59 protein-coding genes and 1 pseudogene (1 of these 60 only partly in view) are annotated in these 54,690 nt (G+C 72.1%); 34 read left to right on the top strand and 26 right to left on the bottom strand.

The annotated features are described in order from the left end of the window. The 7 genes from AB0J40_RS10375 to AB0J40_RS10345 form a co-directional block, all read left to right on the top strand. Positions 1-294: the end of a class I tRNA ligase family protein gene (locus AB0J40_RS10375; RefSeq protein ID WP_364450358.1), read on the top strand. 1,239 nt of this gene lie to the left of the window's left edge; the window shows 294 of its 1,533 coding nt (coding positions 1,240-1,533); the start codon falls outside the window, past its left edge; it ends in the stop codon at positions 292-294. A gap of 182 nt (positions 295-476) precedes the next feature. After that, positions 477-1,748, top strand: coding sequence for an FAD-dependent oxidoreductase (locus tag AB0J40_RS10370; protein WP_364450355.1), 1,272 nt, complete (start codon positions 477-479; stop codon positions 1,746-1,748). Further along, on the top strand, positions 1,745-3,043 hold the full coding sequence (locus tag AB0J40_RS10365) for an ATP-grasp domain-containing protein (protein WP_364450352.1): 1,299 nt from the start codon (positions 1,745-1,747) through the stop codon (positions 3,041-3,043). The genes AB0J40_RS10370 and AB0J40_RS10365 overlap by 4 nt, the downstream gene beginning before the upstream one ends. Beyond that, on the top strand, positions 3,040-3,381 hold the full coding sequence (locus AB0J40_RS10360; RefSeq protein WP_364450350.1) for a hypothetical protein: 342 nt from the start codon (positions 3,040-3,042) through the stop codon (positions 3,379-3,381). Before AB0J40_RS10365 ends, AB0J40_RS10360 begins: the two co-directional genes overlap by 4 nt. Then, a complete protein-coding gene (locus AB0J40_RS10355) occupies positions 3,378-4,724 on the top strand; it encodes an FAD-binding oxidoreductase (protein ID WP_364450347.1) in 1,347 nt (448 codons plus the stop codon). The genes AB0J40_RS10360 and AB0J40_RS10355 overlap by 4 nt, the downstream gene beginning before the upstream one ends. After that, the gene (locus tag AB0J40_RS10350) at positions 4,724-5,245 is read left to right on the top strand and encodes a flavin reductase family protein (RefSeq protein ID WP_364450345.1); all 522 of its coding nucleotides are present in this window, start codon (positions 4,724-4,726) and stop codon (positions 5,243-5,245) included. The genes AB0J40_RS10355 and AB0J40_RS10350 overlap by 1 nt, the downstream gene beginning before the upstream one ends. 58 nt (positions 5,246-5,303) lie before the next feature. Further along, positions 5,304-6,353 carry a radical SAM protein gene (locus tag AB0J40_RS10345; RefSeq protein ID WP_364450342.1) on the top strand — a complete coding sequence of 350 codons (1,050 nt, stop codon included), beginning with the start codon at positions 5,304-5,306 and terminating at the stop codon, positions 6,351-6,353. On the opposite strand, the gene AB0J40_RS10340 is transcribed toward AB0J40_RS10345, so the two are convergent. Next, positions 6,354-6,761, bottom strand: a complete 408-nt coding sequence (locus AB0J40_RS10340; protein ID WP_364450339.1) for a hypothetical protein — start codon at positions 6,759-6,761, stop codon at positions 6,354-6,356. A 110-nt stretch (positions 6,762-6,871) separates the two neighbouring features. Between AB0J40_RS10340 and AB0J40_RS10335 the strand changes: the two genes are divergently transcribed. Continuing rightward, positions 6,872-8,098 (top strand): IS481 family transposase, encoded by a 1,227-nt coding sequence (locus tag AB0J40_RS10335; protein ID WP_364450336.1) that lies wholly within the window; start codon positions 6,872-6,874, stop codon positions 8,096-8,098. Positions 8,099-8,157: 59 nt separating this feature from the next. Here the strand turns inward: AB0J40_RS10335 and AB0J40_RS10330 are convergent, their stop codons facing one another. Next, positions 8,158-8,601 (bottom strand): MerR family transcriptional regulator, encoded by a 444-nt coding sequence (locus AB0J40_RS10330; RefSeq protein ID WP_364450333.1) that lies wholly within the window; start codon positions 8,599-8,601, stop codon positions 8,158-8,160. A gap of 24 nt (positions 8,602-8,625) precedes the next feature. Here AB0J40_RS10330 and AB0J40_RS10325 point away from each other — a divergent pair, with 24 nt between their 5' ends. Then, positions 8,626-10,032, top strand: a complete 1,407-nt coding sequence (locus tag AB0J40_RS10325) for a DHA2 family efflux MFS transporter permease subunit (RefSeq protein ID WP_364450331.1) — start codon at positions 8,626-8,628, stop codon at positions 10,030-10,032. Here AB0J40_RS10325 and AB0J40_RS10320 read toward each other — a convergent pair. After that, complete coding sequence (locus AB0J40_RS10320; protein WP_364450329.1) at positions 10,007-10,291, bottom strand: ubiquitin-like small modifier protein 1; 285 nt, start codon at positions 10,289-10,291, stop codon at positions 10,007-10,009. The two genes, AB0J40_RS10325 and AB0J40_RS10320, sit on opposite strands and share 26 nt — an antisense overlap. Before the next feature lie 2 nt (positions 10,292-10,293). Continuing rightward, positions 10,294-11,376 (bottom strand): exo-alpha-sialidase, encoded by a 1,083-nt coding sequence (locus tag AB0J40_RS10315; RefSeq protein ID WP_364450326.1) that lies wholly within the window; start codon positions 11,374-11,376, stop codon positions 10,294-10,296. Positions 11,377-11,541: 165 nt separating this feature from the next. Here AB0J40_RS10315 and AB0J40_RS10310 point away from each other — a divergent pair, with 165 nt between their 5' ends. The 5 genes from AB0J40_RS10310 (at position 11,542) to AB0J40_RS10290 (ending at position 15,450) form a co-directional block, all read left to right on the top strand. Continuing rightward, positions 11,542-11,913, top strand: coding sequence for a YciI family protein (locus AB0J40_RS10310; protein WP_364450323.1), 372 nt, complete (start codon positions 11,542-11,544; stop codon positions 11,911-11,913). Between the two features lie 53 nt (positions 11,914-11,966). After that, positions 11,967-12,791 carry an NAD(P)H-binding protein gene (locus AB0J40_RS10305; RefSeq protein WP_364450321.1) on the top strand — a complete coding sequence of 275 codons (825 nt, stop codon included), beginning with the start codon at positions 11,967-11,969 and terminating at the stop codon, positions 12,789-12,791. Between the two features lie 91 nt (positions 12,792-12,882). Then, positions 12,883-13,767, top strand: a complete 885-nt coding sequence (locus tag AB0J40_RS10300) for a M48 family metalloprotease (protein WP_364450318.1) — start codon at positions 12,883-12,885, stop codon at positions 13,765-13,767. A gap of 82 nt (positions 13,768-13,849) precedes the next feature. Further along, entirely contained in the window at positions 13,850-14,200 is a 351-nt protein-coding gene (locus AB0J40_RS10295; protein ID WP_364450316.1) for a YciI family protein, read from the top strand. A gap of 5 nt (positions 14,201-14,205) precedes the next feature. Next, the gene (locus AB0J40_RS10290; RefSeq protein WP_364450314.1) at positions 14,206-15,450 is read left to right on the top strand and encodes a DUF6596 domain-containing protein; all 1,245 of its coding nucleotides are present in this window, start codon (positions 14,206-14,208) and stop codon (positions 15,448-15,450) included. Positions 15,451-15,513: 63 nt separating this feature from the next. On the opposite strand, the gene AB0J40_RS10285 is transcribed toward AB0J40_RS10290, so the two are convergent. Then, positions 15,514-16,131 carry an enoyl-CoA hydratase/isomerase family protein gene (locus tag AB0J40_RS10285; RefSeq protein ID WP_364450311.1) on the bottom strand — a complete coding sequence of 206 codons (618 nt, stop codon included), beginning with the start codon at positions 16,129-16,131 and terminating at the stop codon, positions 15,514-15,516. Further along, complete coding sequence (locus AB0J40_RS10280; protein ID WP_364450308.1) at positions 16,128-16,721, bottom strand: TetR/AcrR family transcriptional regulator; 594 nt, start codon at positions 16,719-16,721, stop codon at positions 16,128-16,130. Before AB0J40_RS10280 ends, AB0J40_RS10285 begins: the two co-directional genes overlap by 4 nt. A gap of 52 nt (positions 16,722-16,773) precedes the next feature. On the opposite strand from AB0J40_RS10280, the gene AB0J40_RS10275 reads away from it, so the two are divergent. Further along, a complete protein-coding gene (locus AB0J40_RS10275; RefSeq protein ID WP_364450305.1) occupies positions 16,774-17,127 on the top strand; it encodes an ArsC/Spx/MgsR family protein in 354 nt (117 codons plus the stop codon). On the opposite strand, the gene AB0J40_RS10270 is transcribed toward AB0J40_RS10275, so the two are convergent. Both AB0J40_RS10270 and AB0J40_RS10265 read right to left on the bottom strand, forming a co-directional pair. Beyond that, a complete protein-coding gene (locus AB0J40_RS10270; RefSeq protein WP_364450303.1) occupies positions 17,124-18,335 on the bottom strand; it encodes a threonine synthase in 1,212 nt (403 codons plus the stop codon). The genes AB0J40_RS10275 and AB0J40_RS10270 overlap by 4 nt on opposite strands. 11 nt (positions 18,336-18,346) lie before the next feature. Beyond that, positions 18,347-18,838, bottom strand: coding sequence for an emopamil-binding family protein (locus AB0J40_RS10265; RefSeq protein WP_364450300.1), 492 nt, complete (start codon positions 18,836-18,838; stop codon positions 18,347-18,349). 30 nt (positions 18,839-18,868) lie between these two features. On the opposite strand from AB0J40_RS10265, the gene AB0J40_RS10260 reads away from it, so the two are divergent. Both AB0J40_RS10260 and AB0J40_RS10255 read left to right on the top strand, forming a co-directional pair. After that, complete coding sequence (locus AB0J40_RS10260; protein ID WP_364450297.1) at positions 18,869-19,663, top strand: DUF1295 domain-containing protein; 795 nt, start codon at positions 18,869-18,871, stop codon at positions 19,661-19,663. Then, the gene (locus AB0J40_RS10255) at positions 19,630-20,472 is read left to right on the top strand and encodes a carbon-nitrogen hydrolase family protein (protein WP_364450294.1); all 843 of its coding nucleotides are present in this window, start codon (positions 19,630-19,632) and stop codon (positions 20,470-20,472) included. The genes AB0J40_RS10260 and AB0J40_RS10255 overlap by 34 nt, the downstream gene beginning before the upstream one ends. Before the next feature lie 12 nt (positions 20,473-20,484). Here AB0J40_RS10255 and AB0J40_RS10250 read toward each other — a convergent pair whose 3' ends face one another. The 5 genes from AB0J40_RS10250 to AB0J40_RS10230 form a co-directional block, all read right to left on the bottom strand. After that, entirely contained in the window at positions 20,485-21,189 is a 705-nt protein-coding gene (locus AB0J40_RS10250; RefSeq protein WP_364450291.1) for a hypothetical protein, read from the bottom strand. Then, a complete protein-coding gene (locus AB0J40_RS10245; protein ID WP_364450289.1) occupies positions 21,150-21,353 on the bottom strand; it encodes a hypothetical protein in 204 nt (67 codons plus the stop codon). Before AB0J40_RS10245 ends, AB0J40_RS10250 begins: the two co-directional genes overlap by 40 nt. Before the next feature lie 179 nt (positions 21,354-21,532). Then, on the bottom strand, positions 21,533-22,279 hold the full coding sequence (locus AB0J40_RS10240; protein ID WP_364450286.1) for an SDR family oxidoreductase: 747 nt from the start codon (positions 22,277-22,279) through the stop codon (positions 21,533-21,535). A 96-nt stretch (positions 22,280-22,375) separates the two neighbouring features. Then, complete coding sequence (locus tag AB0J40_RS10235) at positions 22,376-23,263, bottom strand: LysR family transcriptional regulator (RefSeq protein ID WP_364450283.1); 888 nt, start codon at positions 23,261-23,263, stop codon at positions 22,376-22,378. After that, positions 23,263-24,516 carry a cytochrome P450 gene (locus AB0J40_RS10230; protein ID WP_364450281.1) on the bottom strand — a complete coding sequence of 418 codons (1,254 nt, stop codon included), beginning with the start codon at positions 24,514-24,516 and terminating at the stop codon, positions 23,263-23,265. The genes AB0J40_RS10235 and AB0J40_RS10230 overlap by 1 nt, the downstream gene beginning before the upstream one ends. Positions 24,517-24,563: 47 nt before the next feature. On the opposite strand from AB0J40_RS10230, the gene AB0J40_RS10225 reads away from it, so the two are divergent. Both AB0J40_RS10225 and AB0J40_RS10220 read left to right on the top strand, forming a co-directional pair. After that, positions 24,564-25,292 carry an alpha/beta fold hydrolase gene (locus tag AB0J40_RS10225; RefSeq protein ID WP_364450278.1) on the top strand — a complete coding sequence of 243 codons (729 nt, stop codon included), beginning with the start codon at positions 24,564-24,566 and terminating at the stop codon, positions 25,290-25,292. Between the two features lie 231 nt (positions 25,293-25,523). After that, positions 25,524-28,745, top strand: coding sequence for a tetratricopeptide repeat protein (locus AB0J40_RS10220; RefSeq protein WP_364450275.1), 3,222 nt, complete (start codon positions 25,524-25,526; stop codon positions 28,743-28,745). Here AB0J40_RS10220 and AB0J40_RS10215 read toward each other — a convergent pair. After that, complete coding sequence (locus AB0J40_RS10215) at positions 28,682-28,906, bottom strand: hypothetical protein (protein WP_364450274.1); 225 nt, start codon at positions 28,904-28,906, stop codon at positions 28,682-28,684. The two genes, AB0J40_RS10220 and AB0J40_RS10215, sit on opposite strands and share 64 nt — an antisense overlap. After that, positions 28,903-29,700: a methyltransferase gene (locus AB0J40_RS10210; RefSeq protein ID WP_364450271.1), complete on the bottom strand. Its 798-nt coding sequence runs from the start codon at positions 29,698-29,700 to the stop codon at positions 28,903-28,905. Before AB0J40_RS10210 ends, AB0J40_RS10215 begins: the two co-directional genes overlap by 4 nt. A 28-nt stretch (positions 29,701-29,728) precedes the next feature. On the opposite strand from AB0J40_RS10210, the gene AB0J40_RS10205 reads away from it, so the two are divergent. From AB0J40_RS10205 to AB0J40_RS10195, 3 genes are all read left to right on the top strand, one after another. Further along, the gene (locus tag AB0J40_RS10205; protein WP_364450269.1) at positions 29,729-31,201 is read left to right on the top strand and encodes a PLP-dependent aminotransferase family protein; all 1,473 of its coding nucleotides are present in this window, start codon (positions 29,729-29,731) and stop codon (positions 31,199-31,201) included. Positions 31,202-31,294: 93 nt separating this feature from the next. Beyond that, on the top strand, positions 31,295-33,064 hold the full coding sequence (locus AB0J40_RS10200; protein ID WP_364450266.1) for an MFS transporter: 1,770 nt from the start codon (positions 31,295-31,297) through the stop codon (positions 33,062-33,064). A 212-nt stretch (positions 33,065-33,276) separates the two neighbouring features. Continuing rightward, positions 33,277-33,654 (top strand): hypothetical protein, encoded by a 378-nt coding sequence (locus tag AB0J40_RS10195; protein ID WP_364450263.1) that lies wholly within the window; start codon positions 33,277-33,279, stop codon positions 33,652-33,654. Here AB0J40_RS10195 and AB0J40_RS10190 read toward each other — a convergent pair. Further along, complete coding sequence (locus AB0J40_RS10190; RefSeq protein WP_364450260.1) at positions 33,644-34,741, bottom strand: acyltransferase; 1,098 nt, start codon at positions 34,739-34,741, stop codon at positions 33,644-33,646. The genes AB0J40_RS10195 and AB0J40_RS10190 overlap by 11 nt on opposite strands. A gap of 308 nt (positions 34,742-35,049) precedes the next feature. On the opposite strand from AB0J40_RS10190, the pseudogene AB0J40_RS10185 reads away from it, so the two are divergent. Continuing rightward, positions 35,050-35,208, top strand: a pseudogene (locus AB0J40_RS10185) (SUKH-3 domain-containing protein); the annotation flags it as partial. Positions 35,209-35,420: 212 nt separating this feature from the next. On the opposite strand, the gene AB0J40_RS10180 reads toward AB0J40_RS10185, so the two are convergent. Further along, on the bottom strand, positions 35,421-36,080 hold the full coding sequence (locus tag AB0J40_RS10180) for a peptidylprolyl isomerase (RefSeq protein ID WP_364450258.1): 660 nt from the start codon (positions 36,078-36,080) through the stop codon (positions 35,421-35,423). 25 nt (positions 36,081-36,105) lie between these two features. Then, the gene (locus AB0J40_RS10175; protein WP_091389979.1) at positions 36,106-36,363 is read right to left on the bottom strand and encodes a DUF2631 domain-containing protein; all 258 of its coding nucleotides are present in this window, start codon (positions 36,361-36,363) and stop codon (positions 36,106-36,108) included. Positions 36,364-36,701: 338 nt separating this feature from the next. Between AB0J40_RS10175 and dxr the strand changes: the two genes are divergently transcribed. The 4 genes from dxr to AB0J40_RS10155 all read left to right on the top strand — a co-directional run bounded on the left by dxr (position 36,702) and on the right by AB0J40_RS10155 (position 40,715). Then, positions 36,702-37,904: a 1-deoxy-D-xylulose-5-phosphate reductoisomerase gene (dxr, locus tag AB0J40_RS10170; RefSeq protein ID WP_364450255.1), complete on the top strand. Its 1,203-nt coding sequence runs from the start codon at positions 36,702-36,704 to the stop codon at positions 37,902-37,904. Between the two features lie 3 nt (positions 37,905-37,907). Next, complete coding sequence (locus AB0J40_RS10165; RefSeq protein WP_364450252.1) at positions 37,908-39,122, top strand: site-2 protease family protein; 1,215 nt, start codon at positions 37,908-37,910, stop codon at positions 39,120-39,122. A gap of 136 nt (positions 39,123-39,258) precedes the next feature. Next, entirely contained in the window at positions 39,259-40,392 is a 1,134-nt protein-coding gene (gene ispG, locus AB0J40_RS10160; RefSeq protein ID WP_364451345.1) for a flavodoxin-dependent (E)-4-hydroxy-3-methylbut-2-enyl-diphosphate synthase, read from the top strand. A gap of 95 nt (positions 40,393-40,487) precedes the next feature. After that, positions 40,488-40,715, top strand: a complete 228-nt coding sequence (locus tag AB0J40_RS10155) for a hypothetical protein (RefSeq protein ID WP_364450249.1) — start codon at positions 40,488-40,490, stop codon at positions 40,713-40,715. Here AB0J40_RS10155 and AB0J40_RS10150 read toward each other — a convergent pair. Further along, complete coding sequence (locus AB0J40_RS10150; RefSeq protein WP_072480890.1) at positions 40,704-40,958, bottom strand: hypothetical protein; 255 nt, start codon at positions 40,956-40,958, stop codon at positions 40,704-40,706. The genes AB0J40_RS10155 and AB0J40_RS10150 overlap by 12 nt on opposite strands. An 81-nt stretch (positions 40,959-41,039) precedes the next feature. On the opposite strand from AB0J40_RS10150, the gene AB0J40_RS10145 reads away from it, so the two are divergent. The 5 genes from AB0J40_RS10145 to map all read left to right on the top strand — a co-directional run bounded on the left by AB0J40_RS10145 (position 41,040) and on the right by map (position 46,077). Then, the gene (locus tag AB0J40_RS10145; RefSeq protein WP_364450246.1) at positions 41,040-41,843 is read left to right on the top strand and encodes an AraC family transcriptional regulator; all 804 of its coding nucleotides are present in this window, start codon (positions 41,040-41,042) and stop codon (positions 41,841-41,843) included. Further along, positions 41,840-42,232, top strand: coding sequence for a VOC family protein (locus tag AB0J40_RS10140; protein WP_364450243.1), 393 nt, complete (start codon positions 41,840-41,842; stop codon positions 42,230-42,232). Before AB0J40_RS10145 ends, AB0J40_RS10140 begins: the two co-directional genes overlap by 4 nt. A gap of 251 nt (positions 42,233-42,483) precedes the next feature. After that, positions 42,484-43,338 carry a GNAT family N-acetyltransferase gene (locus AB0J40_RS10135; RefSeq protein WP_364450240.1) on the top strand — a complete coding sequence of 285 codons (855 nt, stop codon included), beginning with the start codon at positions 42,484-42,486 and terminating at the stop codon, positions 43,336-43,338. A gap of 61 nt (positions 43,339-43,399) precedes the next feature. Continuing rightward, positions 43,400-45,196, top strand: a complete 1,797-nt coding sequence (locus AB0J40_RS10130; protein ID WP_364450238.1) for a penicillin-binding transpeptidase domain-containing protein — start codon at positions 43,400-43,402, stop codon at positions 45,194-45,196. Positions 45,197-45,219: 23 nt separating this feature from the next. Further along, complete coding sequence (gene map / locus AB0J40_RS10125; protein WP_364450235.1) at positions 45,220-46,077, top strand: type I methionyl aminopeptidase; 858 nt, start codon at positions 45,220-45,222, stop codon at positions 46,075-46,077. A 2-nt stretch (positions 46,078-46,079) separates the two neighbouring features. On the opposite strand, the gene AB0J40_RS10120 is transcribed toward map, so the two are convergent. From AB0J40_RS10120 to AB0J40_RS10100, 5 genes are all read right to left on the bottom strand, one after another. Beyond that, positions 46,080-46,883 carry an ABC transporter permease gene (locus AB0J40_RS10120; protein WP_364450233.1) on the bottom strand — a complete coding sequence of 268 codons (804 nt, stop codon included), beginning with the start codon at positions 46,881-46,883 and terminating at the stop codon, positions 46,080-46,082. Further along, positions 46,883-47,839 (bottom strand): ATP-binding cassette domain-containing protein, encoded by a 957-nt coding sequence (locus AB0J40_RS10115; RefSeq protein WP_364450230.1) that lies wholly within the window; start codon positions 47,837-47,839, stop codon positions 46,883-46,885. Before AB0J40_RS10115 ends, AB0J40_RS10120 begins: the two co-directional genes overlap by 1 nt. Before the next feature lie 27 nt (positions 47,840-47,866). Further along, positions 47,867-48,709, bottom strand: a complete 843-nt coding sequence (locus AB0J40_RS10110; protein WP_364450227.1) for a DUF4097 family beta strand repeat-containing protein — start codon at positions 48,707-48,709, stop codon at positions 47,867-47,869. 71 nt (positions 48,710-48,780) lie between these two features. Further along, on the bottom strand, positions 48,781-49,278 hold the full coding sequence (locus AB0J40_RS10105) for a hypothetical protein (protein ID WP_364450224.1): 498 nt from the start codon (positions 49,276-49,278) through the stop codon (positions 48,781-48,783). Between the two features lie 92 nt (positions 49,279-49,370). Further along, on the bottom strand, positions 49,371-50,054 hold the full coding sequence (locus tag AB0J40_RS10100; RefSeq protein ID WP_364451343.1) for a FadR/GntR family transcriptional regulator: 684 nt from the start codon (positions 50,052-50,054) through the stop codon (positions 49,371-49,373). 49 nt (positions 50,055-50,103) lie between these two features. Here AB0J40_RS10100 and AB0J40_RS10095 point away from each other — a divergent pair, with 49 nt between their 5' ends. Next, positions 50,104-51,324: an MFS transporter gene (locus AB0J40_RS10095; protein ID WP_364450222.1), complete on the top strand. Its 1,221-nt coding sequence runs from the start codon at positions 50,104-50,106 to the stop codon at positions 51,322-51,324. A 7-nt stretch (positions 51,325-51,331) separates the two neighbouring features. On the opposite strand, the gene AB0J40_RS10090 is transcribed toward AB0J40_RS10095, so the two are convergent. Then, positions 51,332-52,726 (bottom strand): mycothione reductase, encoded by a 1,395-nt coding sequence (locus tag AB0J40_RS10090; RefSeq protein ID WP_364450219.1) that lies wholly within the window; start codon positions 52,724-52,726, stop codon positions 51,332-51,334. 97 nt (positions 52,727-52,823) lie between these two features. Further along, positions 52,824-53,693: a M15 family metallopeptidase gene (locus AB0J40_RS10085; protein WP_364450216.1), complete on the bottom strand. Its 870-nt coding sequence runs from the start codon at positions 53,691-53,693 to the stop codon at positions 52,824-52,826. Positions 53,694-53,859: 166 nt separating this feature from the next. Between AB0J40_RS10085 and AB0J40_RS10080 the strand changes: the two genes are divergently transcribed. Further along, complete coding sequence (locus AB0J40_RS10080; protein WP_364450213.1) at positions 53,860-54,672, top strand: serine protease; 813 nt, start codon at positions 53,860-53,862, stop codon at positions 54,670-54,672. Positions 54,673-54,690: the final 18 nt, after the last annotated feature.

The following is a 54,690-nucleotide window of genomic DNA, read 5'->3' as shown; positions in this document are numbered from 1 at the left end:
CGGGCGGCCGCGCGGATGGCTTCGCGCTTCGCCGAGTCGTACGAACTGGACGGGTTCAGCCTGAACCGCGCGGCGGAGACGATCACCGAGCAGCTGGCCCGCCTCGACGCCCGCGCGGTGACCGACGCCAACGCGGGCGACTTCTGCTTCGAGGTCGACCGCCTGCTGCGCGGTGCGGCGCCGATCCTGGTGGATCTGGCGGAGCGGGTGCTGGGGGAGGACGCGGGTGCGGACGCGGAGTCGTTCACGCCGGCGCGCTTGCCGCGGCTGAGGGAAGCGGAGGCCGGACGATGACCGCCGGGACCGTGCCTCGCGCGGACCTCGCGGCCAGTGCCGGCCGGGGCGATTTCGGCCGGGCCCGAGTGAGCGTCGCCGCGCCGACTGCGGGTGGCGATGTGCGGCTGGGTGCGGGTAGCGCCGCGGCCGGTGTGGGCGAGGCGCGTGTGAGCCTCGCCGCGCCGACTGCGGGTGGCGATGTGCGGCTGGGTGCGGGTAGCGCCGCGGCCGGCGCGGCCGAAGCCCATGCGAGCGTCGCCGCGCCGACCGCCGGTCTCACCGCCGGTGCCGGCCAAGCGTCGCCCACCGGCGATGTCCTGCTGGGCGCGGACCACCTCGCGCCCAGCCTGGGCACCGCACCCGCCGCCTCCTGGACCCCGCCCGCCCGTCGCGGCTCCCTCCGCGTCGTGGTCGTCGGGGCCGGGATCACCGGGCTCCTCACCGCCATCCGGAGCGTTCTCGCCGGGCACCGCGTCGTCCTCCTCGAACGCGGGCCCGTTCCGCACCCCGGTGCCACCTCCTTCGACCAGCACCGGGCGCTGCGGGCCCTGGTCGTCGGGGATCGCGCCGCCACGCGGAAGGCCGCCGAGCTGCACCGGCGGTGGCGGGAACTCGATGCCCTGCTCTGCGACCACCTGCCCGGGGCCGGGCTCTACCGGCGCGTCGGCGTCCTCCAGGCGCTGCCGCCCGGGCAGATCCCGGCCGCCGTCGCCACCGCGAGCGCCGGCGGGGTGCCGGTCCGGATCGTGCACCCCTCCGCCTACCCGCTCATCGGGTTCCCGCGGGGCAGCGGCGCCGTGTACGAACCGCACGCCGGGACGCTGCTCGCCGACCGCGTCCTGCACGCGGCCGCGCGCTGGCTGCGCCACCACCCGGACGCCGAACTGCGGCCCGGCCGGGAGGCCGTCTTCGTGGACGGCGACCGGGCGCGGGTGGACCTGGCCGACGGCACCTCCGTGTCCGGTGACGTCGTGCTCGTCGCCACCGGGCCGTGGACCGGGGCACTGGTCGACGCGCCGGTGGCGCTGCACCGCCAGACCATGGTCTACCTCCGCCCGCCCGCCGCGCTCGCCCACGCTTGGGCGGCGACGCCCACCGCGGGCGGCCTCGGCGCCGACGGACGGGCGTGGCTGCTGCCCTCGGTCGCGGGCACCCTGCTCAAGGTCAGCACCGACGCCGTCCGGCGCGAGGTGACCACCCTGGCCGGCCCCGACGACGACGCGGGCTGGGCGGCCCGCGTCCTCGCCGCCGGCGTCGTGTCCGATGTGGACGGTTACGACGTCGTGCGCGTCAAGCACTGTCACTACGCCACCGCCGAAGGGGGCGACACCGGCTTCGTCCGCGTCGGCCCCGCCGCGTGGGCCCGCCCGGCCAGCGGCCCGGACGGCTTCCGCACCGCCCCGCTCGCCGCGGACGCCGTCGTCGCCGAGTTCGCCGCTCTCGCTTCTCCGACCCGAAGGGACCTTCGATGACCACGAACCCGGGTGCGCTGCTCGTCATCGGCAGTGGCCTCAAGCTCTACCGCGAATACCTCGTCAAATCCGTCGCCGAGCGCGCCCGCGAAGCCGGCCTGCGGCTCGTCCTGATCAACAACCTCAAGCCGACCTGGCAGCACGAGTACTTCGACGACATCACCGTGGTCAACGTCTTCGACCACGCGCTGCTCGCCGAAACCGCCCGTGAGCTAACCAGGAACTACACCGTGGCCGGCGTGCTCTGCTGGGACGAGCCGCTGGTCATGCCCGCGGCCGAGCTGGCCGACGAGTTCGGCGTGCCGGGCCTGAGCATCCCCGGCGTGCACGGCTGCCGCGACAAGCACAGCTGCCGCGTCCGGCTCACCGCCGCCGGCCTGCCGCAGCCCGGCTTCCACCTCGCCGTCGACCTCGACGACGCCCGCGCGGCGGTCACCCGGATCGGCTTCCCGGTGGTCGTCAAGCCCCGCGCGCTCGGCGCCAGCATGGGCGTCTCCCTCGCCCGGGACGCGGGGGAGTTCGACGCCGCCTACCGCGTCGCCCACGAGGCCAGCCTCGTCGGCGACGAGCCCTACCGCGGCGGCGCGATCATCGAAGGGTTCGCCGACGGCCCGGAGATCAGCATCGACGGCGCCGTCCACAAGGGCGAGTACCTGCCGATGTTCGTCGCCCGCAAGAGCACCGGGATGCCGCCGTTCTTCGAGGAGACCGGCCACCTCGTCGACGCGGGCGACCCGCTGCTGCACGACGAGGAGCTGCTGCGCGTCCTGGCCGAAGCCCACCGCGTGCTCGGCATCGAGAACGGCATCACCCACACCGAGGTCCGGCTGACCGAGCGCGGCCCGGTGATCATCGAGGTCAACGGCCGCCTCGGCGGCGACCTGATCCCGTTCCTCGGCAAGACGGCCACCGGCATCGACCCGGGCAGCGTGCTGTTCGACGTCGCCACCGGCCAGCGCCCGGACGTCACGCCGACGCGTTCCGGGGTCGCCGGCATCCGCTTCGGCTATCCGGACCACGACTGCGTCGTGCACTCGGTCGAGGTGCCGTGGGACGCGGAGGGGCTGGTCACGGCGTCGCCGATGGTCGAGCCGGGCACCACGCTGCGGCTGCCGCCCGGCGGCTACATCGCGCGCCACTCGTTCGTCGTGTGCCGGGCGAAGGACGCCGAGACGTGCCGGCAGCGGCTGGCGCACGCGGCCTCGCTCGTCGAGGTCGACGCCGTCGAGATCGAGCCGCCGCCCACCGGCTCCACGCTGTCGATGCCGGCCGGGCTCCTGGACGTGGACGAATGAGCATCCACTACGACGGCCGCCGGTTCCGGACCCTCGGCGGCGGAGACGGCACGTACGCGGAGTACCGCCAGCAGGGCGACCTGGTCTGGGCCGAGTTCGAAGGTGGGCACGTCCGGCGCGGCACGGTCACCGGCACCTGCGACTCCGCCGGCGTCCTGCGGCTGGCCTACACGATGGTGCTGCGCGGCGGCGAGGTGATCGCCGGGCACAGCACCAACACCCCGCAGTGGCACGGCGGCACGCTCGTGCTGCGCGAGGTCTGGGAGCGCTACGGCGAGCACGCCGCCACCGGCGTCTCCTACCTCGAAGAGGTCTCGCTCGAGATGAGCGCGTCATGACCAGGTGGGACGCCCTGCGCGGCCTGGGCGAGCTCCGGTTCCCCGGCGACCCCGGCTTCGCGGCCGTGGCGCCGGTGAACCGGCGGTTCGCCGCCACCCACCCGGCGGCGGTCCTCGCCGTCTCCCGTGCCGACGACGTCGCCCGGGCGATCGAGTGGGCCCGGACGGAGTCGGTACCGCTCACGGTCCGCGGCGGCGGCCACAGCTACGCGGGCCACTCCACGGGCCCCGGCCTGGTGCTGGACCTGCGGAGGCTGTCCGGCATCCGCGTCGACCGCGGCACCGGGCTGGTCGCCGTCGGCGGCGCGACGCCGATGAAGGCGCTGTACGCGGGGTTGCGGCCGTGGGACCTGACGTTCCCGCTCGGCAACTCCGACACCGTCGGCATCGGCGGCCTGACCCTCGGCGGCGGCGTCACGACGATCTCCCGCGCGCACGGCCTCACCTGCGACGCGCTGGTCTCGACCGACGTCGTGCTCGCGTCCGGGGAGGTCGTCACGGCGTCCGCCACCGAGAACCCGGACCTGTTCTGGGCGTGCCGCGGTGGCGGGGGCGGGAACTTCGGCGTCAACACGAGCTTCACGTTCCGGGCGCGGCCGGCCCCGGCGGGCTCGACGTGCGTCGTGCTGTGGGCGTGGCCGCACGCGGTCGAGGTCCTCGCCGCGATGCAGGAGATCATGTCGGCCGCGCCGCCGGAGTTCTCCGCGCGGATCGGCATCGCCCGCTCGCCGGGCGACGACGGCGTCGTCTCCGTGGTCGGCCACCACCTCGGCCCGGCGGCGGAACTGCGCGAGCTGCTGGCGCCCGCGTTCGCCGTCGCGGCTCCGGACCGCGCCGACATCGAGGACCGCGATTTCTGGGCCGCGGCGAGGTTCCTGCACCACTCCAGCGAAGGCGGCGCGTTCGCCGTCTGCACGCGGTGCACACCGCACGCGCTCGCCGACGCGGGGCTGGAGGCGCTCGTGCGGGCCGTCGAGAAGTGGCCGGGCAGCGGCAACCCCGACGGCGCCGGGGCCGCGTTGTTCGCGTGGGGCGGGGAAATCTCCCGCGTCGCGACCGCGGACACCGCGTTCCCGCACCGGGACACGAAGTTCCTGCTGAGCCTCGACGCGTCGTGGACCGAACAGGACGCACCCGGCGTCGTCGCGGCGAACCTGGACTGGCTGCACGCGCTGCACGCCGAGACGGGCGAATTCGCGCCGGACTCCTCCTACGTCAACTTCACCGACCCGGACCTCGAGGACTGGCGCGGCGCCTACTACGGGCCGAACGCCGCGCGGCTCGCCGAGGTCAAGCGCCGGTACGACCCGGACCGGTTCTTCTCTTCACCACAGGGGTTGTGATGACTGATCTCCGCGGTGCGATGCGCACCTTCGCGACCGGCGTGTGCGTCGCCACGACGTACCGCGACACCCCCGGCGGCCGGCGGCACGACGCCGTCACCGTCAACTCCCTCGGGTCGATTTCCCTGGACCCGCCGCTGGTTTCGCTGGCGTTCCGGCGCGAGTCCGCGTTTCTCGGCGACCTCCTGGCGACCGGCCGCTGGGTGGTGTCGATCCTGCCGGCGGACGCGCGCGACGTGGCCCGCCGGTTCGCCGGCCCGCGCGCTTCCCGGGTCGTCACCGGCCTGGCGGCGAAACCGGGGGAGCGCACGGGCGCGCTCGTGCTCGACGGCGCGAGCTGGCTGGAGTGCGCGCTGGCCGAGAAGTTCGACCTGGGCGACCACACACTGGTCGTCGGCGAAGTGCTGGCGACGGGGCACGACCGGCACGCGCCGGCGCTGGTGTTCGTGCACGGCGGCTACCACTCGGTCACCGACCCGAGGCACGTTTCGGGGCCCGGGCAGTGGGGGGAGGCGCTCTGAGGAGGTCGTGTCCGAATCCGGCTAGCCCGGGCGCGCGCGGCTCGGGCATGCTCGGCCGGTGAACGAAGACGTGCTGCGCTGGAGCGGCCAGCGCACGGACCGGGTCGACGAGGGGACGCTGCCGGGGCTGGCCCGCCTGACGGGGTTCGTGCGCAGCGTGCGGACGCCGGAGTTCCGCGGCGTGACGTTCCACGAGGTGCTGGCGAAGAGCGCGTTGAACCACGTCCCGGCGGACGCGCGGATGCTGCCGGACGAGTACACGATCAACCCGTACCGCGGGTGTACGCACGCTTGCCAGTACTGCTTCGCGCGTCCGACGCACACGCGTCTCGGGTTGAACGTCGCCGGCGACTTCGACAACGAGGTGATCGTCAAGACGAACATCGTGGAGGTGCTGCGGAACGAGCTGGCGCGCAAGCGAAAGCTGCCGCCGCGGGTGGCGTTCGGCACGAACACGGACGTCTACCAGCGCGCGGAGGGCCGCTACGAGCTGATGCCGGGCATCATCGGCGCCCTGTCCGGGCACCGGGTGCCGTTCTCGATCCTGACGAAGGGGCCGTTGATCCGCCGGGACCTGCCACTGCTGGTGCGCGCGTCCCAGGCGACGACGGTGCACCTGGGCGTGTCGCTGTCGATGCTGGACGAGGAGCTGCAGCAGTCGGTGGAGTTCGGCACGGCGACGACGTCGGCCCGCCTGGCGACGGTCCGCGCGATCCGCGACGCGGGGCTGGAGTGCACGGTGTTCCTGTCGCCGATCCTGCCGTACTTGTCGGATTCGGTCTCCCAGCTGGAGGCGCTGGTGTCGGCCGTGGCTGCCGCTGGGGCGACGGATGTGCTGTACCACCCGCTGTTTTTGTCTTCGGGGGTCAAGGAAGTGTTCTTCGCTTGGCTGCGGGAGGCGCACCCGTCGTTGGTGGACTCGTACGTGAGGTTGTACTCGTCGGGCTCGGAGACGGGGTACCGGCACGAGATCGGGGCGCGGATCCGGCCGTTGATCGCGAAGTACGGGTTTCCCGAGCCGAGCAAGGAGATCGAGGACAAGTTCGCGTTGAACGGCAGGCGCGGCCGGCCACCTGCCCCGGAACCCACCCAGGCGACGCTGTTCTGATCAGCCCCGGCGGATGCGGAACATCGAGAGGTCCGCATTCACGGAGATACTGCTAGTCACGTTCTTCTCGCCCGGACCCACGAAGTTCAGTGAGGCGACGTTTTCATTCGACAGGTAGGCGCCTTCGATGGGGGAGTGACCGTCCGATGCCTTGATCCGGCTGGAAAGCTGATTCGCGAGGTACCTGGCGAAGCTGTGGTCCCCGGCGCCGACGCCGCCGATCTCCGCGCCCAGCTTGGCCCGCACCTCGGGGAACCGGTGATCCAGCATGATCGTCAGCTGGTAAGCGGTCACCCAGGGCTGCCCGAAGTGGTGGTCCGGGGCCGGCACGCTCCGGAGCACTTCCTCGACCTTGTCCAGGACCGCCAGCTCAGCCCACTTACTCGTGCTCATCCGCTCTCCCGCCACGAAGCAACCTGTTCGCAGCTAGTCGCCCCTCGCAGGAGTGCTGTTACCGCTCGTGAGTGAGAAACCGCGTTCTAGCCCTGTGCTCTAGTTCAGGACATCGTGAACAGTTGATGTTTCAGGACATCGTGAACACTGACCGGCCTGTGGGCCTGGTGACCAGGGCTCCTGGTGATCATGCGGCGATGGGCAGAGCAGGGTTTTCGATGGATCCTGAGTTCGTCGCCGCGGTCGCTCGGGCCGCCGCGGGCGAAGACATCAACATCGCGCGGTTCTGCCGCGAGCACGGCATGTCCCGAGGGGTGTTCCACAAGTACCTGACCCGCTTCCGCGCCGAAGGCGCGGGCGGGTTCACCCGCCGCAGCACCGCCCCACGCCACCACCCGACCGCGCTGGGCGCGTCGGTGACCGAGGCGGTGCTGCGGGCCCGCAAGGAACTGGCCGACGAGGGCCTGGACAACGGCCCGATCTCCATCCGCTGGCGCCTGGAAAACAGCGGCGTCATCCCCACGCCGTCTCCGTCCTCGATCTACCGGATCCTGCTCGCCCGCGGCCAGATCGTCCCGCAACCGCAGAAGAAACCCCGGACCAGGCGCCGGTTCGAATACACAGACCCCAACGGCTGCTGGCAGATCGACGGCATGGAGCACTACCTGGCCGACGGCACCAAGGTCTGCATCATCCAGATCCTGGATGACCACTCCCGCCTCGACGTCGGCACCTACGCCGCGACCGGGGAGACCACCGCCGGCACCTGGGCCGCGCTGCAACAGGCATTCGCCGGGCACGGCCTGCCCGTCCGGCTCCTCTCGGACAACGGGCTGGCCTTCACCGGCAAACACCGCGGCTGGATGGTCGAGCTGGAACGCCGGCTCGCCGAACTCGGCGTCACCAGCATCGCCGCCACCCCAGGTCACCCGCAGACCTGCGGGAAGAACGAACGCGTCCACCAGACCCTGCAGAAATGGCTCGCTGCCCGGCCACCCGCGGACACTCTCGCCGAGCTGCAGGACCTGCTCGAGGAGTATCGGCAGATCTACAATAACCGCCCGCACCAAAGCCTCGACGGGCAGACACCGCAGCAGCGCTACAACGCCCGCCCGAAGGCCGTCCCCGTCACCGGCCCGCGCCGGCCCAGCGGCGTCACCACCCGCCCCGTCTCCGCCACCGGCGTGATCGCGTTCGGCGGCTGCTCCATCGTCCTGGGACGCCGATGGGCCCACCACAGCGCCACCGTCTACTGGCAGGGCGACCGTGTCACCGTGATGATCGGCGACACCGTCGCCCGCCAGCTCACGCTAGACAAGTCGGTACGCTACCAACGCCTCACCAACCAGTGACTGTTCACGATGTCGTGGAACAGATCTGTTCACGAAGTCCTGAAACAGGACACCGCGTTCTAGCCCTGTTTCTCACTCACGACCCCCGGCGCCCAGAGGTCGTCGGCGTCTCCCGCCTCCAGCCGCCCCCGGTACACGCCGATCTTGCGGTCGATCAGCTTCAGGTTCTCCTGCAGCTCCGCCAACCGGGCCAGCACGTCCGCCCGGTGCGTCTCCAGCAGGTCCAGCCGCTCCTGCTCGTTCCCGCGCCCAGCGGAAACCAGTTCCGCGTACCGCCGGATCAGCTTGATCGGCATCCCGGTCGCCCGGAGCTTGGTGCAGATCTTGATCCAGTCCAGATCCAGCTTCCGGTACCGGCGACGCCCACCCGAAGTGCGGTCGACCCGCGTGACCACCAGGCCCGCGCGTTCGTAGTAGCGCAGCGTGTGCGCGCTCACCCCCGTGCGGCGGGCCGCCTCGGCGATGGTCAGTCCGGCCTCGGGGATCGGTTTGACTTCGAGCACGCTCTAAATCCTAGCGTCGATCCCATGAACGTTCCGACCTCGCGCCGTCCCGCGCTCGTGCTGGCCGTCTGCTGCGCCAGCATCGTCGTCGCGGTGATGGACATCTCCATCGTCACCGTCGCGCTGCCGTCGATCCGCCGCGACCTCGGCGCCTCCGTCTCGGGCCTGCAGTGGACCGTCGACGCCTACACGCTCGTGCTCGCCGGGTTCCTCGTGCTCGCCGGGTCGACCGCCGACCGGTTCGGGCGCAAGCGCGTCTTCCTCGCCGGGCTCACCGTCTTCGGCATCGGGTCCCTGCTCTGCAGCGTCGCCCCGGGCATCGGCTGGCTCATCGCCGCCCGCGCGGTCCAGGCCGTCGGCGGCACCATGCTCAACCCGGTCGCGCTCGCCATCGTCGTGACCGTGTATCCCGCGCCGGCCGACCGCGCCCGCGCGATCGGCGTGTTCGGGTCGATGTCCGGCCTGGCGCTCGCGCTCGGCCCGATCCTCGGCGGCGCGCTCGTCGACGGACTGGGCTGGCGGGCCGTCTTCTGGGTCAACGTCCCGATCATTGCCGTCGCCATCGCGGCCACCCTCAGGTACGTCCCGGAATCCCGGGCGGCCCGCGCACGCCGGTTCGACCCCCTCGGCCAGGTGCTCGTGGTCGTCGCGCTCGGCAGCGTCGTCGCGGCCATCATCGAGGCCCGCGCGCTGGGCTGGACGTCGCCGGTGATCGTCGGCCTGCTCGCCCTCGCCGCGCTCGCCGTGGCCGCGCTCCTGCGCCACGAGCCGCGCCGCGCCGACCCGCTGCTCGAACTGCGCCTCTTCCGCAGCGTGGCGTTCAGCGGCGCGATCGTCACGGCGCTGTTCGCGCTCTGCGGGTTCGGCGCCTTCCTCTTCGTCACCACGCAGTACCTGCAGGACACCCGCGGCCTGACGGCGTGGGCGGCCGGGCTCTGCCTGCTGCCCGTCGGGGTCCTGGTGCTGGTCCTGTCCCCGCGGACCGGACGCCTGGTCGGCACGCGCGGCCCGCGGCTGCCGCTGGTCGTCGCCGGGATCGCGCTGGCCCTCGGCGGCGTGACGGCGGCGTGGCTCGGACCGGCCACCCCGCTGCCGGTCGTCCTGGCCGTCTCCCTGCTGTTCGGTGTCTTCCTCGGCACGGTCAACCCGCCGATCACCAACACCGCCGTCGCCGGGATGCCGGGCTCGATGGCCGGGGTGGCCGGGTCACTGGCCTCGGCCGGCCGCCAGACCGGCACGACCCTCGGCGTCGCCCTCGCCGGGACGGTCGGCGCGGGACCCGGCGTGTGGTGGCTGGTCGCCGCCCTCGGCGGCGCGGTCTTCGCCCTCGCCCTCGTCAGCACGGGCGAGCGGGCGGCCGCCACCGGCCGGCGTGCCGCCGCGCTGTTCGCCGAGGTGGAAGGAGTCAGCCTCCCGCGACCGACGGGATGATCTGCACCTCGCCGCGGTCGCGCAACGCCGTCGACGGCCCGTCGAGCCGGCGGCACTCCTCGCCGTCGACGTAGAAGTTGACGTACCGGCGCAGGCCCGCCTGCTCGTCGCGCAACCGCCGTTCCAGCGCCGGGTACCGCTTGGCCAGCTCGTCCAGCAGCGCCCCGAGCGTGGCCGATTCGCCGACCTCGACCTCCAGCCGGGACTCGCCGCCGGTCTTCTCCCGCAGCGGCCCGGGCACCAGCACCGTGATCCGCACGGTCACACCGTCGCGGCGCGGACGCTGAGGACGTCCGGCAGGTGCGAGACGACCAGCTGCCAGCTGTCGCCGTCGTCCCGGCTGGCGTAGACGTCGCCGGTCCGGGACCCGAAGTAGATCCCGGCCGGGTCGGCGTCGTCGGCGCACATCGCGTCGCGCATCACCCCAGCCCAGTACCCGTCCGGCAACCCGGCACCCACGGCCTCCCACGACTTCCCGGCGTCCTCGCTGCGGTACACCCGGCACCGGCCCTCCGGCGGGAACCGCATGACGTCGGCGGTCAGCGGGAACGTGTAGATCACCTCGGGCCGGTGCGGGTGCACGACCATCGGGAAGCCGAAGTCGCTGGGCAGGCCGTCGGCGATGGACTGCCAGCTCGCCCCGCCGTCGTCGCTGCGGTAGACGCCGTGGTGCACCTGCGCGAACAGCCGCTCCGGCGCGCTCGGGTGCATCGCGACCTTGTGCACGCAGTGGCCGTACTCGGGGTACGGGTCGGGCACGTGCACCGCCTTGATGCCGGTGTTGCTCGCCCGCCAGGTCGCGCCGCCGTCTTCGGTGCGGTAGACGCCGCCGGTCGACATCGCCACGGTGACACGCCCGGGCTCGACCGGGTCCGGGAGCACGGTGTGGATGGCCTTGCCGCCACCACCGGGCGTCCAGTGCTCGCGGTGCGGGTGGTCCCACAGGCCGCGGACCAGCTCGTAGGTGCGGCCGCCGTCGTCCGAGCGGAACAGCGCGGACGGCTCGGTGCCGGCGTAGACGACGTCGGGCTCGCTCGGCGGCCCGGGCACCAGCTGCCAGGCCCGGACCAGCGACTCGGCGGTGTCCGGCGGGAACGCGATGGGGGCGTGGTCGGGTTCGTCCCAGGTCGCGCCCAGGTCGTCGCTGGTGGCCACGCTCGGCCCGAAGTGCTCGCTGGTTACCCCCGCGAGCAGCCGCGGTGCCGGCCGGCGCGTGTCGATGCCGACCGCGTAGACCTCGGTCATCGGGTGGTGCGGCCCGGCCACCTCCCAGTCCGCCCCGGCGTCCGCACGGGTCGCCAGCCACAGTCCCTTGCGCGTCCCGATCGCGAGCACGACAGTCATCCCGGCACCTTCCCCTCGAAGTGACCGGTGTCACAGTACTCTGCCGGAAAAATCTCCGGGGAAAAATGTCGAGCGCCGCGCGCGGCCGATCGACGCGGGGGTGAAGGCCGGTCAGCGAGCCCGGAGGACCCGGGCCCCGGCCGACGAGAACCAGGGAGCAGCACCATGCGTTTCCTCATGATGCACCGGATCGACGAGAACGACCCGGCGGCGTGGAACCCGACGCCGGAGTTCATGCAGAAGATGGGCGGGTTCATCCAGGAGGCGGCGGAGAAGGGCGTCCTGATCACCGCGGAGGGCGTGCACCAGACCGACAAGGGCGCGCTGGTCCGCAAGCCGCGCGGCGCGGCGATCCGCGTCACGGACGGGCCCTTCGCCGAAGCCAAGGAGGTCATCGGCGGCTTCGCGCTGATCAACGCCGCCGACCGCGCGGAGGCGGTCGAGTTCGCCAAGCGGTACGTGGACCTGTTCGACCTCGAGATCGAGGTGGAGATCCGCCAGGTGGTCGAGTTCGACGACCTGCCGGTGCAGGACTGACGGCCGCCGGTGGCGCTAGGCTGGCCGGGAACCGACTCTGGGGGTTGGAAAACATGTTCCTGGTCACCGGCGCCACCGGCAACGTCGGCGCGGAAGTGGTTGCGGCACTGGCGAAAGCGGGCGAACCGGTCCGGGCGCTGGTGCGCCGGCCGGACGCCGTGCTCCCGGCGGGCGCCGAGGCCGTCACGGGCGATCTCAACGATCCGGCGAGCCTCGAAGACGCGCTGAAGGGCGTCGACGGGGTCTTCCTGCTGCCCGGCTACCACGACATGCCCGGCATGCTGGCGCGGGCGCGCGAGGCGGGGGTCCGCCGGATCGTCCTGCTGTCCGGCGGTTCCGCCGCGCTCGAAAACCTCGACAACGCGGTGTCGGCGTACATGACGCTCGCCGAACGCGCGGTGCGGGACTCGGGCCTGGACTGGACGTTCCTGCGGCCGCGCGCGTTCATGGCGAACGCGCTGCGCTGGCTGCCGCAGCTGCGCGCGGGCGACACCGTCCGCGCGCAGTTCCCGCAGGTGGCGGCCGCGTGCGTCGACCCGGCCGACATCGCCGCGGTGGCGGCGCTCGCGCTCGCGGGCGGCCACGAAGGGCGGGTGTACGAGCTGACCGGGCCGGCCGCGCTGCGGCCCGCCGACCAGGTCGCGGTGCTGGCCGAAGTGCTCGGCCGCGACCTGGAGTTCGTCGGCCTGTCGGACGAGGAGACGCGCGCCGAGCTGGAAGCGAGCATGCCGCGCGAGTACGTCGAAGCGTTCTGGGACTTCTACGTCGGCGGAACGCTCGACGAGGCGACGGTGTACCCGACCGTGGCCGAAGTGACGGGACGCCCCGCCCGGACGTTCGCCGACTGGGCGGCCGCGCACGCGGACGCCTTCCGCTGACCGCCGCCGTCCGCCGGATGGCCGTTGTGCCGCGGGCTTCCCGCGGGCCAAGGTGGTCGTGCTGTCGGCCACCAGGCGCGGGGGAGCGGACTTGATCGAGGGTGAGCCCGGACCGGTCGTGCCGCGCGGGCGGACCGACCTGTCCGCCGTGCTCGCGCTGGTGCTTTCGGTGCCCGTCGTCGCCAGCGGCCTGCTGGTGCTCGCGCTGGCCGGGAAGCTCGCGTGGCCGGCGTACTTCTGGGTGGTCCCGGCGGGCTGGGTGCTGGCCGGCGCGATCACGTTCCTGCCCGCGTTCGAGCACTTCCTGCTGCCGCTGCTGTTCGGCCTGCGCGCGCCGACCGCGCGTGAGCTCACGTGGCTGACCCCGAGCTGGGAAGCCGTCTGCGTGGCCGCCGGCGTCGACAGCGGCCGGTACCGGCTGTGGGTGGAGCGCTCGCACGAGCTGAACGCCTTCGCCGCGGGCGGGCGGACGGTGGCGGTCACGCGCGCCGCGCTCGACCTGCCGCCGCCGAGCCTCGAGGCGATCCTGGCGCACGAGCTGGGCCACCACCTGGCCGGCCACACGCGGGCGTCGCTGCTGATCTGGTGGTTGGAGCTGCCCGCCCGCCTGCTGGCCCGGCTGGTGCGGCTGCTCGCGCTGGCGGTGCCGTCCATCGGCCGGGCGTTCGCGCCGTTCGGCCGGGCGGTCGTCGTGCTCGTGACCGTGCTGCTCGGGCTGGGTGTGCTGACCGCGCTCGCGTTCCTCGACCCGTGGCTGCTGCTGACGCCGCTGCTCGGCCCGGTGCTGGCGTGGTCGAAGCGGCTCGGCGAGTACCGCGCCGACCGGATGGCCGCGCGGCTCGGCTACGGCCCGGAGCTGATCGCGCTGCTCAAGCAGTGGATCGTGCTGCACCGCGGTGACGAACGGCGGCTGTGGGCCCGGCTGCTGGCGGGTCACCCGGCGCACATCGACCGGATCACCCGGCTGAAGCGCTGAAAGTTTTCTGCGAAGGTGTGTCCAAGCGGCGGGCGGCCGTTCGTAGTGCCCTCGTACGGCAACCGAGCCACTGGAGGAACCCGTGAAGTACCTGATGCTGATCAACGCCTCGCTCGACGCGGACGGCGAGCCCACCGGCTGCAGCACGCCCGACGACTGGATGCTGTTCGACAAGGCCCTGAAGGAGGCCGGCGTCTACGTCGGCGGCAACTCGCTCGCCGACTTCACCACGGCCGCCGCCGTCCGGGTCGACGAGCAGGGCGAGAGGATCGTCACCGACGGGCCGTTCGCCGAATCCCGCGAGGTGCTCGGCGGTTACTTCGTCGTCGACGTGCCGGACTTCGACGTCGCGCTCGAGTGGGCGGCGCGCTGCCCGGGCGCCCGCGACGGCGGGCACATCGTCGTGCGGCCGCTCGCGTCCTACGGGGACTGACGGCGATGAAGGGGTGGGCGTCGGTCGAGGCGGTGTTCCGGGAGGAGCGCGGGCTGCTGCTCGCCGCGCTCGTCCGCCGGTTCGGCGACCTCGACCTGGCCGAGGAGGTGACGTCGGAGGCGATCGAGGCGGCGCTGGTGCGCTGGCCCGCCGAGGGCGTCCCGCCGAAGCCGGGCGCCTGGCTGATGACGACGGCGCGGCGCAAGGCCGTCGACCGGCTGCGCCGCGACCAGGCCTACGCGGCCCGGCTCGCGGTGCTGCAGGTCGAGGCCGACCGCGCGGCGCCCGCCCCGGCGTCCGACGGCGGTCTGCCGGACGAGCGGCTCCAGCTGTTCTTCACGTGCGCCCACCCGGCGCTGCCGGCCGAGGACCGGACGGCGCTGACCCTGCGCTGCCTGGCCGGGTTGACGACGAGCGAGGTGGCGCGCGCGTTCCTGGTGCCCAGCGCGACGATGGGCAAGCGGATCGTGCGGGCGAAGAACCGGATCCGCGCGGCCCGGATCCCGTTCCGGGTGCCGTCCGCCGAGGAGCTGCCGGGCCGGCTGCCGGGCGTGCTCCAGGTCGTGTATTCGATCTTCACGGAGGGGTACGCGGCGAGTTCGGGCCCGGACCTGCAGCGGCTCGACCTGGCGGAGGAGGCGATCCGGCTGGCCCGGATCCTGCGCCGGCTGCTGCCGGACGAGCGTGAAGTGGCGGGCCTGCTGGCGCTGATGCTGCTGATCCACGCGCGCCGCGACGCCCGCACGGACCCGCAAGGCGGCCTGGTCCTGCTCGACGACCAGGACCGCACCCGCTGGGACCGGGCGATGATCGCGGAGGGGACGGCGTTGGTGGAGATCGCGCTGACCGGCGGGCCACCGGGGCTGTACGGAGTCCAGGCGGCGATCGCGGCCCTGCACGACGAGGCGGCGGACGTGGTGGGCACGGACTGGCCCCAGATCGTCGCGCTGTACGACGTGCTGCGCGGGCTGGCGCCGTCACCGGTGGTGGAGCTGAACCGGGCGGTGGCGGTGGCGATGCGCGACGGCCCGGCCGCGGGTCTGTCCCTGTTGGACGCGCTGGCGGAGGAACCGCGGCTTCGGGGGTACAGCCCGTTCCCGGCGGCCCGAGCGGACCTGCTGGTCCGCCTGGGCCGCCACACCGAAGCGGCGGCGGCGTACGAGGAGGCGTTGGCGCTGGCCGGCACGGAACCCGAGCGCGCCCACCTGCGCCGCCGCCTCACCGAGATCGCTAAGCCTGGGGCGCGCTGACCACCCGAGACTGTCGGTGGCCCCCGGTAAGCTGGAAACCGGGGGCCGGAGGCCCAGCCGCCCTCAGGCCGCCGCCCGCAACGCCGCCACCGCGGGCGCGAACATCGTCGCCTTGATCGCCCCCAGCGTGCCGCGGTCCTTGCCCGCCAGCGCCTCGACCCGCGACGAAGCCACCTTCACCACCTCGCCCTCCTCGGCGATCTCGTCCACCAAGCCGAACGACAATGCCTCCGCGCCGCCGAACCGCCGTCCGGTCGTCATCGACGCGATCGCCGACGCGGGCGTCAGCTTCCCCTGGATCAACGCCGCCATCCCCGGGGTGAACGGGATGTTGATGTCCGCTTCCGGGAAGCAGAAGTACCCCCGGTCCGCGCGCATCACGCGGAAGTCGTGCGCCATCGCCAGCATCGCGCCCGCGCCGAACGCGTGGCCGGTGACCGCCGCCACCGTCGGGACCGGCAGCGTCAGCACCCGCGCGAACAGCTCCTGCACGTCCGCGACGTACTCCGCGGCCTTGTCGCCGTTCGCCGTCAGCCACTCCAGGTCGAGGCCGTTCGAGTAGAACTTGCCGCCGCCGGTGGTCACCAGCACGTCGCCGACTTCGTCCAAAGTGGAATGGACGCGCTGCAGCCACTCCGGTGAGAAGCGGTTTTCGTCGTCGCCCAAGTGCAAAACGGTCACGGTCGGTCCTTTTCTCGGGGTGGCACGGTCAGCACGGCCCGCACCGCGGCGGCCAGCCTTTCCCGCACCAGGGGGTCGGTGATGTCGCGCCGGAAGAACGCGGTCGGCAGGTCGACGACGCACGTCGTGATCACCTCGACGGCCAGTCCGTCGCCGCGGTCCCACACCTGGCGCGCCAGCCGCACGAGCAGCGCGACCAGCCGTTTGTCCACCGCGTGCAGGGCTTCGGCCAGCTCGTCGGGCAGATCGGGCCCGAACAGCCGGTCGCCGCGGACCTTCAGCAGCATCCGTGCGCCGTCGGGACGTCGCGACGCGAACACCGCCGGGGTGTCCGCGGCCGCGACGACGGCTTCCACCGGCGAAGAAGCGGAATCCACCAGTGACGTCTGCAGGTCGAGGAACTCGGTCGCCGCGCGCAGCCAGACCCGCGCGAGCAGGGCGTTCAGCGACCCGAACGCGTGGTAGATCGTCCCGTTCGGGACCCCCGCCGCCGCGGCCAGGCCACGCACGGTGACGTCCGCCGAGGAGGCGACGAGCCGCTCGGCGACGTCGAGCAGCGCGTCGAGGTCGTGGACACGGGGGCGGGGCATGCCGCGACCGTAACAGAACACGTGCTCCAAAACCAGACGGTAAGCTGCCGCCGTGGAGATCTGGGTCAACCCGGCGTGCTCGAAGTGCCGGTCCGCCGTGTCGCTGTTGGACGAAGCCGGCGCGCAGTACACCGTGCGCCGCTACCTCGAGGACCCGCCGACCGCGGCGGAACTCGAAGCCGTGCTCGAACGCCTCGGCCTCGAACCGTGGGACATCACGCGCACCGCGGAACCGATCGCGAAGGAGCTCGGCCTCAAGACGTGGGGCCGGACGCCCGAAGACCGTCCCAAGTGGATCGAAGCGCTCGCCGGCAACCCGAAGCTGATCCAGCGCCCGATCATCACGGCCGACGACGGCACCACGGTCGTCGCCCGCGACCCCGAGACGGTCCGCTCGGTCCTCTAGGGAATCACGCCGTCCTTCGCGAGCAGCGGGACGTCGAGCGGCACCGTCTCCGGGTACTTGATCCCGGCGCCGGTGTTCAGAACCACGACGTCTTCGTCGCCGGAAAGCCAGCCGGACTCGCGAAGGTGCCGGAGCGCGGCGAAGCACGCCCCACCTTCCGGACAGACGAACGTGCCCTCGAAGGCGGTCAGTTCCCGTTGCGCGGCAAGGAGTTCCTCGTCCGTGACGGCGACCGCGGTGCCGCCGGTCGCGTAGACCGCGTCGAGCACCAGGAAATCGCCCAGCGCCTTGGGCACGGTGATGCCGAAGGCGACGGTCCGCGCGCCGGGGAACGGCTCGCTCTCGCGGGCCCCGCGCTCGAACGCCGAGACGATCGGCGCGCACCCGGTCGCCTGCACGGCGACCAACCGGGGCAGCGGTCCGGAAACCCAGCCCAGCTCCCGCATTTCCAGCAGTGCCTTGTGGATCCCGATGATCCCGACCCCGCCGCCGGTGGGGTAGAGGATGACGTCGGGCAGCCGCCAGCCGAACTGCTCCGCGATCTCGTACCCCATCGTCTTCTTGCCCTCGATGCGGTACGGCTCCTTCAACGTCGAGACGTCCTGCACCCCCGGTCGTCGCCCGACCGCCGCCGCGACGAGCTTCCCCGCGTCGCCGATCAGACCGTCCACCCGGTACAGCTCGGCCCCCGCGGCCACGCACTCGCGCATGGTGATCGCCGGTGCGTCGTCGGGCATCGCGACCAGGCTGGTCATCCCCGCGCGGGCCGCGTACAACGCCCACGCCGCGCCCGCGTTGCCGTTGGTCGGCATCGCGATCCCGCCGACCCCCAGCTCGGCCGCCCGCGACACGCCGACCGCGGCGCCCCGCGCCTTGAACGTGCCGGTCGGGACCAGGCCCTCGTCCTTCATCCACAGCCGCGACAGCCCCAGCTCGCGGCCGTACCGCGGCAGGCGCAGCAGCGGCGTCATGCCCTCGCCGAGGCTGACGACGTGCTCGGGCGAGCGCACCGGCAGCACCTCGTGGTAGCGCCACAGCGTCGGCTCGCGGCCGGCGATCTCCTTCGGCGTCACGGCTTCGCGGACGCCGTCGAGGTCGTACCGCGCGAGCAACGGCGCGTCCGACGGTGAGAGGCCCTGGACGACGTCGGCGTCGAGGCGCTCGCCCGTCCGGGAGCAGTCGAGGTGGCTGAGGAACGAGTACGGCACGGCGCCTCCGGTCAGAACGGGCGGGTGAACGGCAGGGGCTTGCGCATCCGGACGAGCAGCAGGAGCGGCACCAGGACGTAGGGCAGGTTGAACGCCAGGAACTTCGCCGGGTTGCCGGTGCGCAGCGCGGGGTCGCCGAAGAACTCGACGCCGAACACGACGATCCCGGTCAGCGTGACGATCATCGTCGCGTAGATCACCGACGGCAGCTGGATCCAGTTGCGGCCGGTCAGCAGCGCGAACACGAGTACGACGTAGAACGGCATGTAGACGAACGCCGAGAGCCCGGTGACGATCCGCATCCAGTCCGGCGGGTGCATGAACAGCGGGTCGGCGTCGTGGGCGTACCAGTAGTTCGAGTTGACGAAGAAGTTGTCGGACGGCTTCGAGAAGTCGACGCCGACGGTCGGCAGCAGGTCGCTGATCAGCGACGTCACCGTGAAGGCCGAGAACAGCACCGCGAAGAAGACGTCGATCTTCCGGTCCCGCAGCGGCAGGTTCATACGCCCGATCCTAGGTCCTATTGTGAGGGGATGGACGCGCTGCGGGTGTGCCTGTACGTCTTCGCCGGGGTGACGCTCGGCACGTGGCTGTTGTCGGTGCTGACCAGGGAGTACTCCTGGGTCGACCGGATCTGGTCGATCGTCCCGGTGGCGTACCTGGCGATCTTCGCCGGCGCCGCCGGGTTCGCCGACGCGCGGCTGGACGTCATGTTCGCGCTGGTGGCCCTGTGGGGGATCCGGCTGACGTTCAACTTCGCCCGGAAGGGTGGTTACGCCCGCGGCGGCGAGGACTACCGGTGGGCGGTGCTGCGCGAGCGGATGGCGCCGTGGCAGTTCCAGGTGTTCAACTTCTTCTTCATTTCGCTGTACCAGAACGCGATCCTGCTGCTGATCACGCTGCCCGCGTACGCCGCCCTGGAGAACCAGGGCTCGTTCGGGGTCTGGGACGTCGTGGCCGCGGTGGTCTTCGCGGCGTTCCTCCTCGGGGAGACGGTCGCCGACCAGCAGCAGTGGGTGTTCCACCGCGAGAAGCACGCGGGCCGGGCGGCGACGCGGTTCTGCCAGACGGGGCTGTTCCGCTACTCGCGGCACCCGAACTTCTTCTTCGAGCAGGCGCAGTGGTGGGTGATCGCGGTCTTCGGGATCGTCGCCGCCGGTCCGCAGTGGACGGTCGTGGGCGCGGTCCTGCTGACGCTGTTGTTCGTCGGGTCGACGAAGTTCACCGAGAGCATCACGAAGTCGCGCTACCCGGAGTACGCGGACTACCAGCGCCGGGTGTCCGCGGTGGTGCCGTGGCCGCCTCGCCGCGAACCGGCCCGCTCGTGACGGTCGTCGCGGCGCTGCAGGTCGGGACGGGCGTCGCCCTCGACCGGATCCTGGCGTTCGAGGACGACATCCGCGGCGCCGCGCTGGTGGTGCTGCCCGAAGCCGTGCTCGGCGGGTACCCGCGTGGGGGCCCGTTCCCGGAGTACTTCCGCTCGGCGGTGCGGGTGCCGGGGCCCGAGGTCGCCGAGCTGGCCGGCCTCGCGGCGCGGACCGGGGCTTCCTTGGTCGTCGGCGTGATCGAGCGCGACGGTTCGACGCTGTACAGCACGGCGGTGTTCCTCGACCCGCACCTCGGGCTGGTGGCGAAACACCGCAAGCTCGTCCCCACGGAACGCGAGCGGCTGGTCTGGGGCCGCGGCGACGGGTCGACGCTCCCGGCGGTCCCGACGGCGGCGGGCCTGGCGGGCGCGGCGATCTGCTGGGAGAACCACATGCCGCTGTTCCGGGCGGCGATGTACGCGAAGGGCGTGGAGATCTGGTGCGCCCCGACGGCGGACGACCGCGACGTCTGGCAGGCCTCGATGCGCCACATCGCCGACGAGGGCCGGTGTTTCGTGGTGTCGGCGTGCCCGTACGAGTTGTCGGGAGAGGACCCGTTCCGCGGCGGCAGCGTGATCGTGGGTCCCCTCGGCGACGTCCTCGCCGGGCCGTTGCGCGACGCCGCGGGCGTGATCAGGGCGGAGATCGACCTGGAGCAGATCGTGGCGGCGCGCAAGAGCCTCGACGTGTCGGGGCACTACGCGCGGCCGGACGTGTTCTCGCTGACGGTGGACGAGCGCCCCCGGGACGGCGTCACCTTCCTGCGGTGACGCCGTCCCCGGTCAGCTTTGTCCGTCGATTTCTTCCAGCATCCGCCTGGCGGTCTCCGGATCGTTGCGGATGGCGGCGCGCAGCTGTTTGATCCGGAACGTTTCGCGGCTCGACTCGACGATCTCCGCCCACCCGGGATGTCCGGGTGTGAGCCTTTCGACGATGAGGAACTCGATCAGGTCTTCGATCGTCGGCCGAAACCGCCGGGGCCCGACCGGGAAGTGGAGGCGGGCCACTTTGCGGCTTGTGCCATCAGGTCGGGTGCAGGCCTTCCGCCAAGCGTCCGAAGTCGCAACGATCTGCAAGTGCGCTTCCGGGTACCCGTCGGACTTGTTCCTCTCATAGTCGTAGTGGAACAGCTCTTCGCTGAGGTCCTTGTCCGCCGTCACGACCAGCGCCGAAGACACGACCATCAGATACCGGGACGCGGAATCCGGGGCGAGCCGGTACGACAAGCCCAGGAACAGCCGGGGCGCCTTGTTGTCGACGGTGAGGGGGATGCCGACGCGGGCATCGAGAACGTGCTTCGTGATCTGGTAGCCGACGACGGAACGCGGGTTCTTCTCGTTGGAGATGACGGAACTCAGCTTGACGTTCCTGCAGACGGTCCGGTTCAGGAGTGCCGCGAGGTCATCGCTGAACTTCTGGGACTGCTGGGCGAGCGGGAACGGGGACTTCAGCGCACGCCGCCGTGGAGATCGCCGATCGCCACCCAAGCCAGACGTGCGCGGGTGGATTCGAAGTCCCCCGCCTGAGCCTGCGCGGCGAGCTCGTCGAACGTCAGCCCCGCGTGCTCCAGCGCGTTCTTGATCGCTTCTTCGAGGTCGGTGGCATCGGCCTGGGTGACATCGCTCCCGGGGCGCTCGGCGATCGCGGTCACGGCGAGCTCCTTTCGACAGCGGTCCCGGATTCCATGTTCCAACTCAGACCGACAGTTTTACAGCTCGAAGAGTGCGATCCGAGTCACAAACGTCGAGCGTCACCCGATGGCAGTAAGCCCTGCTGCCCGCGCCCCCGGGACGGCGTCACCTTCCTGCGGTGACGCCGTCCCGGACGGACTCAAACGGCCAACCGGCCACCGTCGACCGGCAACACCGCGCCCTGCACGAAGCTCGAGTCCTCCGTCACCAGGAACGCGATCGCCGCGGCGATCTCCGCGGGCGACGCCACCCGGCCGGCCGGTCCCGCCGAGGCCAGTTCGTCCAGGCCCTCGCCGAACACCGCCGTGCCCTCCGTCCGCGTCGGGCCCGGGCTGACCGCGTTGACCCGGACTCCCGACGGCCCGAACTCCGCCGCCCACGCCTTCGTCATCAGCTCGACCGCCGCCTTCGACGAGCCGTACAGCGCCATGCCCGCCATGCCCCGCGTCGCGACCATCGTCGACACGTTGACGATCGCGCCGTGGCCGCGCTCGGCCATCGCCGGGGCCAGCTCCGCGACCAGGAAGTACGGCACCTTCACGTTGATGCCGTACACGCGGTCGAAGTCGGCCTCCGAGAGGGAAGCGGTCGGCCCGGTCGGGAAGATCCCCGCGTTGTTCACCAGCACGTCCACCTGCCCGGCCAGCTCCCGCGCCCGGTCGGCGAGGGCACGCGCCGACGCCGCGTCCGTCAGGTCGGCCGCGACGAAGTCGGCCTTCCCGCCCGATTCCCGGATCCGCGAGACGGCTTCCTCCCCGCGCGCCGCGTCCCGGCCGGACAGCACGACGTGCGCGCCGAGCCCGGCGAGCGCGATCGCCGTCTCCCGGCCGATTCCGCTCGTTCCGCCGGTCACCAGCGCCGTGGTCCCGGAAAGTTCCGAACTCATCACTCAACTCCTCGTATCCGATGTGGTGCACCGGATACAAGCGCGACGACCGGACGGGACTTCCGACCAGGCCTTCGGCGCTCCTTATGCCCGCGATCAGTCCTCTCGATAGGCCTCCAACGCGGCGACGAACGCGGCGAGGTCACGCCGGTGCGACGTCGCCGGCCAGACCGCCCACGTCCGCCGCACGATCGGGTTGCCCGCCAACGGCACCCACCGCACGGTGTCCGGCATCGGGTACGGCCACTCGGGCGGGGCGAACGCGTAGGCCCCGCCGGAGCTGACCGCCGGGATCTTCAGCTCGACGATCAGCCGCTGCTCCTCGGGCACCTCGGGCCCGACGGTGAGGCCGTGGCTGCGCAGGATCGCCGCCAGCTCGTCGTACCACGCCGGGCTGCCCGCGCGGGCGAACGCGAACCACTCCAGGCCGGCCAGGTCCTCGAGCCGGACCGGCGAGCCCAGCTTCTCGGCGAGGTCCGCGGCCAGCAGCACGCCGACGTCCTCGGTCACCACGAGCACCGCGTCCAGGTCGGGCCCCGGCGGGCGCTCGCGCACCAGCCCGACGTCCAGTTCGCCCGCCCGCAGCGCGGCCACCTGCGCCACCGACGAGAGGTGCCGGGCCTGCACCCGCGTCTCCGGGTACTCCTCGGCCAGCCGCGCGAGCGCCGACGGCAGCAGCTCGGGTGGCAGTTCCAACGGGACGCCGACGCGCAGCACGCCGGTCGTCGTGTGCCGGGCCAGCGCGGCGAGGGCCTGCTCGTGGCGCGCCAGTACCGCGCGCGCCTCGCCCAGCAACGTCGTCCCGGCCTCGGTCGCCTGGACGCCTGTGCTGGTGCGGACCAGCAGCTGGACGCCGAGCCGGCGTTCGAGGGCGGTGATCGTCTGGGACAGCGCGGGCTGGCTCACGTGCAGCCGCCGCGCCGCCTTGGACATCGTGCCCGCCTCGACCACGGCGACGAACGCCCGCATCTCGCGGATCTCCATCAGCGGTCCCAGCGGATGGGCAGCGACTTCAGGCCGTTCTGGAAGTTCGACCGCAGCCGCACCGGTTCCCCCGCCAGGGAAACGAACCCGAGCTGGTCGAGCACCGCGTCGAACATCGCCCGCAGCTGCACGCGCGCGAGGTGGGCCCCGAGGCAGAAGTGCGGGCCGTGGCCGAAGGTCAGGTGGTCGTTCGGCGTCCGCCCGACGTCGAAGGTGTCCGGGTCGTCGAACACCGCCGGATCCCGGTTGGCCGACGAGAACCACACCACGACCTTGTCCCCGGCCCGGATGTCCACATCGGACAGACGGACGTCCGACACGGCGGTGCGCCGGAAGTGCATCACCGGCGTCCACCACCGGAGCATCTCCTCGACCGCCGACGGCAGCAGCGACCGGTCGGCCAGCAGCCGCCGGTATTCCGCCGGGTGCGCGAGCAGCGCCAGCATCCCGCCGGGCAGCCCGTTGCGCAGGGTTTCGTTGCCCGCCACGGAAAACAGCCAGAAGAGGTTCTCGAACTCGGCGAGCGAGACGCGGCCGCCGTCGTCGCCGACGTGCCGCATCAGGTTGCTCATGACGTCGTCACCCGGGTGCGAGCGCTTGTACTCGCCCAGCGCGTTCGCGTACGCGTAGAGATCCGGCATGCCCGCGCGCGTCCGCGGGTCCGGCATCGACCCGTCCGGCCCCGGCGCCGGACGCACCGCCAGCGCGGCCCGCGCCAGCTCGCTCACCTCGGACGGGGAAACCGTCGAGCTGACCGCGTATTCGGCGTCCTGGTAGCCGATGACGCGGTTGCTCCAGTCGTACATCAGCCGCCGGTCCTGTTCCGGCACGCCGAACACCGCCGCCAGCGTCCGCAGCGGCAGATCCGCCGCCAACGCGGCGAAGTCGCACGAGCCCTGCGAAGCGACACTCGCGACGAGTTCCCGCGCCCGGCTCTCGATCTGCGAAGTCAGCTTCGCGATCGCCCGCGGGGTGAACGCCTTCGTGAGCAGCCCGCGCAGCCTGCCGTGTTCCGGCGGGTCCATGTTGAGCATCATCCGGCGCACGTAGGCGAGATCGGCGGCGTCGCGGATCTGCGTCCCGCCGAGCTGCGAGGAAAAGACCCCGGGGTCGCGCAGCACCCGCCGCACCTCGGCGTGACCCAGCACGGCCCAGAAGTCGTCGACGCGCACCACCGGGCCGGCGCGCCGCAGCCGCGCCAGCTCGTCGTACGGGACACCTCGCACATAGGTGTCCGGATCGGTGATCGCCACGAACCCGACCCTAGCCGCGCCCACCGACAATTTGGGAGGCTGCGCGGATGGACACGCTCAACATGCGCACCGGCGGCGAAGGCGAACCCGCCGTCCTCCTCCTGCACGGCCTGGGCGCGACCGGCGCCGTGTGGAACCACTTCGCCCCGCCGCTGCCCCGGCGCGTCCTGGTGCCCGACCTGCCGGGCCACGGCCGGTCCGCGCCGCTGCCGCACTACAGCTTCGAGACGTTGACCGCCGCCGTCGCGCGGGCGCTGCCGGGGAAGGGCCCGTACGTGGTCGCCGGCCATTCGCTCGGCGGGGTGCTGGCCCTGGAACTGGCCTCCGGGAAGTACGACGTCGAGGTCGCGGGCGTGCTCGCGGTCGGGGTGAAGGTCGAGTGGACGCAGGACGACCTGGGCCGCGCCGCGACCTTCGCCGCCCGCCCGGCCCGCGTCTTCGAGTCGCGCGTGGACGCCGAGCAGGCCTACCTGAAGGTGTCCGGGCTGCTCGGCATCGCGCCCGCGGACCCGGCCGGGCTTCGCGAGACCGAGGGAGGTTGGCGCCTCGCGATGGACTCGGCCGCGTTCGGCGTCGGCGCGCCGGACATGCCGGCGCTGCTCGCCGCGGCGCGGTGCCCGGTCGTGCTGGCGGCGGGTGAGCACGACCCGATGAGCCGTCCGGAGCAGCTGCGTGCGCTGGACCCGGACGCAGTCACCCTCGCCGGTCTCGGGCACAACGCCCACGTCGAGGACCCAGCCGCCGTCCGCGCCTTGCTGGAGCGCTTCGACGTCTGAAGGCTCGGGTGCAGCCGTCGTACCCCACGCGACGGCTGCTCCGAACCCCTCGCCACCACCGGACCCGCAAAGCCTAGGAAACGGTGGTGGACGAACGGCTGTACCGGCCTGCCCGGCCGTCGTCACCCTCGGTACCTGCGGAAACGGTTATCTTCGCCGTTCGGTGGTACATCGGAAGCGGCACGATCGGAATGCTTGAGGGGTACGTTCGGCTGCGGTGAGAGGACGCCTGTGGACGAAGGCCTGCCGTTCGCCGGGTGGCTGCGGGAGCGGCGCGTGCTCGCCGGCCTCACCCAGGCCCAGCTGGCCGACCGCGCCGGGCTGAGCCTGCGCGCGGTGCGCAACGCCGAGCTCGGCAGCGTCCGGCGGCCCCGCCCGGAGACCGAACGCCGGCTGCGGGAAGCGCTTGCCGAGGCCCCGCCGGAGCCGGTCCGGATCGGCGTCCTGGGCCCGCTCACCGTGCTGCGCGGGGAGTGCCCGGTCGAGATCGGCGCCGAGAAGCAGCGCCTGCTGCTCGCGCTGCTGGCCCTGCAGCCGAACCGGACGGTCCGGCGCGAGGACCTCGTCGACGTCATCTGGGACGAGCCGCCGCCGTCCTGCCTGGAGCTGCTCCACACCTACGTCGCGCGGTTGCGGCGGGCGCTGCGGCCCGCCGACCCCATCGCCACCGACAAGGGCGGCTACCGGCTCACGGTGGGCGCGGACGACCTCGACCTCCTGCGCTTCGAAGAGCTCCTCGACGAGGGCGCCTATCGGGAGGCCCTCGAACTCTGGCGCGGCCCGGCGCTCGCCGACGTCGAACGCCTCCGGCAGCACCCGCTGCGGCTGGCGCTGGCGATGAAGCGCGCGAAGACGGTCATGGCGTACGCCGAGATCGCCGACCCCGAGGACGCGGCGGTGCGGCTGCGCGCGCTGACCGCCGAGGAACCGCTGAACGAGTCCGCGCACGCCCGGCTGATGCTGGCACTGGCCGCGTCCGGACGGCAGGCGGCCGCTCTCTCGCTGTTCGAGGAGATCCGGCGGCGGCTGGACGCCGAGCTGGGCATCGAACCCGGCCCCGAGCTGCGCGCCGCCCAGCGGCAGGTGCTGCGGCAGGACTTCCCGCTTCCGCCGTCCCGCGTCCCCGCCCAGCTGCCCGCGGACGTCGCCGGCTTCCGCGGCCGCACCGCGCAGCTGGCCGAGCTGGACGCCGTCGCGGCAGGCGACGGCACCGGTGCGCGCATCGCCGTCCTGTCCGGCACCGGCGGCGTCGGCAAGACCGCCCTCGCCGTGCACTGGGCCCAGCGCTCCCTCGCCGAGTTCCCGGACGGCCAGCTCTACCTCGACCTGCACGGTTACGGCACGGTCCGGCCGGTCGAGCCGGGCGACGCGCTCTCGGGATTCCTGCGCGCCCTCGGCGTCGACGGCGCGGACATCCCCACCGAGCCGGAGGAACGCGCGGCCAAGTTCCGCACCGCGCTCACCGGCCGCCGGATGGTGCTGCTGCTGGACAACGCCGGCTCGGTCGGGCAGGTCCGCCCGCTGCTGCCCGGCTCGCCGTCGTGCCTGGTGCTGGTGACCAGCCGCGACGCGCTGCCCGGGCTGGTCGCGCGGCACGGCGCCCGCCGCGTCCTCGTCGACCTGCTCACCGACGCCGAAGCCCTCGACCTGCTGCGCACGCTGCTCGGCCCGCGCGTCGACGACGAGCCGGACGCCGCCGAGGCGCTGATCGGGTACTCGGCCCGGCTGCCGCTGGCCCTGCGGCTGGTGGCGGAGCTGGCGCTGAGCCGCCCGGGGGAGCGCCTCGCCGCGCTCGCGGACGAGCTGGCCGACGAGCGCCGTCGCCTCGACCTCCTGGACGGCGGTGGCGACCCGCTGACCGCGGTCCGCGCCGTCTTCTCCTGGTCCTACCGGCACCTGGCGGCCGGCGCGGCCCGCGTGTTCCGGCTCTGCGGCCTGCACCCGGGCCGCGACCTGACCCCGGCCGCGATCGCCGCCCTCGCCGGCGTCGCCCTGCCGGAGGCCGAACGCCTGATCGCCGTGCTGGTCCGCGCCCACCTCGCGCAGGAGACCGGCGACGACCGCGTCCAGCTGCACGACCTGCTGCGCGTGTACGCCGCCGAGCTCGCCGCGGCGGACCCGGCCGAAAGCCACGCCGCGCAGGAGCGGCTGTTCGACTTCTACGTCCGCTCGGCCGCGCAGGCCATGGACGCCGTCCTGCCGCAGGAACGGCACCTGCGCCCGCAGGTACCCGACCCCGACGTCAAGGTGCTCGACGCGCCGGCGTGGCTGGAGGCCGAACGGCGCAACCTCCTGGCCGTCGCCGCGCACGCGACGCGGCACGGCTGGGCCGACCACCTGCGGCTGCTGTCCGGGATCCTGTGGCACTACCTGGACGTCGGCGGCTACCACGAGGAATCGCTGGTGCTGCACACGCACGCGTCGGCGCTGGCCCACGATGCCGGCGACCCGGTGGCCGAAGCCGAGCCGCTGACGTTGATCGGGCTCGGCCACTGGCGCGTCGGCCGGTCCCGGGAAGCGCGGCGGTACCTGGAAGAAGCGCTCGCGCTGGTTCGCGAAACCGGCGACCGGCGCACCGAAATCCACGTCCTCAACACGCTCGGCCTGGTCTGCCGCGCGCTGGGCCGGTTCGCCGAGGCGATCGCGTACTCGACCGAAGCCCTGTCACTGGCCCGGAAGAACGGCGACCGCACGAGCGAAGGCCTGGTGCTGGTCGTGCTCGGCTGCTCGTGCCGCGGCATCGGCCGCTACGGCGAGGCGATCGGCTACCTCGAAGAGGCGCGTGCGCTGGCCCGCGAAACCGCCGACCGCACCAGCGAGGGCTACGCGCTGGTCAACACGGGCGACGCGCTGTCGGCGCTGGGCCGCCACGACGAAGCCGCGCGGGCGCTGGAGGAGGGGCTGGCGCACTTCCGCGCGATGGGCGTGCGGGTGAGCGAGGGCTACGCGCTCGGCATCCTCGGCGACGTCGAGCACGCCCGCGGCCGGTACCCCGAAGCCGCGGCGCACCTCGAACGGGCACTGGAGATCGCGCAGGAGACCGGCAGCCCGACCAACCGCAGTGTCGCGCTGAAGCACCTCGGCGACGTCCGGCTGGCCCAGGGGCGCCCCGACGAAGCGGCCCAGCACCTCGAAGAGGCGCTGGGCCTGGCCCGCGAATGCGGCGACCGGGGCGTGGAATCCCGGGTGCTCAACAGTCTCGGCGCGCTGGCTTCGGCGCGTGGCGCGGCCGAGGACGCGCTCGGCTACCACCGGGAAGCCCTTGCCGTGGCGAAGGAAACGGGGTGCCGTCCCGAACAGGGACGGGCCCACTACGGGCTCGGCGAAGTCCACAGTGGACTCGGAGAACCCGGTGCGGCGCGCGAACACTGGGAACGCGCGCTCGCTTGTTACGCCGGGGAGTGCGTGCCCGGGGCGAAACGGGCCCGGGACCGGCTGGCGGACCTGGAGTAGTGGCGCTCGTCGGCGACGAGATCGCCTTCGAGGCGCTGGACGTCCCGGTCGAAGACGTCGCTGCTGCCGGCCAGCCGGTTGCGCGGGTACGGACGGCGGCGGTACGCGTGGTCCAGCGCCCAGGCGAGCAGGACAACGGCGGCGAGAACGGCGATGATCATGACGCTCCTCCCGGAGTGCGAAGGGCTGTTGCTTTGAAGAACGTGTAATGGAAGGTCCCGTATTCCCTGGTGGCGCGGTAAAGGTCGCGGATTCCGCGCGCCCACTCCGCCTCGTCGACGAGCCCCTTCGCGACGGCGGTTTCGCCGACGCCTTCGACCATCGCGGTGAAGGTGTCGCGGGTGAACCCGGTGACGAGGTCGGGTCGTGACGCGTCCGCGTAGACCGTCCGCGGCTCGACGTGGACGTCGCCGAAGCCGGCGTCGGCCAGCAGGGGGTACAGCCGGCGGCCGAGGAGCCCGTCGCCGCCCGCGTCGGCTTGCAGGCGCACGAGGCAGTCGATCGCGGCCTGGGCGTGTTCGCTGCGCGGGTGGAAGAACGCCGAACCGTGGTCGCCCTCGATCACGGTGATCGTGCCGCCCGGCCGCAGCAGGGTTTTCAGGTGCGCCAACGCTTTCCCGGGCTCCGGCAGGTGCTCCAGCACGAAGCAGACGAAGAGGTGGTCCCATTCGCCGTCGAGGTCGAAGAGGTCGGCCTGGCGGAAGTCGACGCCCGGAACCCGTTGCCTTGCTTGGCCGAGCGAGTCCGCGGAGACGTCGACGGCAGTCAGCCGCGCGTCCGGGCTGCGGGCCACGAGGTGGACGGTCTGGGCGCCGACGCCGCAACCGACCTCGAGCACGCGGCTCCCGGCGGGGTAGACCGTCCCGGCGTGCAGCAGCCCGGCGAGGGTGTCGGCCTGGTCGCCGAGGCGGCGGGCCTCGGGAGCGGCGTACCCGTGCACGTAAGTGGTGTCCATGAGCCCAGGGTGCTGCGACAATGGCTCGATGGACAGAGCCAAAACCCCGCGGCCGGAGGGGTCCATAGGGTCGGACTTCCTCCAGCTCGACGTCCGCGAGGCACCACCGGGCGGGCTCGCGGACTGGCTGGCCGGGCAGCTGCGCGCCGCCGTCGCGGACGGCAGGCTCCCGGTCGGCGGCCGGCTGCCCGCGTCGCGGGTGCTGGCGGCCGAGCTGCGCGTGTCGCGGGGCGTGGTCACCGAGGCCTACCAGCGGCTGATCGACGACGGGCACGCGGCGGGCCGCGGCCGGGCGGGCACGGTCGTGGTGGCCGCGCCGGTGCTGGCCCCGGAGCCCGCGCGCGTCCGGTTGCCGGCGAAGGTGATCACGCCGATGCCGGGCGTCGAGGTGTTCGACGCGGTGCGCGCGACCCCGGCCCGGATCGACCTGACCCCGGGCGTGCCGGACCTGACGGCGTTCCCGCGCGCGGCCTGGCTGCGGGCCGAGCGCGCGGTCCTCGACGAGCTCGAGCCTGCCCACTTCGGCTACGGCGACCCGCGCGGCGCGCCGGCGATGCGGCTGGCGGTGTCGCACTGGCTGGCGCGCAGCCGCGGCATCCGCGCCGACCCCGGCGAGATCATCGTGGTCGCGGGCGTGGCGCAGGCGTTGACGCTGGTGGGGGAGGTGCTGCGGCAGCACGGCCTGACCGAGGTGGCGGTCGAGGACCCGAGCTCGCTGGGCGCGCGCCAGCACCTGCACCACTGCGGCCTGGCGACCCCGCCGGTCCCGGTGGACGAGGACGGCCTGCGCGTGGCCGACCTGCGGTCGCCGGCGGTGCTGGTGACCCCGGCCCACCAGTTCCCGATGGGCGTGGTCCTGGGCGGCGAGCGCCGCCGCGACCTGATGCGCTGGGTGGCCGAGGGCGGCATCGTGGTGGAGGACGACTACGACGCGGAGCACCGTTACGACCGCGCGCCGGTGCCGGCGGTCCGGTCGATGGTGCCCGAGGTCTGTTACACGGGAAGCGTTTCGAAGCTGTTGGCGCCGGCGTTGCGCGTCGGCTGGCTGCTCGCGCCGCCGCGGTTCTTCGACGACCTGGTGGCGGCGAAGCGGTTCGCGGATCTCGGCAACCCGGTGCTGGCCCAGCTGGTGCTGGCGCGGCTGATGGAGACCGGCGAGCTGGAGCGTCAGCTGCGGGTGGTCCGGGCGCGGCACCGCCGCCGTCGCGACGCGATGATCCGCGCGGTGTCCGCGGAGCTGCCGTCCGCGGTCGTCCACGGCGCGGCGGCGGGCCTGCACCTGACGATCACGTTCGGGGCCGAGGTCGACGACGTCGCGGTGGCGGCGGCCGCGCTGGAGCAGGGGGTGAAGGTCCAGCCGTTGTCGTGGCACCGGCAGCTCCCGGGACCGCCGGGCCTGGTGCTGGGCTACGCGGCGCGGACGGCGACGGAGATCGCGGAGGGCGTGGCCGTGCTCGGCCGTCTGGTAAAGACTCCACAAAGGACAGTCAAGCGAGTGTGATCATGCTCTCGCAGGCGATTCGCGGACTTGGTTGCCATACGCAAGCAACTTGCTTAGCCTAGCTAAGGGACTTGCGAGCAGAAGGGTTGCACAGTGGCGGAACGCCGGACGTATTCGATCGCGGAGCTGGGGCCGCGGTACAAGTGGATCGCGCTGTCCAACACGACGCTGGGCATGCTGATCGCCACGATCAACTCCTCGATCGTGCTGATCGCGCTGCCCGACATCTTCAAGGGCATCGGCATCAACCCCCTCGAACCGGCCAACACCAGCTACCTGCTGTGGATGATCATGGGCTTCCTCGTGGTCACCGCGGTGTTGGTGGTGAGCTTCGGCAGGCTCGGCGACATGTACGGCCGCGCGAGGATGTACAACCTCGGCTTCGCCGTCTTCACGGTGTCGTCGATCATGCTGGCCATCACGTGGTTCGACGGCGACGCGGCCGCGTTGTGGCTGATCGGCTGGCGGATCGTCCAGGGCGTCGGCGGTGCCTTCCTGATGGCGAACTCCTCGGCCATCCTCACCGACGCCTTCCCGGCCAACCAGCGCGGCCTCGCGCTCGGCATGAACGGCGTCGCGGCGATCGCGGGCTCGTTCCTCGGCCTGGTCGTCGGCGGTGTGCTCGCCCCGGTCGACTGGAACCTGATCTTCCTGGTGTCGGTGCCGTTCGGCGTGATCGGCACGATCTGGGCCTACCTCAAGCTGCACGACACCGGTGTCCGCAAGCACGCGCGGATGGACTGGTGGGGCAACATCACCTTCGCCGTCGGCCTGATCGCGGTGCTCGTCGGCATCACCTACGGCATCCAGCCCCACGGCACGTCGCAGACCGGCTGGACCAGCCCGATGGTGCTCGGCTGCCTGATCGGCGGCGTCGCGGTCCTGGTCGCGTTCGTGGTCATCGAGACCAAGGTCGACAACCCGCTGTTCCGGCTGTCGCTGTTCCGGATCCGCTCGTTCACCTGGGGCAACATCGCGAACCTGACGGCGTCGCTCGGCCGCGGTGGCCTGCAGTTCATCCTGATCATCTGGCTGCAGGGAATCTGGCTGCCGCAGCACGGCTACACGTTCGAGCAGACGCCGCTGTGGGCGGGCATCTACATGCTCCCGATGACGGTCGGGTTCCTGGTGGCCGCGCCGACGTCGGGCATCCTCGCCGACCGCATCGGCAGCCGCCTGCTGGCCTCGGGCGGCCTGCTCATCACGGCGATCACGTTCCTGCTGCTGATCATCCTGCCGGTGAACTTCGACTACTGGGCGTTCGCGGCGATCCTGCTGATCAACGGCATCGGCATGGGCATGTTCTCCTCGCCCAACCGAGCCGAGGTGATGAACAGCCTCCCGGCGGACGCGCGCGGCTCCGGCGCGGGCATGATGACGACGTTCCAGAACGCGGCGATGGTCCTGTCGATCGGCTTCTTCTTCAGCCTGATCATCTCGGGCCTGTCGAGCAGCCTCCCGTCGACGATGCACGACGGCCTGGTCGCCCACGGCGTCCCCGAAGCGGCGGCGGCCCAAGTGGCGAACCTCCCGGCGGTGGCGGTGCTGTTCGCGGCGTTCCTGGGCTACAACCCGATCCAGCAGCTGCTGGGCGGCCAGCTGGCGGCGCTGCCCCCGGACCAGGCGTCGTTCCTGACGGGCCGCAGCTTCTTCCCGAACTTGATTTCGGGGCCGTTCCAGTCGGGCTTGGCGGTGGCGTTCGGCTTCGCGATCGCGGTGTGCTTGATCGGCGCGGTGGCCTCGCTGCTGACGAAGGACGCGCGTCCTTCCGGCGGGGAGTCCGTTGGTGAGGAACTGGCCGCCGTGGCGGGCGAGTCGGGCGGCGGGCCGAGCGAATTGGTGTCGCCGGCGAGCGAACGCTGACGGTGGTTTCCGAAGCCGGGTGCCGCACTTGCGCGGCACCCGGCTTCTCACGTTGGGGGAACGCAGGTGATTCGTGAGCAAGCCCTCGGCGAGCTGCTGGCCGAGGCCGGCACCCGGGCGTCCAGCCGACGTCGACGACTCCCACGCTCTACGGCCGCCGGGAGAACTCCAGTCGCCGGGCCGGACAGCCCTCGGTCGGCTTCGAGGCGGCCTTGCTCGCGCGGGCGCAGATCGACGACCGTCCGCGCGGTGGCTACTGGTTCGAGGTGTTCCTGACGCCCGGCTTCGACCGGGTCATCGCCTGCTTCGGCGTCGCGCGGCCCAAGGCCGGAGCCGCGGAGAAGGCCGCCGAGCTGCTCGAGGCGGGCGTCGCCGACGTGCCGGCCGGTCTCGTGGCCGGGCTGGAGAAGTACCTCGCCACCCGGTACTGGAGGAGCTTCGGGAAGTACGCCGAGCTGGTGCCGTCGTTCCCGTCGCCGGAAGCCGCCCGGTACCTGACCGCCGCGTTGGACCGCGGCCGTGCGGACCCGTCCTTCACCGAGCCCCTCGTCGCGGTCGTCGAGGCCGCGCTGGCCGCTGTCAGCCCGTGACGAGCGCCGGTTCGGCGACCCCGGCCACCGGCGCGGTCTTCCTGTCCCGGCGCCGGGTGATGATCCGGCGGCCGACGTCGATCATCGGGACCTCGACCCAGCGGTAGAGCAGGTCGGCGGCGAACAGCCCGACGATCGTCACGGCGACCGCCGTCAGCGTCCGGTGCGGGGCGAACTGCGGGATCGCACCCGCGAGCGCCACCGCGACGACGCCCTGCATCAGGTACAGCGAGTACGACCGTTCCCCGACGAACCGCATCGGCCGCAGCGCGAGCACCCAGGCCAGCGGCCCGCCGCCGGCGACCAGCGACGGCACCAGCAGCGCCGCGAGCACGATGTAGAGGGTGCCGGTGATCGAGCCGCCCTCGTCGCTCAGGAACTCGGCGATCTCGCCGAACAGGGTCTGGACCGCCACCAGCGCGGTGGCGACCACCAGGCCGGCGACGGGGTGCGTGAACACCCGCAGCGCGGCGAAGCCCTTGCGGTGGTGCAGGACGATCGCCAGCGTGCAGCCGATGAGGATCGGCGAGTACGCGCCGGCGTAGGGCAGGAAGGGGATCAGGGCGAGCATGAGGGCGACGAGGCCGAGGGACAGGCTCAGCCGCTTGACGAAGCCGAGCGCGCCGACACCGAAGGCGAGCAGCGGCCAGACGAGGTAGAACTTCTGCTCGACGCCGAGCGTCCAGGCCTGGCCGAACAGGGCCATCTGGTGGTACTCGCCGAGGAAGGTGAGGTTCCACGGCAGCGCGTCGACGATGCCGCTGTGCCGCAGCCCCAAGCCCCGGAAGTAGGCGAAGACGACGACCACGCCGATGACGACGTAGTAGACGGGCAGGATCCGGAACGCCCGCCGGATGTAGAACTCGGCCAGCGAGACGCGTCCGGTGCGGGCCTCTTCGCGCAGGGCCAGCGTGGTGATGAGGAACCCGGAGAGCACGAAGAAGAGGTGCACGCCGATCCAGCCGTTGGCGCGCACCCAGTTGGGTCCCCCGTAGTGGAAGACGACGACGAGCACGGCGGCGATGGCCCGGACCCCGTCGAGGGCGCCGAATCTTCGGGTGGCCAGGTACTGGTCGTGCGTGATCATCGCGTCCCCTTCACAGGCTGCTCACAGCTGGCTCAATGTAATTGGGCGACGCAGACGTTCATCCGTTAGGGTGACATTTCGGACGTTCGGGCTGGTAGCGCGCTTGATCACGATCGAGAACGGCACGAAAACCAGCTCGCCGGCACGCCGCCGCCATGGGAAAGTTCGTCTCCCGGGATGCGAAGAACTGGAGCAGGCCGACCGATGCCCGTCGACTACGAAGCCTCGTGCGAGGGCGAGTCGTCCCGGCAGGCGGACGGCTCGCGGAGGTTCTCGCCGGAGGTCGAGCAGGTGCTCCCGAGCGGTTCCTGAGTGAGTTCGGCGGTCTGGAGGTAAGGATTTCCGGACCCGGGGTCTCGTCAGCCCGGGAGCCGTTCGAGTTCGACCCGGCGGACCTGCAAGGAGAGGAAGGCCGATTCGCCGGCTGGGGCGCGTCGCTCGGCGAATCCCTGTTCCCTGTCGGCGAGCTCGATGGGGGCCGGTTCTTCCTTGGTGTTTCCGCGGCCGGTGAGGTCCTCCTGGTGGAGACCTGGGTCGCCAGCTTCGGGTTCGGCGACGCCGCGGTGAGCAAAAGCGCCGGTCGTCACGCACGAAAACCCGGCAGGGCGGCGGAAGTGCGCGTTCGGACCCGGCTCAGCGAAGCGGCACCCCTACGGCTTCGCTCCGCATCGTCGGTGACCTACCAGCCGACGGTCGCGCGCTGGATCTTCACTGGGTGCGCCGGCGCTCCGTCCAGTGGCCCGTTCGGGTCGGTCGGGATGATCCCGTCCGCGACCATGTGGTCGAGCGCCTCCATGCCGCGCACCACGCGACCCAGCACGGAGTAGTTCGCCGGGATGTTCGCGAACGAATGCACGATGAAGAACTCGGACCCGTTCGTCCCCGGCCCCTGGTTCCCCATGGCCACGGTCCCGCGCGGGTACGTCTCCGCTCCGGTGACCTCGTCCGGGAACTTGTACCCCGGCCCGCCCCTCTCGACCTCGTAGATGTCCCCGCACTGGAGCACACCCAGACGGGAAGAGTTCGAAAGCCGCCAGCACTGCGAACGGTCGTAGAACCGCTGCAGGATCAGCGAAACCATGTTGTGGACCGCGCAGGGAGCGGCTCCGGCGCGGTTCAGCCGCACGGTCACCGGCCCGTAGTTGAACCGGAACGTCACGTCGACGGTCCCGCGCGTCAACGCGAACGGCAGCGGACGCACGACCGGACGCGCCGCGGGGTTGTCCGGGGTCGGCGTGAACTCGCACCGGGTGACCACCGGGGCAGCCGAAGCTGTGGCCGGCGCGACCAGCAGCGCGCCCAGAACACCGACGAGAGCCAGACCCCAGCGCAGCTTCATGCCGGGGACGTTAGCGAATGACGAACTACTTGCGCCAGGCCGTGCGCTGCTTGCGGATGTCGAGGACCAGCAGCAGGACCAGGAACAGCGCCAGGCCGACCAGCCACACGTTCTCGGTGTTGTTCTCGTGGTTGCCCTTGATCATCACGATCAGGATCACCGCGCTGACCCAGCCGGCGATCCGGGTGGCCTTCGGGAACGAGCCGTGCCAGCCCCAGGCCGCCGACGGCTCGTCGCGCGGGTCGACCTCGGGACGCCGCTTCTCGACCGCCTTGCCTGCCACGATGAACTCCTCAAGACCCATGAACCACGGACGCGCCGATGATCCCACACCTCCGGGTGCGCCGCGGAGACGGCCCGCGTGGTGCCGGCCACTCGCGATGGCCGCGGACCGGGCCGCGCGGGAGCCTCCGGGGACACCGCGATGAGGGGGTGGGCGCCGCGGGACCACCCGGGCAATCTCCGCAGCGCCACGGAGACGGCTCGCGTGGTGCCGGCCACTCGCGATGACCCCGGACCGGAGCCTCCGGGGACACCGCGGTGCGAGGGAAGGCTGCCACGGCACCACCCAGGCAACCTCCGGGTGCGCCGCGGAGAGGCCCCGCGCGACAATGACCCGCGATGACTACCTCGCGAAGCGTTCTCGTGCTCGGCTCCACCGGGTCCATCGGCGTGCAGGCCCTGGACGTCGCGGCCCGCAACCCGCACCTCTTCCGGGTGGCCGGCATCGCGGCGGGCGGTGCCGATCCGGCCGCGCTCGCCGCGCAGGCGCTCGCCCACGGGGTCGAGGCCGTCGCCGTGACCAAGGCCACCGCCGCCGAAGACGTCCAGCTCGCGCTCTACGCCGAGGCCCAAAAGCGCGGCTACGCCCAGGGCGAGTTCAAGCTCCCGAGGCTCTTCGCGGGCTCCGACGCCGTCACCGAGCTGATCGACGCCGTGCCGGTCGACACCGTCCTCAACGCCCTGCCCGGCTCACGCGGCCTCGAGCCGACGCTCAAGGCGCTCGCCACCGGCGCCACCCTCGCGCTCGCGAACAAGGAGTCCCTCATCGCCGGCGGGCCGCTGGTGCTCGCCGCCGCGAAGCCCGGGCAGCTCGTGCCCGTCGACTCCGAGCACTCCGCCATCGCGCAGGCGCTGCGGGCCGGCAAGGAAAACGAAGTCGCCCGGCTCGTCCTCACCGCCTCCGGCGGCCCGTTCCGCGGCCGCAAGCGCGCCGAGCTGGCGGACGTCACCGTCGAACAGGCGATGGCGCACCCGACCTGGTCGATGGGCCCGCTCATCACGATCAACTCCTCGACGCTGGTCAACAAGGGCCTGGAGCTGATCGAGGCGGCGCTGCTGTTCGACATCGCGCCGGAAAAGATCGACGTCACCGTGCACCCGCAGTCGATCGTGCACTCGATGGTGACCTTCACCGACGGCTCGACGATCGCCCAGGCCAGCCCGCCCGACATGCGGCTGCCGATCGCGCTCGCGCTGCACTGGCCCGACCGCGTGCCCGGCGCCGCCCCCGCCTGCACCTGGGACACGGCCGCGACCTGGACGTTCGAGCCGCTGGACAACGAGGCGTTCCCGTCGGTCGAGCTGGCCCGCCACTGCGGCACCGTCGGCGGCTGCCTGCCCGCCGTCTACAACGCCGCGAACGAGGAGCTCGTGTCCGCTTTCCTCGCGCAGAACACCGGCTTCACGTCGATAGTGGACACTGTTTCCGAGGTGGTGGGAGCCGCCGACGAGTGGCGTCGCGAACCGCGCGACGTCGAAGACGTTCTCGCCGCCGAGCGCTGGGCTCGCGCTCGGGCCGGTTCGATCATCGAGGGGAAGTAGCGGGTGCTCGCCTACATCATCGGTGTGGTGCTCTTCGCGCTGGGGATCTGCGTCTCCGTCGCACTGCACGAGGCCGGCCACATGGTCACCGCGAAGGCCTTCGGCATGAAGGTCCGCCGGTACTTCGTGGGCTTCGGACCCACGGTGTTCTCCTGGCGCCGCGGGGAGACCGAGTACGGCCTGAAGTGGATCCCCCTCGGCGGGTTCTGCGACATCGCCGGCATGACCGCGCTCGACGAGGTCACGCCGGACGAGGCGCCGCGCGCGATGTGGCGGTTCAAGACCTGGAAGCGCACCGTCGTGATGTCGGCCGGGTCGATCACCCACTTCATCCTCGGCTTCGTCGTGCTCTACCTGATGGCCGTCACGATGGGCCTGCCGAACCTGGCCCCGACGCAGACCGAGCCGGTGCTGGCCGCGACCTCCTGCGCCCGGTCGACGACGACCGAGGAACAGGCCAAGGACACCAGCTGCCCGCCGGGCGCGCCGACCCCGGCGAAGACGGCCGGCCTGCAGCCCGGCGACAAGGTCCTCTCGGTCGGCGGCAAGCCGGTCGCGACCTGGGACGAGATGCTCGCCACCGTCCAGGCCACCAGCGGCCCGACGGCGTTCCAGGTGCTTCGGGGCGGCCAGACGCTCGACTTCACCGTCGACGTGCCGAAGGTGCAGCGCTGGACCAGCACCGGCGTCAAGACGGTCGGCATGATCGGCGCCTCGGCCCAGCCGCCCGCGCTGACCACGCAGTACGGCCCGGTCGCCGCCGTCGGCGCCACGTTCAGCTTCACCGGCACGATGTTCGCCGAGACGGCCCAGCGGCTCGTCGAGTTCCCCGAGCGCATCCCCGCCGTCGTCACCGCGATCTTCGGCGGCGAGCGCGACCCGAACACCCCGGTCAGCGTCGTCGGCGCGAGCCGGATCGGCGGCGAGGCCGTCCAGCAGGGCATCTGGGTGCTGTTCTTCTTCCTGCTGGCCAGCCTGAACTTCTTCATCGGCGTGTTCAACCTGCTGCCGCTGCTGCCGCTGGACGGTGGGCACATCGCGGTGGTCTGGTACGAGCGCGTCCGCGACTGGATCCGCGGCCTGCGCGGCAAGGCGGCCGGCGGCCCGGTGGACTACACGAAGCTGTCCGGGATCACGATGGTGCTGGTCCTCATCGGCGGCGCGGTCACGCTACTCACGGTGACCGCGGACATCGTCAACCCGATCCGCCTGCAGTAGCGCCCCGCCACGGAGGGGTTCCGGCTCCTCCGTGGCCCGGCACACGGGCCGTAACGCTGCTCACCGTGACGGTTGACATGGTGAAGGTGGCCCGGTCGGGGTAGGTACGCTGGAAGCCGTGACCGTCGCACTCGGTATGCCAGCCCTGCCCCCGCCCGTCCTCTCCGAGCGCCGCAAGACCCGCCAGCTCCACGTGGGCCCGGTCGGCGTCGGCAGCGACTTCCCGATCTCCGTCCAGTCGATGACGACGACGCTCACCTCCGACGTCAACGCGACCCTCCAGCAGATCGCCGAGCTGACCGCCGCGGGCTGCGACATCGTCCGCGTGGCGTGCCCGTCGGCCGACGACGCCGAGGCACTGCCCGCGATCGCGCGCAAGTCGCAGATCCCCGTCATCGCCGACATCCACTTCCAGCCGAAGTACGTGTTCGCGGCGATCGAGGCCGGCTGCGCGGCGGTCCGCGTCAACCCGGGCAACATCCGCAAGTTCGACGACCAGGTCAAGGAGATCGCGCAGGCCGCGAAGGACCACGGCACGCCGATCCGGATCGGCGTCAACGCCGGTTCGCTGGACAAGCGGATCATGGACAAGTACGGCAAGGCGACGCCGGAAGCGCTGGCGGAGTCGGCGCTGTGGGAAGCGTCGCTGTTCGCCGAGCACGACTTCCACGACATCAAGATCTCGGTGAAGCACAACGACCCGGTGGTCATGGTGCGCGCGTACGAGATCCTGGCCGAGCAGTGCGACTACCCGCTGCACCTGGGCGTGACCGAGGCCGGCCCGGCGTTCCAGGGCACCATCAAGTCGGCCGTCGCGTTCGGCGCGCTGCTGCGCCAGGGCATCGGCGACACGATCCGCGTCTCGCTGTCCGCGCCGCCGGTCGAGGAGGTCAAGGTCGGCACGCAGATCCTGCAGTCGTTGAACCTGCGGCCGCGGAAGCTGGAGATCGTGTCGTGCCCGTCGTGCGGGCGCGCGCAGGTCGACGTCTACACCCTCGCCGAGCAGGTCACCGCCGGGCTGGAGGGCATGGAAATCCCGCTGCGCGTGGCCGTCATGGGCTGCGTCGTGAACGGTCCGGGCGAGGCCCGCGAGGCCGACCTGGGTGTCGCTTCCGGCAACGGCAAGGGCCAGATCTTCGTCAAGGGCGAGGTCATCAAGACCGTGCCCGAGCACGCGATCGTCGAGACGCTCATCGAAGAGGCCATGCGCATCGCCGAAGAGGCGGGCGAGTCCCTCGGCGAGGGCGCTCCGGTGGTCACCGCCGGCTGATTTTCGGGGGTCCGGGTGGCGAAGCCCCCGGCCCGGGGCGGAGCCCCGGACGGCACAGCTGACCTGCTCGCGGACGACGTCCTCGAGGTGTTTTCGTGGCCGACTTCGACGCCTCGGGTGTCCACCTGCCGGGTGGCACGCGGCGGCTGCTCCCGGCGTTGCGCGCGGCCGGCTTCAGCTACGACCCGCGGGCCCGCCGCATCCGGCGTGACGGCCACTTCACCGGCACGCTGCCGTTCCGCTACCTGGGTGCGGACGACCGGGCCGGCCCGAACTACACGGGCCAGCCCGCCGTCCGCTCCTACTACGAATCAGCCCTGTAGGTGGTGCTGGGCGGCGTCGCGGATCTGCAGCCGCACGTTCTCCAGCGCGGCCGCCACCTCGTCGATCTGCTGCGCCGCCAGCTGGATCGCGCCCTGGATCGCGGTCGCCGTCGACGTCTCCCCGAGCAGGCCCAGCACCTGCGCCTGCAGGTCTTCGAGGTCGCTCTTGGTGGCGAGCGCGATGCCGGTGGGCACCTGGTCGGCGAGCAGCTCCAGCTGCTGCGCCTGCTCCTGGATCGTCATCGGGGTTCCTTCCGCGGTGGGGACGCACCCTCCGTGTTAGCAGAACCGGAACTGTCGGTGGTGACGTTTACGCTGGCATTCGTGAGCGTGACCTGGGCCATTCACCAGCCGCACCCGGTGGTGCGGCCCCTGGTCACGCGCTACGTCGGGTACGCGCAGGACGAGGTGACGCTGCCGGTCCACCGCGGGCTGCCGTCCCGGCACGTGACGCTCGTCATCAGCCTCGCCGGGCCGGTGCGGACGGCCGGGCACAGCCTCCAGGCGCTGGTCGGCGGCCTGCACACGAGCGCGGTGCTGATCCGGCAGGACCGCCGTCAGGAAGGGCTGCAGCTGGAGCTCGACCCGCTGGGCGTCCGCACGCTCTTCGGCGTCACGGCGGCGGAGCTGAGCGGGGAAGTCGTCGACCTCGCGGAGTTCGGCCTCGGCTCGCTGCCGGATCGGCTGCGGGACCTGCCGTGGTCCGAGCGGTTCGCGCTGCTCGACGACGTCCTGGCCGCCCGGGCCGTCGAACCGGTGGTGCCGCCGCCCGAGCTGGGGGAGGCGTGGCGCCGGATGCGGGGCGCGGACGGGCGGGTGCGCGTCACGGACCTGGCGGGCGAAGTCGGCTGGAGCCGCCGTCACCTGGGGGAGCGGTTCCGCGCGGAGCTGGGCCTCGCCCCGAAGCAGGCGGCGCGGATCCTGCGCTTCGAGCGGGCCGGCCGGCTGCTGCGGCAGGGGCGCACGGACCTGGCCGGGCTGGCCGTCGAGTGCGGCTACTACGACCAGGCCCACCTGACCAACGAGTGGCGCGCGCTGGCCGGGTGCACGCCGGGGACGTGGATCGCCGAGGAGCTCCCGTTCCTCCAAGACGAGGAGGTGGCGGCGGGGCAAGACTCCCGGGCATGACTCCCGAACCGAACGTGTGGCCCGCCCTCCGCTACGACGACGCCCCGGCGGCGGTCCGATTCCTCGTCGACGTCCTGGGCTTCACCGAGACGCTGGTGGTGCCCGAAGGCGACCTGATCGCGCACGCCGAGCTGCGCTGGCCCGAGGGCGGCGCGGTGATGCTGGGCAGCGTCCGCCCACCGGACGGGGTGCACGACGCGATGAAACCCGGCACGGGCGCGGTGTACGTGGTGTCGGACAAGGTGGACGAGATCTACGCGCGAGTGAAGGCGGCGGGCGCGGAGGTGACGGCGGAGCTGACCGACACGGAGTACGGTTCCCACACGTTCAGCCTCCGCGACCCGGAGGGCAACTCCTGGACGATCGGCACCTACCGCGGCGCCCCCTGACCACGACGGCTGCGGGGGAGCGGCTGCGGCTGCCGGCGAGCGGCACGGGCGCGGCTCGCCGGACGGACGGTCTCCGGCGAGCGAGCACGGGCCGCGGCTCGCCGCCGAGCGTGAGCCAGCCCCGCTGCGGCAGCCGCGCGCGGTCCTCTACTGCCCCGATGCCGCCTCCGGAGCCCGAACCGGGCTGTTCATCTCACCGTGTCGACGGCCTCGCGTTCCGTTTACCCGCCGAATCTGGCACCCTGGAGCCCGTGTTGCGGCTTGCAGGTGCACGGCTGCTCGATGATCGGGACTATCCGGCGGTCCGTGCCGCGCTCGCCGCCGACCCGGTGGGCAGCTGCATGGTCAGCGCCCGGGTCGAGGCCGCGGGCCTCGACCCGTGGCGGCTCGGTGGCGAGCTCTGGGCCGCCGACAGCCGGCCCGTTCGCGCCGGGCGGCTCCAAGGGCTGTGCTTCTCCGGGCCCAACCTCATCCCGCTGAGGGGCAACGCCCCCGCGTTGCGCTCCTTCGCCGATCGCGCACTCAGAAGGCAACGCACCTGCTCCTCGCTCGTCGGCCCGGCCGAACAGGTCCTCGGCCTGTGGGACGAGCTCGAAGGCGAGTGGGGCCCGGCCCGCGAGGTCCGCGACGACCAGCCGTTGCTGGCACTGGACACCCAGCCGCTGGTCAAGGCCGATCCGCTGGTCCGCCCGGTCCGGCCGGACGAGCTCGAGCGCTACCTGCCCGCGGCCGTCGCGATGTTCATCGAGGAGGTCGGCGTCGACCCGCGCAGCGGCGACGGCGGCGCCAGCTACCGCGCCCGCGTCACCGAGCTCATCGGCGCCGGCCGCGCCTTCGCCCGCTTCGAGAACGGCGAAGTCGTCTTCAAGGCCGAGATCGGCGCCATGTCGGCGACCGTCGGGCAGATCCAGGGCGTCTGGGTGCACCCCGACCGCCGCGGCGACGGCCTCGGCACCGCCGGCACCGCCGCCGTCGTCAACCGGCTCGTGAAGGGCCTGGGCCGCACCGCGAGCCTGTACGTCAACGCCTTCAACAGCCCCGCCCTCGCGGCCTACCGCAAGATCGGCTTCAAGCAGGTCGGCCAGTACGCGACGGTGCTGTTCTAACCACTCTTCCGTGGCGGTGTTTCGAGCCCGCCGCAAGCCGCTGACCAGGCATGATCCGGCCATGAGTGCACGTCGACACCGTGCTCTCGCGGCGCTGGTGCTGCTCGTCGCCGCGACCACGGCCGGGTGCTCGGGCGACGGTCCCGAGGACGCCCTGTCCGCCTTCCTCGACGCCGTCGCGGCCGGCGACGTCGCCGCCGCGGCCGCGAGCACCGACTCGCCCGACGCGGCCACGACCGTCCTGACCCAGGTCCGCGGCGTGCTCGAACCCGAGGCCCTCGACGTCGACGACGAAGAGGTGAAGGAGCCGGCGAACGGCGACACCGTCACGGCGAGCTACCAGCTCACCTGGCACCTCGCCCAGGGCCGCACCTGGACCTACCGCGCCGACGCCCAGCTGCGCGCGGCCGAGAACGGCTGGCAGGTGCACTGGCAGCCGACGGTCGTGCACCCGCAGCTGGCCGTCGGCCAGACCCTCGGCCTGCTGCCGCAGCTGCCCGAGACCGCGCCCGTCCTGGACCGCGACGGCGTGCCGCTGATGCGCCCGCAGACCGTCATCGGCGTGGTCGTCGACCCGCAGAAGACGGGCAATGCGAGCGCCGTCGCCGGCTCGCTCGCGAAGGCGCTGCACCGCTACGAGCCGTCGGTCACCGGGCGCTCGGTGCTGGACGGCATGAGCAAGACGAAGCCCGGCGACGCCTATTCGGTGATCACCCTGCGCGCCGGGGACTACCAGCGCGTCAAGCCGGTGATCTACGACCTGCCCGGTGTTCGGTTCGCCAGCCAGGAACGGCTGCTGCCGGTCACGCGCGGGTCGGGTCAGCAGGTCCTGCCCGGCATCCGCGCACTGGTCGAGCAGCAGCTGGCCGGCGCGGCGGGCTGGCGGATCGTCACCCGGGACGTCACCGGCGGCGAGGTCTCCGAGCTGAAGGCCGAGCCGCCGCGCCCGTCGCCCGCGGTCACCAGCACGCTCAGCACGAAGGTCCAGGCCGCCGCCGAGAAGGCGCTCGACACCGAGCAGTACCCGGCCGCGCTGGTGGCGATCCAGCCGTCGACCGGGGACATCCTGGCCGTCGCGCAGAACGACGCCGCGAACGACGAAGGCTCGCTGGCCCTGGCCGGGCGGTTCCCGCCGGGCTCGACGTTCAAGATCGTCACGGCGGCGGCCGCGCTGTCGGCGGGTGACGTCGAGGCGGGCAGCGCGGTCGACTGCCCCGGCACGACGACGATCGAGAACCGCGTGATCCCGAACGAAGGCCGGTTCGACCTCGGGCGCGTCCCGCTGAAGACGGCGTTCGCGCGCTCGTGCAACACGACCTTCGCGCGGCTCGCCGCCGGGCTGCCGTCCTCGGCGCTCACGGACGCCGCGCGCTCGTTCGGCATCGGCGCGGACTTCGTCGTCCCCGGCCTGACCACGGTCACCGGCGCGGTCCCGGCCAGCGACTCGGCCGTCCAGCGCGCGGAGAACGGCTTCGGCCAGGGCACGGTGGTGACCAGCCCGTTCGGCATGGCGCTGGCCGCGGCCACCGTCCAGGCGGGGAAGGTCCCGACGCCGTCGATCGTCCGCGGCATGCCCGCGACCACGAAGAACGTCGGCGACGCGCCTTCCCAGGACGTGCTCGACGCGCTGCGCGGGATGATGCGCGAGGTCGTCAAGAACGGCACCGCGACCGGGCTGCGGGACCTCCCCGACGTCGCGGGCAAGACCGGCACCGCCCAGTTCGGCGACGGCTCGCAGTCGCACGGCTGGTTCGTCGGCTACCGCGGCGACCTCGCGTTCGCCGTGCTGCTCACCGAGGCCGGCTCGTCGAAACCGGCGGTGCAGGCCGCGCACCGGTTCCTGGCGGGAATCGGCTGAGCGGGCCGTCGTAAGGTGGGGGCATGTCCGTTCGTGCCCCGCTCGTTCCCGGCGTCCAGACGCCGCGCCGTGCCGTCCCGACCTCCATCGCCCGTCCCGAGTACGTGGACAAGCCGGCGCCGAAACGGGACACGGGCAACGGCGTGCGCACGCCCGAGGTGATCGAGGCGATGCGGGTCGCGAGCCGGATCGCGGCGCAGGCGCTGGAAGAGGGCGGCAAGGCCGTGAAGCCGGGCGCCACCACCGACGACATCGACAAGGTGGTGCACGAGTTCCTGCTCGACCACCACGCCTACCCCTCGACGCTGGGCTACCGCCGCTTCCCGAAGTCGTGCTGCACCTCGCTCAACGAGGTGATCTGCCACGGCATCCCGGACTCGACGGTGATCGAGGACGGCGACATCTGCAACATCGACGTCACCGCCTACATCGGCGGCGTGCACGGCGACACGAACGCGACGTTCCTGGCCGGCGACGTCTCGGAGGAGGCCCGCCTGCTGGTGGAGCGCACCCGCGAGGCGACGATGCGGGCGATCAAGGCGGTCCGGCCGGGCCGTCAGCTGAACGTCATCGGCCGGGTCATCGAGTCCTACGCCAAGCGCTTCGGCTACGGCGTGGTCCGCGACTTCACCGGCCACGGCGTCGGCCCGGCGTTCCACACGCCCCCGACGGTCCTGCACTACGAAGAGCCCTCCGTCGACACGATCATCGAGGAGGGCATGACCTTCACGATCGAGCCGATGATCACGCTGGGCACCATCGACTACGACATCTGGGCCGACGACTGGACCGTCACCACGAAGGACAAGAAGTGGACGGCCCAGTTCGAGCACACCCTCGTGGTGACGGCCGACGGCAGCGAGATCCTCACGCTGCCCTGAAGTCAGTGGCTGGTGGCCTTCTTGTAGCAGCGCACCGAAAGCGGCACGAAGACCACCAGCAGCAGCGCGATCCACAGCACCGACGCGAGCACGGCGTGCTGCATCGGCCAGACGTCGCGCACCGGCATCGCCGCGCTGGTGTTGCCGAACAGCTCCCGGGCCGCCTGGGTGATCGCCGAGACCGGGTTCCAGTCCGCGATCACCCGCAGCGGGGCGGGCAGCCGTCCGCTGTCGACGAACGTGTTGGCCAGGAACGTCAGCGGGAAGATCGCCACGCTCGCCACGTTGTTGAACACCTCGGGCTTGCGCACGGCCAGCCCGAGCGTGCCCATCACCCACGACAACGCGTAGGCGAACGCCAGCAGCAGGAGCACGCCGCCCAGCGCCTCCAGCGGGCTCGTGTGGACGCGCCAGCCGACCAGCAACCCCACGAGCCCCATGATGAGCAGGCTCGTCACGTTGAGGATGAGGTCGGCGGTGGTCCGTCCGATCAGCACCGCGGCCGGGGACATCGGCAGGGATCTGAACCGGTCGATCAGGCCCTTCTGCAGGTCGTCGGTGAGCCCGTAGCCGGTGACGATGCTGCCCATCGCGACCGCCAGGGTGAAGATCCCCGGCAGCATGAACTCGCGGTAGGAGATCCCGGGGATGTCGATCACGCTGCCGAACACGTACCCGAAGAGCAGCACGAACATCACCGGCATGAAGACGATCGACCCGAGCAGGTCCATCGAGCGCAGGATCTTGATCGAGTTGCGCTTGGCGACCGTCACGCCGTCGGTCACGGCCATCTGCACCGCGTTCATCACACGGCCTCCTTCGCGGGTTCGGCCACCTCGTGACCGGTGAGAGACAGGAAAACGTCGTCGAGGGTGGGGCGGCGGACACCGACGTCGCGGACGTCCACGCCGTCGGCGGCGAGCAGCGCCAGCGCTTCGGTAAGCGCTTTCGCGCCGTGGGACACGGGCACGGTGAGCCGGAAGCCCTCGGCCTGCGGCTCGCCGCTGGCCAGCCGGGCGAGCGCCCGCTGCGCGACGACGACGTCGTCGTGCGTGCCGACGGTCAGCTCGATCCGCTCGCCGCCGACGAGGTCCTTGAGCTCGTCGGCGGTGCCGCGGGCGATCACGCGCCCGTGGTCGACGACGGCGATGCTGTCGGCCAGCCGGTCGGCCTCTTCGAGGTACTGGGTGGTGAGCAGCAACGTGGTGCCGTTCGCGACCAGCTCGGTGATGACGTCCCACAGCTCGGTGCGGGCGCGCGGGTCGAGCCCGGTGGTGGGCTCGTCGAGGAACAGCACCGGCGGGTTCGCGACGAGCGCGCCGGCCAGGTCGAGCCGGCGGCGCATGCCGCCGGAGTAGCCCTTCACCGGGCGGTCGGCGGCGTCGGCCAGGCTGAACCGGGCCAGCAGCTCCCGGCCGCGCGCCTTGGCCCGCTTGGTCCCCAGGTGGTACAGCCTGCCGACCATCTCGAGGTTCTCGGCGCCGGTCAGTTCGGGGTCGACGGCGGCGTACTGCCCCGACGCGCCGATGTGCGAACGCAGCTCGGGCGCGTCCTTCACGACGTCGAACCCGGCGACCGTCGCGCGGCCGGCGTCCGGCTTCTGCAGTGTCGTGAGGATCTGGACGGTGGTGGTCTTCCCCGCGCCGTTCGGCCCGAGTACGCCGAGCACAGTGCCTTCGGGCACCGACAAGGTCATCCCGTCGAGCGCGGCGACCTTCCCGTACCTCTTGACCAGTCCCTCGGCCACGATGGCGTCTGGCATTGGATCTTCCCCTTTTCTCGTGGAGTCTCAGGCCCGGCGGATGACGATGTCGCCGGTGTAGGTGTGGGCCTTGACCTCGACGGTCTCGGCGCCGGCGCCCGGGCCGTCGGCGGCGCTGAGCGTGTTGCGCACCGAGCCGGTCAGCGAGTTCAGCTCCAGCCACGCGGCCGTGCCCTCGCGGATGCCGACCTCGATCTCGCCGACGGCGGTCTCGAGCACGACCCGGTCGCGCACGACCTCGCCGAGCCGGATGTCGCCGGAAGCGGTCTTGGCGTGCACGCCGGCGTGGGCGAGGTCGACGAGGATGTCGCCGTTGGCGACGCTCACCCGCAGGTCACCGGTCACTTCGCCGACGCGGGTCTCGCCGTTGGAGTTCTTCAGCACGGCGGTGCCGTCGATCTCGCGGATCCGCAGCTCGCCGGAGCCGGTGCCGACCTCGGCGTGCCCGGTGGCGCGGTCGATGGTGACGTCGCCGGTCGCCGTGCTCGCCTCGAGCCGGGCGGCTTCGTCGAGGTGGATGTCGCCGACGGAGGTCTTGAAGCGGCTGGGGCCGACGCGGCCGGTGACGCGGAAGTCGCCCATCGCGGCGGTGCCGGTGATCTGCGAACCGGCAGGCAGCTCGACGGTGACGTGCAGGGCACCGCTCTTGCCCCAGAGCTTGGTGACGTACTTCGGTCCCTTGACCAGCAGTTCACCGCCGGCGAACTCGACGCGGGTCTTCGCGACGGCCTTGACGTCCTCGCTGTCGCCCGGGTCGGCCGGGGTGACCTCGACGGTCGTCTCCGCGCGGTCGCCGGCGACGATCCGGACGTCGGCGACGCTGAGGTCGATCGTCGCGGTGATCGGCTCTGGGGTGGGGAAAACAGGCATGGCTGCGCCCTCCTGGGGTGCTCGTGGGGCGTCTCCGCAGGTCGGAGACGTGCAGGGAAAAGCGAAAGGGGTTACTGAACCCAGCCGGTGTACTTCTCGCCGAAGACCGATCGGCGCTGGGCCGGGCGGCCGCGGTCGGAGCCGAGCGCGGCGGTCGCGGCCCGGACGAGCCAGGCGTTGGTGGAGAGCCGCTCGCGGCTCGCCGCCTCCTCGACCCGCTGCTTCAGCTGCTCGGGCAGCCGCAGGTTGATCCGGGAGACGGCGCCGTCGTCGGTTTCCGGCGGCGGCGCGACGGGCTCGGGGGCCACCGGCTCGGCGACCGGGGACGGCGGCAGCGTGACGGCGAACTCGGCGTCCCGGCGGCGGAGGCGGACTTCGACGGAGCCGGGCGCGAGGTCGCGGGTGATCTCGTCGGCGGCGGCCGAAAGGGTGTCGAGCAGGGTCAGCCGGATGGCGGCCTCCAGCGGCGAGGCCAGCCGTTCGGCCAGGGCGACAGCGTCCTCGCCGGCCGCCTCGGCGGCTACCGCGAATTCGCGGCGGAGGCTGTCCACGAGTGGTGTCAGGTCCATGGCACAACTATGGCGCCACGATGGCACCACCACAACCCTGAAATGGCACCCTTAAGGGTCAGAAGTGGTGCCAAAAAGAACAAATGTGCTGGTCAGGCGCGGTCGACGCGCTCCAGTAGCTCGTCCAGGAACCCGCAGGCTTCGGCCGCGGCCCGGTCGGGATCGCGCTCGGCGATGGCGTCGGCGAGGCCTTCGTGGCCGATCTCGGGCACGTGGTCCACGCCCGGCGTGATGCTCGACGTCGCCGCCACGCTCGCCGTGATGACCTCCGTCAGCCCGCGGTAGAGCTCGGTGAGCAGCCCGTTGTGCCCGGCGCGCACGACCGCCATGTGGAACTCGGCGTCGGTGTGCGCGAAGTCCTCCCAGCGGCGTTCGCGCAGCTCGGTCTCGCGCCGGGCCAGCAGCGACCACAGCTGCGCGACCTCTTCCTGCGTCCGCGACAACGCGGCCAGCCGGGCGCCTTCGGCTTCGAGCGTGCGCCGAACCTGCAGGACCTCGCGCAGCTCGTCGCCGCAGAGCCGGCGGATCGCCCCGGACACCTCGCTGGTCGCGCGCACGTACGTGCCGTCGCCCTGGCGCACTTCGAGCAGGCCAGTGTGCGCGAGCGCGCGCACGGCTTCGCGGACGGTGTTGCGCCCGACGCCCAGCTGTTCGCCCAGCTCGACCTCGGTCGGGATGCGCGTGCCGAGCGGCCAGTCGCCCTGCGCGACCGCGGTCCGCAGCTGCTCGATGACCTGGTCGACCAGGCCGGTGCGCCGGGTGGTGGCCAGAGGCACAGGAGTCATCCCTTCATCCAATCATCCTACGTATGCGATAGTAGCCGTCATGCGCGTCGAAAACCGTGAACTCGAACTGGACGGCGCCGTGGAGGTCCGGACGCCGGGCGTGGTCGCCGGCGGCGCGCTGCTCGCGGTCGCGGTGGTGCTCACCGCGCTCAACCTGCGTCCGGCCATCACCGGCGTCGGGCCCATGCTCGCCGAAATGCGCGCGGACCTGGGGACGTCCGGGGTCTGGGCGGGCGTGCTCACGACGTTGCCGACGCTCTGCTTCGCCGGCGCCGGGCTGGCCGCGCCGCTGCTCGCGCGCCGGGCCGGCATCGGCGCCGCCATCGCGATCGCGCTGGGCGCGCTCGCCGCCGGGCTGCTGCTGCGCGTGGTCGACGGCCCGGCCGTCGTGCTCGGCGGGACGCTCGTCGCCACCGCCGGGATCGCCCTGATCAACGTGCTCATCCCGGTCGTCATCAAGGACTCCTTCCCGGCCCGCATCGGCGTCATGACCGGCGTCTACACGGCGGCCCTGCAGGGCGGCGGCGCCCTCGGCTCGGCGGTGACCCCGCAGCTCGGCGACGCGTTCGGCGGCTGGCGCCCGGCGTTGGGGAGCTGGGCGGTGCTGGCCGTCGTGGCGCTGCTGGCGTGGATTCTCGCAGCCCGCGGCACCGGCCGGGCGCCGCGGCCCGCCGACGTGGCCGCCGGTGGCCGATCGCTGCTGCGCAACCGGCTCGCCTGGATCGTCACGGTGTTCTTCGGCCTGCAGGCCTTCTACGCCTACGCGGCCATGGGCTGGTTCCCGCAGGTGCTGATGGACGCGGGCGTGCCCCGCGACGACGCCGGCCTGCTGTTCGGCCTGGTCTCGCTGATCGCCGTGCCGATCAGCCTCTTCATCGCACCGATGGCCGCCCGCGCCCGCGGCGGCCAGGGCCCGTGGATCGTGGGCCTGGGCGTGTTCGGCTTCGCCGGGACGACCGGGCTGATGCTCGCGCCGTCGTGGTCGCCGCTGCTGTGGAGCATCCTCGTCGGGCTCGGCATGAGCGTGTTCTCCCTGGCCCTGACCGTGATCGCGCTGCGCGCGCGAACCGGCGCCGACACCGCCCGGCTGTCCGGGATGGCGCAGGGCTTCGGCTACCTGTTCGCCGCGCTCGGGCCGTTCCTCTTCGGCCTGCTGCACGACCTGGCGGCCGGCTGGACCGTGCCGCTGGCGATGCTGCTCGGGCTGCTGGTGGTCCAGGTGGTGTTCGGCGCGCTCGCCGGCCGCCGCCGGTTCGTCTGAAAGCCGGTCAGTCCAGGGGCAGGTTGAGCAGCGCGTTCTCGACCAGTTCCGGCATCGCCGGGTGGATCCAGTACTGGCCACGCGCCATCGAACGCGCGTCCAGGCCGAAGCTCATCGCCTGGATCAGCGGCTGGATCACCGACGACGCCTGCGGCCCGATGATGTGCGCGCCCAGGAGCTTGCCGGTCGCCGGGTCGGCCAGGAGCTTCGCGAAGCCGGTCGTGTCCTCCATCGCCCAGCCGTAGGCGATGCCGGCGTAGTCCTGCTTCGAGACCACATAGGACACACCGAGGTCGCGGGCCTTCTGCTCGGTCAGCCCGACCGACGCGACCTGCGGGTGGGTGAACACCGCGTGCGGCACGAACCGGTGGTCGGCGGTGATCCGCTCGTCCGGGTGCAGCAGGTTGTGCTGCACCACCCGGGCTTCGTGGTTCGCGACGTGCTTCAGCTCGTGCGGCGAGGACAGGTCGCCGAGCGCGTAGATGCCCTCGACCACGGTCTCCTGGTGGTCGTCGACCACGACGTGCCCACTGTCCATTGTGGTCACCCCGGTGGCCGCCACGTCCAGCAGGTCGGAGTTCGGGCGGCGGCCGGTGGCGATCAGCAGGAGGTCGGCCTCGACGGTCTCGGCGCCCTGCGGACCCTCGAGGTCCAGCGCCACCCCGGCCTCGGTCTTGCGCGCCCGGACGGTCTTGCGGTCCAGGCGGACGTCGAAGCGTTCCGCGGCCAGCTCGGTGAACCGCGCGCTGACGTCCTCGTCCTCCGAGCGCAGCAGGCGCCCGGACCGGTTGACCAGCGTGACCCGCACTCCGAACGACGCGAAGACGTGCGCGAACTCGGCCGCGATGTACCCGCCGCCGAGGATGACGATCCGTTCGGGCAGCTCGTCGAGGCGCATCACCGTGTCGGACGTGTAGTACTCGACGTCGCTCAGACCCGGGATGTCCGGGATCACCGGCCGCCCGCCCGCGGCGAGCACGAACTTGTCGGCGGTCAGGACCTCGTCGGGGCGGCCGTCGGCGAAGCTGACGCGCAGCTCCTTGTGCCCGGTGAAGCGCGCGGTGCCCTCGTAGACGTCGACGTCCTTGTTGTCCTCGTGGCTGCGGCGGTACTCCGCGCCACCGGCGGCGATCGGGTCGATGCGGCCGAAGATCCGGTCGCGGATGTCGCGCCAGCGGACGCCCTTCAGCTCTTCGTCGACGCCGTACTTCGCGCTGTGCGAAGGCGTGTACGCGACATCGGCGGCGTACACGAACATCTTGGTCGGGATGCAGCCGACGTTCAGGCAGGTGCCGCCGAAGGTGCCCTTCTCCACGATCGCCGTCTTCTTGCCGGCGAAGCCGGGGCCGAGGATGGAGTTCCCCGATCCCGTCCCGACGATCACCAGGTCGTAGTGGGGCACTGCATCCTCCGCGGGGATTGGGTCCGGTCGATTCACCCTAGCCAACCGGCTCGGCGGAGCTGGTGTTCCCCGATGTGCTTAACGTCGTATTACGAGGTCAGTGGCCGGTCGCGGTGAAGTGCATCCGGTCCTTCGGGCTGGTCCAGGCCCCGCCCCACGTCCACCCGATCGCGGCGAACGCGCGCACGGTCGCGTCGCCGGCCAGCACCATGCCCGGGCGGCGGTTCGCGCGGTCGAGGTAGGCCGAGGCCAGTTCGGGCAGCACGAGGTCGCCCTGGCTGTAGGGGTTGCAGAACGGGTTGACGTCGACCGCGAGCCCGTACGCGTGTGCCGACCAGGTCGTCTGCCCGCGGGCCGGGCGGCAGACGAAGGCGCTGGTGCTGTTGCCGTCGCCGGTCGGCGGGGCGGTCAGCTCGGCGGGGCTCGTCACGCGCATTTCCTCGAGCGGGAAGTGCGCGGCGAAGAGCTGGCCGAACACCTTCGTGATCCCGGCCGCGCCCTTCGCGTTGACCAGCATCTCGCCGGTGTGCGCGCGGCCGTCGAACCCCCAGAACGACATGGTCAGGTAACGCAGGTCGGCCGCTTTGACGGGGCAGGCGGCCTGCCAGGTGCTGCGCGCGAGCACGTCGGACGGGACGGCACCGATCGTCGACGCGTACCGGTCGCCGGCCGGCGGCAGCAGGACGTCTTTTGTCGGAAGTGCCCGGTTCACCAGTTCGGGTGGCGTCGGCTCGATCTCGCCGAAGCCGTCGGGGCGGAGGGGGAGCGGGTGGGCACCCACCTGCCAGGTGACGGCCGGTGCGCCCGACGCCGTCGTGACCTTCGCCGGGGCCGAGGTCGCCGTGGTCGCTGTGGTCGTCGTGGTCGGAGAAGGCGCAGGCTGCGGCGTCGAGGGCGGTTCCGCCGAGCACGCGGCCGTCGTCAGGGCCAGGATCGCCCCGAGTACCGCCGCCGCTCTCCGCCGCATCCGGCCAGCTTGGCAGAGGCGTGTGTTCGGCGCGGAGTCCACCCGTTCCAGTGACACCGTTTTGGGCCCCCTCGGATTAGGGTATTGAGCGCACGTCGTTCACGCACCGGAGTCATCCGGGTGCCGACTGCTCTGTCTCGTGCTGCTCCGAAGAGGGGAAAGTCCCATGTCCGTGAAGTCCCGCCGATCCCTGCTGCTCGCGAGCGGCGCGCTCCTCGCGGTCGCCGCGGTGGCCGTCCCGGTGGTGGTCGGCACGGCGTCGGCGGACCCGGCTTCGGCCAACCAGCCCCGGATCGTGGGCGGCGACAAGGCTTCCCTGGCGGACCACCCGTACGCGGTGTACTTGACGGACGCGGGCGGAAACCAGTTCTGCGGCGCGGTGATCGTCAGCTCGACGGCGGTCGCGACGGCGGCGCACTGCGCCAAGGCGGTGGCGAAGCAGGACGTCCGCGTGGTGGCGGGCCGCGAGGACAAGCGCACGGACGAGGGTGACGTCCTCGGCGTCTCGAAGGTCTGGATCGGCAAGGGGTACAGCGATCCGACCCAGGGCGACGACATCGCGGTGCTGACCGTCCGCGGCCAGCTGAACTACCGGCCCGCGAAGCTGCCCGACGGCAACGACCCGGCGTACCGCGAAGGCACCCAGGCGACGGTGCTCGGCTGGGGCCGCATCGCCGACGGCGGCGACCGCTCCGACTACCTGCGCAGCGCCCAGGTCCCGGTGGTCTCGGACAGCGCCTGCCGCTCCGACTACTCGGTGTACGACCAGAAGACCATGGTCTGCGCGGGGTACGAGCAGGGTGGGGTCGACGCGTGCCAGGGCGACTCGGGCGGCCCGCTCGTCGTGGGCGACACGCTGATCGGGATCGTGTCCTTCGGCGACGGCTGCGGCAAACCGGGAAAGCCGGGCGTCTACACGCGCGTCTCGGCGTACACGGCCGACATCGAGGCCCAGGCCAAGCCCCGCCTCCTCGGCTGAGCGTGATAGGCAGGGGAC

The sequence above is a fragment of the Amycolatopsis sp. NPDC049691 genome, from assembly GCF_040675005.1.
In the GTDB taxonomy this organism is placed as follows: Bacteria; Actinomycetota; Actinomycetes; order Mycobacteriales; family Pseudonocardiaceae; genus Amycolatopsis.
Note: the sequence above shows the minus strand (reverse complement) of the source record. Positions and strands in the feature narration are given on the sequence as shown.

Excerpts from the sequence above, each read along its gene's own strand:
- AB0J40_RS10210 (WP_364450271.1), bottom strand. The coding sequence starts at position 29,700 with ATGGACACCACTTACGTGCACGGGTACGCCGCTCCCGAGGCCCGCCGC.
- AB0J40_RS10130 (WP_364450238.1), top strand. The coding sequence starts at position 43,400 with ATGAGTGCACGTCGACACCGTGCTCTCGCGGCGCTGGTGCTGCTCGTC.
- AB0J40_RS10140 (WP_364450243.1), top strand. The coding sequence starts at position 41,840 with ATGACTCCCGAACCGAACGTGTGGCCCGCCCTCCGCTACGACGACGCC.
- AB0J40_RS10240 (WP_364450286.1), bottom strand. The coding sequence starts at position 22,279 with ATGAGTTCGGAACTTTCCGGGACCACGGCGCTGGTGACCGGCGGAACG.
- dxr (WP_364450255.1), top strand. The coding sequence starts at position 36,702 with ATGACTACCTCGCGAAGCGTTCTCGTGCTCGGCTCCACCGGGTCCATC.
- AB0J40_RS10120 (WP_364450233.1), bottom strand. The coding sequence starts at position 46,883 with ATGAACGCGGTGCAGATGGCCGTGACCGACGGCGTGACGGTCGCCAAG.
- AB0J40_RS10105 (WP_364450224.1), bottom strand. The coding sequence starts at position 49,278 with ATGGACCTGACACCACTCGTGGACAGCCTCCGCCGCGAATTCGCGGTA.
- AB0J40_RS10180 (WP_364450258.1), bottom strand. The coding sequence starts at position 36,080 with ATGAAGCTGCGCTGGGGTCTGGCTCTCGTCGGTGTTCTGGGCGCGCTG.
- AB0J40_RS10360 (WP_364450350.1), top strand. The coding sequence starts at position 3,040 with ATGAGCATCCACTACGACGGCCGCCGGTTCCGGACCCTCGGCGGCGGA.
- AB0J40_RS10115 (WP_364450230.1), bottom strand. The coding sequence starts at position 47,839 with ATGCCAGACGCCATCGTGGCCGAGGGACTGGTCAAGAGGTACGGGAAG.
- AB0J40_RS10080 (WP_364450213.1), top strand. The coding sequence starts at position 53,860 with ATGTCCGTGAAGTCCCGCCGATCCCTGCTGCTCGCGAGCGGCGCGCTC.
- AB0J40_RS10280 (WP_364450308.1), bottom strand. The coding sequence starts at position 16,721 with ATGCCCCGCCCCCGTGTCCACGACCTCGACGCGCTGCTCGACGTCGCC.
- AB0J40_RS10085 (WP_364450216.1), bottom strand. The coding sequence starts at position 53,693 with ATGCGGCGGAGAGCGGCGGCGGTACTCGGGGCGATCCTGGCCCTGACG.
- AB0J40_RS10315 (WP_364450326.1), bottom strand. The coding sequence starts at position 11,376 with ATGACTGTCGTGCTCGCGATCGGGACGCGCAAGGGACTGTGGCTGGCG.
- AB0J40_RS10190 (WP_364450260.1), bottom strand. The coding sequence starts at position 34,741 with ATGATCACGCACGACCAGTACCTGGCCACCCGAAGATTCGGCGCCCTC.
- AB0J40_RS10265 (WP_364450300.1), bottom strand. The coding sequence starts at position 18,838 with ATGAACCTGCCGCTGCGGGACCGGAAGATCGACGTCTTCTTCGCGGTG.
- AB0J40_RS10110 (WP_364450227.1), bottom strand. The coding sequence starts at position 48,709 with ATGCCTGTTTTCCCCACCCCAGAGCCGATCACCGCGACGATCGACCTC.
- AB0J40_RS10260 (WP_364450297.1), top strand. The coding sequence starts at position 18,869 with ATGGACGCGCTGCGGGTGTGCCTGTACGTCTTCGCCGGGGTGACGCTC.
- AB0J40_RS10225 (WP_364450278.1), top strand. The coding sequence starts at position 24,564 with ATGGACACGCTCAACATGCGCACCGGCGGCGAAGGCGAACCCGCCGTC.
- AB0J40_RS10215 (WP_364450274.1), bottom strand. The coding sequence starts at position 28,906 with ATGATCATCGCCGTTCTCGCCGCCGTTGTCCTGCTCGCCTGGGCGCTG.
- AB0J40_RS10310 (WP_364450323.1), top strand. The coding sequence starts at position 11,542 with ATGCGTTTCCTCATGATGCACCGGATCGACGAGAACGACCCGGCGGCG.
- AB0J40_RS10325 (WP_364450331.1), top strand. The coding sequence starts at position 8,626 with ATGAACGTTCCGACCTCGCGCCGTCCCGCGCTCGTGCTGGCCGTCTGC.
- AB0J40_RS10235 (WP_364450283.1), bottom strand. The coding sequence starts at position 23,263 with ATGGAGATCCGCGAGATGCGGGCGTTCGTCGCCGTGGTCGAGGCGGGC.
- AB0J40_RS10205 (WP_364450269.1), top strand. The coding sequence starts at position 29,729 with ATGGACAGAGCCAAAACCCCGCGGCCGGAGGGGTCCATAGGGTCGGAC.
- AB0J40_RS10150 (WP_072480890.1), bottom strand. The coding sequence starts at position 40,958 with ATGACGATCCAGGAGCAGGCGCAGCAGCTGGAGCTGCTCGCCGACCAG.
- AB0J40_RS10355 (WP_364450347.1), top strand. The coding sequence starts at position 3,378 with ATGACCAGGTGGGACGCCCTGCGCGGCCTGGGCGAGCTCCGGTTCCCC.
- AB0J40_RS10350 (WP_364450345.1), top strand. The coding sequence starts at position 4,724 with ATGACTGATCTCCGCGGTGCGATGCGCACCTTCGCGACCGGCGTGTGC.
- AB0J40_RS10290 (WP_364450314.1), top strand. The coding sequence starts at position 14,206 with ATGAAGGGGTGGGCGTCGGTCGAGGCGGTGTTCCGGGAGGAGCGCGGG.
- AB0J40_RS10095 (WP_364450222.1), top strand. The coding sequence starts at position 50,104 with ATGCGCGTCGAAAACCGTGAACTCGAACTGGACGGCGCCGTGGAGGTC.
- ispG (WP_364451345.1), top strand. The coding sequence starts at position 39,259 with ATGCCAGCCCTGCCCCCGCCCGTCCTCTCCGAGCGCCGCAAGACCCGC.
- AB0J40_RS10335 (WP_364450336.1), top strand. The coding sequence starts at position 6,872 with ATGTTTCAGGACATCGTGAACACTGACCGGCCTGTGGGCCTGGTGACC.
- AB0J40_RS10305 (WP_364450321.1), top strand. The coding sequence starts at position 11,967 with ATGTTCCTGGTCACCGGCGCCACCGGCAACGTCGGCGCGGAAGTGGTT.
- AB0J40_RS10365 (WP_364450352.1), top strand. The coding sequence starts at position 1,745 with ATGACCACGAACCCGGGTGCGCTGCTCGTCATCGGCAGTGGCCTCAAG.
- map (WP_364450235.1), top strand. The coding sequence starts at position 45,220 with ATGTCCGTTCGTGCCCCGCTCGTTCCCGGCGTCCAGACGCCGCGCCGT.